This window comes from Methanobacterium subterraneum (assembly GCF_002813695.1).
GTDB lineage: Archaea > Methanobacteriota > Methanobacteria > Methanobacteriales > Methanobacteriaceae > Methanobacterium > Methanobacterium subterraneum.
Genome location: NZ_CP017768.1, coordinates 1662501 through 1720171 on the forward strand (window position 1 = coordinate 1662501; position 57671 = coordinate 1720171).

The 57671-nt window shown below is 41.7% G+C and carries 63 protein-coding genes and 1 pseudogene (1 of these 64 only partly in view); 23 read left to right on the top strand and 41 right to left on the bottom strand.

Features of this window, described 5'->3' with window-relative positions; all coding sequences use genetic code 11:
• Nucleotides 1-630: 630 nt before the first annotated feature.
• The 14 genes from BK009_RS08015 to BK009_RS08085 form a co-directional block, all read right to left on the bottom strand.
• A complete protein-coding gene (locus BK009_RS08015) occupies nt 631-1161 on the bottom strand; it encodes a PsbP-related protein (protein ID WP_100909353.1) in 531 nt (176 codons plus the stop codon).
• A gap of 262 nt (nt 1162-1423) precedes the next feature.
• Nucleotides 1424-2059, bottom strand: a complete 636-nt coding sequence (locus BK009_RS08025; protein ID WP_100905513.1) for a hypothetical protein — start codon at nt 2057-2059, stop codon at nt 1424-1426.
• A complete protein-coding gene (gene pheA, locus BK009_RS08030) occupies nt 2052-2861 on the bottom strand; it encodes a prephenate dehydratase (protein ID WP_100905512.1) in 810 nt (269 codons plus the stop codon). The genes BK009_RS08025 and pheA overlap by 8 nt, the downstream gene beginning before the upstream one ends.
• Nucleotides 2862-3086: 225 nt before the next feature.
• Nucleotides 3087-4895: a histidine kinase dimerization/phosphoacceptor domain -containing protein gene (locus tag BK009_RS08035; protein WP_211290130.1), complete on the bottom strand. Its 1809-nt coding sequence runs from the start codon at nt 4893-4895 to the stop codon at nt 3087-3089.
• A gap of 192 nt (nt 4896-5087) precedes the next feature.
• A complete protein-coding gene (locus tag BK009_RS08040) occupies nt 5088-6236 on the bottom strand; it encodes an RNA ligase (protein ID WP_100907064.1) in 1149 nt (382 codons plus the stop codon).
• A 192-nt stretch (nt 6237-6428) separates the two neighbouring features.
• Entirely contained in the window at nt 6429-7247 is an 819-nt protein-coding gene (locus BK009_RS08045) for a CBS domain-containing protein (protein ID WP_100905510.1), read from the bottom strand.
• Nucleotides 7248-7264: 17 nt separating this feature from the next.
• Nucleotides 7265-8107: a CBS domain-containing protein gene (locus BK009_RS08050; RefSeq protein ID WP_335645232.1), complete on the bottom strand. Its 843-nt coding sequence runs from the start codon at nt 8105-8107 to the stop codon at nt 7265-7267.
• Nucleotides 8108-8138: 31 nt separating this feature from the next.
• Nucleotides 8139-9080, bottom strand: a complete 942-nt coding sequence (locus BK009_RS08055) for a CBS domain-containing protein (protein WP_100909355.1) — start codon at nt 9078-9080, stop codon at nt 8139-8141.
• A 259-nt stretch (nt 9081-9339) separates the two neighbouring features.
• The gene (locus tag BK009_RS08060; protein ID WP_236951053.1) at nt 9340-10149 is read right to left on the bottom strand and encodes a CBS domain-containing protein; all 810 of its coding nucleotides are present in this window, start codon (nt 10147-10149) and stop codon (nt 9340-9342) included.
• A 10-nt stretch (nt 10150-10159) separates the two neighbouring features.
• Complete coding sequence (locus BK009_RS08065; protein ID WP_100905507.1) at nt 10160-10720, bottom strand: CBS domain-containing protein; 561 nt, start codon at nt 10718-10720, stop codon at nt 10160-10162.
• A gap of 11 nt (nt 10721-10731) precedes the next feature.
• Complete coding sequence (locus tag BK009_RS08070) at nt 10732-11469, bottom strand: 7-carboxy-7-deazaguanine synthase QueE (protein WP_100907067.1); 738 nt, start codon at nt 11467-11469, stop codon at nt 10732-10734.
• Complete coding sequence (locus BK009_RS08075) at nt 11447-11923, bottom strand: 6-carboxytetrahydropterin synthase (protein ID WP_100907068.1); 477 nt, start codon at nt 11921-11923, stop codon at nt 11447-11449. The genes BK009_RS08070 and BK009_RS08075 overlap by 23 nt, the downstream gene beginning before the upstream one ends.
• Nucleotides 11924-12092: 169 nt before the next feature.
• The gene (locus tag BK009_RS08080; protein ID WP_100907069.1) at nt 12093-12665 is read right to left on the bottom strand and encodes a DUF366 family protein; all 573 of its coding nucleotides are present in this window, start codon (nt 12663-12665) and stop codon (nt 12093-12095) included.
• 276 nt (nt 12666-12941) lie between these two features.
• The gene (locus BK009_RS08085) at nt 12942-13325 is read right to left on the bottom strand and encodes a PPC domain-containing DNA-binding protein (RefSeq protein WP_100906710.1); all 384 of its coding nucleotides are present in this window, start codon (nt 13323-13325) and stop codon (nt 12942-12944) included.
• 32 nt (nt 13326-13357) lie between these two features.
• On the opposite strand from BK009_RS08085, the gene BK009_RS08090 reads away from it, so the two are divergent.
• Entirely contained in the window at nt 13358-14383 is a 1026-nt protein-coding gene (locus BK009_RS08090; protein ID WP_100909356.1) for a DNA polymerase subunit beta, read from the top strand.
• Between the two features lie 169 nt (nt 14384-14552).
• Nucleotides 14553-15836 (top strand): homoserine dehydrogenase, encoded by a 1284-nt coding sequence (locus BK009_RS08095; RefSeq protein WP_100907071.1) that lies wholly within the window; start codon nt 14553-14555, stop codon nt 15834-15836.
• A gap of 361 nt (nt 15837-16197) precedes the next feature.
• Here BK009_RS08095 and BK009_RS08100 read toward each other — a convergent pair whose 3' ends face one another.
• Nucleotides 16198-16521, bottom strand: a complete 324-nt coding sequence (locus BK009_RS08100) for a cupin domain-containing protein (protein ID WP_100905501.1) — start codon at nt 16519-16521, stop codon at nt 16198-16200.
• Nucleotides 16522-16648: 127 nt separating this feature from the next.
• A complete protein-coding gene (locus BK009_RS08105) occupies nt 16649-17152 on the bottom strand; it encodes a DUF6448 family protein (protein ID WP_100907072.1) in 504 nt (167 codons plus the stop codon).
• 285 nt (nt 17153-17437) lie between these two features.
• On the opposite strand from BK009_RS08105, the gene BK009_RS08110 reads away from it, so the two are divergent.
• Nucleotides 17438-17719, top strand: a complete 282-nt coding sequence (locus BK009_RS08110) for a hypothetical protein (protein ID WP_100905499.1) — start codon at nt 17438-17440, stop codon at nt 17717-17719.
• A gap of 223 nt (nt 17720-17942) precedes the next feature.
• Here the strand turns inward: BK009_RS08110 and BK009_RS08115 are convergent, their stop codons facing one another.
• The 4 genes from BK009_RS08115 to BK009_RS08130 all read right to left on the bottom strand — a co-directional run bounded on the left by BK009_RS08115 (nt 17943) and on the right by BK009_RS08130 (nt 20886).
• Nucleotides 17943-18599, bottom strand: a complete 657-nt coding sequence (locus BK009_RS08115) for a DUF5612 domain-containing protein (RefSeq protein WP_100907073.1) — start codon at nt 18597-18599, stop codon at nt 17943-17945.
• Nucleotides 18600-18682: 83 nt separating this feature from the next.
• Nucleotides 18683-19498, bottom strand: coding sequence for an Fpg/Nei family DNA glycosylase (locus BK009_RS08120; RefSeq protein WP_100907074.1), 816 nt, complete (start codon nt 19496-19498; stop codon nt 18683-18685).
• An 86-nt stretch (nt 19499-19584) separates the two neighbouring features.
• Nucleotides 19585-20349, bottom strand: a complete 765-nt coding sequence (locus tag BK009_RS08125; protein ID WP_100907075.1) for a carboxymuconolactone decarboxylase family protein — start codon at nt 20347-20349, stop codon at nt 19585-19587.
• A gap of 75 nt (nt 20350-20424) precedes the next feature.
• Nucleotides 20425-20886 (bottom strand): pyridoxamine 5'-phosphate oxidase family protein, encoded by a 462-nt coding sequence (locus BK009_RS08130; RefSeq protein WP_100907076.1) that lies wholly within the window; start codon nt 20884-20886, stop codon nt 20425-20427.
• Between the two features lie 242 nt (nt 20887-21128).
• Between BK009_RS08130 and BK009_RS08135 the strand changes: the two genes are divergently transcribed.
• From BK009_RS08135 to BK009_RS12685, 13 genes are all read left to right on the top strand, one after another.
• A complete protein-coding gene (locus BK009_RS08135) occupies nt 21129-22616 on the top strand; it encodes a TrkH family potassium uptake protein (protein WP_100909357.1) in 1488 nt (495 codons plus the stop codon).
• A gap of 64 nt (nt 22617-22680) precedes the next feature.
• The gene (locus BK009_RS08140; protein ID WP_100907078.1) at nt 22681-23109 is read left to right on the top strand and encodes a hypothetical protein; all 429 of its coding nucleotides are present in this window, start codon (nt 22681-22683) and stop codon (nt 23107-23109) included.
• A gap of 226 nt (nt 23110-23335) precedes the next feature.
• Nucleotides 23336-23983: a TetR/AcrR family transcriptional regulator gene (locus tag BK009_RS08145; RefSeq protein WP_100907079.1), complete on the top strand. Its 648-nt coding sequence runs from the start codon at nt 23336-23338 to the stop codon at nt 23981-23983.
• A 50-nt stretch (nt 23984-24033) separates the two neighbouring features.
• Entirely contained in the window at nt 24034-24882 is an 849-nt protein-coding gene (locus tag BK009_RS12680) for a 4Fe-4S binding protein (protein WP_100907080.1), read from the top strand.
• A 145-nt stretch (nt 24883-25027) separates the two neighbouring features.
• Complete coding sequence (locus BK009_RS08155) at nt 25028-25822, top strand: flavodoxin family protein (RefSeq protein WP_100909358.1); 795 nt, start codon at nt 25028-25030, stop codon at nt 25820-25822.
• 149 nt (nt 25823-25971) lie between these two features.
• A complete protein-coding gene (locus BK009_RS08160; protein WP_100907082.1) occupies nt 25972-26280 on the top strand; it encodes a hypothetical protein in 309 nt (102 codons plus the stop codon).
• 40 nt (nt 26281-26320) lie between these two features.
• Nucleotides 26321-26686, top strand: a complete 366-nt coding sequence (locus BK009_RS08165; protein ID WP_236950970.1) for a DUF2089 domain-containing protein — start codon at nt 26321-26323, stop codon at nt 26684-26686.
• 34 nt (nt 26687-26720) lie between these two features.
• Nucleotides 26721-27104 carry an SHOCT-like domain-containing protein gene (locus BK009_RS08170; RefSeq protein ID WP_100907083.1) on the top strand — a complete coding sequence of 128 codons (384 nt, stop codon included), beginning with the start codon at nt 26721-26723 and terminating at the stop codon, nt 27102-27104.
• A 77-nt stretch (nt 27105-27181) separates the two neighbouring features.
• A complete protein-coding gene (locus BK009_RS08175) occupies nt 27182-28462 on the top strand; it encodes a polysaccharide pyruvyl transferase family protein (protein ID WP_100909359.1) in 1281 nt (426 codons plus the stop codon).
• Nucleotides 28463-28576: 114 nt separating this feature from the next.
• Nucleotides 28577-31357 (top strand): AMP-binding protein, encoded by a 2781-nt coding sequence (locus tag BK009_RS08180; RefSeq protein WP_100909360.1) that lies wholly within the window; start codon nt 28577-28579, stop codon nt 31355-31357.
• Between the two features lie 59 nt (nt 31358-31416).
• A complete protein-coding gene (locus BK009_RS08185) occupies nt 31417-32049 on the top strand; it encodes an L-2-amino-thiazoline-4-carboxylic acid hydrolase (protein ID WP_100907085.1) in 633 nt (210 codons plus the stop codon).
• Nucleotides 32050-32129: 80 nt separating this feature from the next.
• Nucleotides 32130-33416, top strand: coding sequence for a GMC family oxidoreductase N-terminal domain-containing protein (locus BK009_RS08190; RefSeq protein WP_100907086.1), 1287 nt, complete (start codon nt 32130-32132; stop codon nt 33414-33416).
• 115 nt (nt 33417-33531) lie between these two features.
• Nucleotides 33532-33780, top strand: coding sequence for an SRPBCC family protein (locus tag BK009_RS12685; protein ID WP_232728069.1), 249 nt, complete (start codon nt 33532-33534; stop codon nt 33778-33780).
• Nucleotides 33781-34042: 262 nt separating this feature from the next.
• On the opposite strand, the gene BK009_RS08200 is transcribed toward BK009_RS12685, so the two are convergent.
• Both BK009_RS08200 and BK009_RS12690 read right to left on the bottom strand, forming a co-directional pair.
• Complete coding sequence (locus BK009_RS08200; protein WP_100905483.1) at nt 34043-34432, bottom strand: PepSY domain-containing protein; 390 nt, start codon at nt 34430-34432, stop codon at nt 34043-34045.
• Between the two features lie 13 nt (nt 34433-34445).
• Nucleotides 34446-37946, bottom strand: coding sequence for a transglutaminase-like domain-containing protein (locus BK009_RS12690; RefSeq protein ID WP_236950971.1), 3501 nt, complete (start codon nt 37944-37946; stop codon nt 34446-34448).
• Between the two features lie 639 nt (nt 37947-38585).
• Here BK009_RS12690 and BK009_RS08210 point away from each other — a divergent pair.
• The gene (locus tag BK009_RS08210) at nt 38586-39443 is read left to right on the top strand and encodes an MBL fold metallo-hydrolase (RefSeq protein WP_100909361.1); all 858 of its coding nucleotides are present in this window, start codon (nt 38586-38588) and stop codon (nt 39441-39443) included.
• A 171-nt stretch (nt 39444-39614) separates the two neighbouring features.
• Here the strand turns inward: BK009_RS08210 and BK009_RS08215 are convergent, their stop codons facing one another.
• From BK009_RS08215 to BK009_RS08305, 19 genes and pseudogenes are all read right to left on the bottom strand, one after another.
• A complete protein-coding gene (locus tag BK009_RS08215; RefSeq protein WP_100907088.1) occupies nt 39615-39890 on the bottom strand; it encodes an energy-converting hydrogenase B subunit P in 276 nt (91 codons plus the stop codon).
• A gap of 68 nt (nt 39891-39958) precedes the next feature.
• On the bottom strand, nt 39959-40948 hold the full coding sequence (locus tag BK009_RS08220) for a respiratory chain complex I subunit 1 family protein (RefSeq protein WP_100907089.1): 990 nt from the start codon (nt 40946-40948) through the stop codon (nt 39959-39961).
• Nucleotides 40949-40961: 13 nt separating this feature from the next.
• The gene (locus BK009_RS08225; RefSeq protein ID WP_100907090.1) at nt 40962-42089 is read right to left on the bottom strand and encodes a hydrogenase large subunit; all 1128 of its coding nucleotides are present in this window, start codon (nt 42087-42089) and stop codon (nt 40962-40964) included.
• Between the two features lie 70 nt (nt 42090-42159).
• Entirely contained in the window at nt 42160-42606 is a 447-nt protein-coding gene (locus BK009_RS08230; protein WP_100905478.1) for an NADH-quinone oxidoreductase subunit B family protein, read from the bottom strand.
• Between the two features lie 59 nt (nt 42607-42665).
• Nucleotides 42666-43151, bottom strand: a complete 486-nt coding sequence (locus BK009_RS08235; protein WP_100905477.1) for a 4Fe-4S binding protein — start codon at nt 43149-43151, stop codon at nt 42666-42668.
• Complete coding sequence (locus tag BK009_RS08240) at nt 43148-44509, bottom strand: 4Fe-4S binding protein (RefSeq protein ID WP_100907091.1); 1362 nt, start codon at nt 44507-44509, stop codon at nt 43148-43150. The genes BK009_RS08235 and BK009_RS08240 overlap by 4 nt, the downstream gene beginning before the upstream one ends.
• 158 nt (nt 44510-44667) lie before the next feature.
• A complete protein-coding gene (locus BK009_RS08245; RefSeq protein ID WP_205835873.1) occupies nt 44668-44943 on the bottom strand; it encodes an energy-converting hydrogenase B subunit J in 276 nt (91 codons plus the stop codon).
• On the bottom strand, nt 44944-45450 hold the full coding sequence (locus tag BK009_RS08250) for an MnhB domain-containing protein (protein ID WP_100905475.1): 507 nt from the start codon (nt 45448-45450) through the stop codon (nt 44944-44946).
• Entirely contained in the window at nt 45451-45729 is a 279-nt protein-coding gene (locus tag BK009_RS08255) for an EhbH (RefSeq protein WP_100905474.1), read from the bottom strand.
• Nucleotides 45722-46057 carry an energy-converting hydrogenase B subunit G, EhbG gene (locus BK009_RS08260; protein WP_100907092.1) on the bottom strand — a complete coding sequence of 112 codons (336 nt, stop codon included), beginning with the start codon at nt 46055-46057 and terminating at the stop codon, nt 45722-45724. The genes BK009_RS08255 and BK009_RS08260 overlap by 8 nt, the downstream gene beginning before the upstream one ends.
• A pseudogene (gene ehbF / locus BK009_RS08265) lies at nt 46054-47558 on the bottom strand (energy conserving hydrogenase EhbF). Before ehbF ends, BK009_RS08260 begins: the two are co-directional and overlap by 4 nt.
• A 66-nt stretch (nt 47559-47624) precedes the next feature.
• Nucleotides 47625-47987 (bottom strand): cation:proton antiporter subunit C, encoded by a 363-nt coding sequence (locus tag BK009_RS08270; RefSeq protein WP_100907094.1) that lies wholly within the window; start codon nt 47985-47987, stop codon nt 47625-47627.
• 1 nt (nt 47988) lies between these two features.
• Nucleotides 47989-48222: a DUF4040 domain-containing protein gene (locus tag BK009_RS08275; RefSeq protein ID WP_100905470.1), complete on the bottom strand. Its 234-nt coding sequence runs from the start codon at nt 48220-48222 to the stop codon at nt 47989-47991.
• Nucleotides 48219-48491 carry a cation:proton antiporter gene (locus BK009_RS08280; RefSeq protein WP_100905469.1) on the bottom strand — a complete coding sequence of 91 codons (273 nt, stop codon included), beginning with the start codon at nt 48489-48491 and terminating at the stop codon, nt 48219-48221. Before BK009_RS08280 ends, BK009_RS08275 begins: the two co-directional genes overlap by 4 nt.
• Nucleotides 48484-48753: a monovalent cation/H+ antiporter complex subunit F gene (locus tag BK009_RS08285; protein WP_100905468.1), complete on the bottom strand. Its 270-nt coding sequence runs from the start codon at nt 48751-48753 to the stop codon at nt 48484-48486. Before BK009_RS08285 ends, BK009_RS08280 begins: the two co-directional genes overlap by 8 nt.
• Complete coding sequence (locus BK009_RS08290) at nt 48750-49061, bottom strand: monovalent cation/H+ antiporter subunit E (RefSeq protein WP_100905467.1); 312 nt, start codon at nt 49059-49061, stop codon at nt 48750-48752. The genes BK009_RS08285 and BK009_RS08290 overlap by 4 nt, the downstream gene beginning before the upstream one ends.
• Before the next feature lie 311 nt (nt 49062-49372).
• A complete protein-coding gene (locus BK009_RS08295; RefSeq protein WP_100909362.1) occupies nt 49373-50152 on the bottom strand; it encodes a metal-dependent hydrolase in 780 nt (259 codons plus the stop codon).
• A 123-nt stretch (nt 50153-50275) separates the two neighbouring features.
• The gene (locus BK009_RS08300; RefSeq protein WP_100905465.1) at nt 50276-50992 is read right to left on the bottom strand and encodes a succinylglutamate desuccinylase/aspartoacylase domain-containing protein; all 717 of its coding nucleotides are present in this window, start codon (nt 50990-50992) and stop codon (nt 50276-50278) included.
• A 155-nt stretch (nt 50993-51147) separates the two neighbouring features.
• Nucleotides 51148-51888 (bottom strand): SagB/ThcOx family dehydrogenase, encoded by a 741-nt coding sequence (locus BK009_RS08305; RefSeq protein WP_100907095.1) that lies wholly within the window; start codon nt 51886-51888, stop codon nt 51148-51150.
• Nucleotides 51889-52170: 282 nt separating this feature from the next.
• Here BK009_RS08305 and BK009_RS08310 point away from each other — a divergent pair, with 282 nt between their 5' ends.
• The 6 genes from BK009_RS08310 to mcrB form a co-directional block, all read left to right on the top strand.
• Complete coding sequence (locus tag BK009_RS08310) at nt 52171-52599, top strand: hypothetical protein (RefSeq protein ID WP_232728071.1); 429 nt, start codon at nt 52171-52173, stop codon at nt 52597-52599.
• Entirely contained in the window at nt 52596-53171 is a 576-nt protein-coding gene (locus BK009_RS08315; RefSeq protein WP_100909363.1) for a DUF4405 domain-containing protein, read from the top strand. Before BK009_RS08310 ends, BK009_RS08315 begins: the two co-directional genes overlap by 4 nt.
• A 205-nt stretch (nt 53172-53376) precedes the next feature.
• Entirely contained in the window at nt 53377-54555 is a 1179-nt protein-coding gene (locus BK009_RS08320; protein WP_100905462.1) for an argininosuccinate synthase, read from the top strand.
• A 76-nt stretch (nt 54556-54631) separates the two neighbouring features.
• Nucleotides 54632-54892 carry a pro-sigmaK processing inhibitor BofA family protein gene (locus BK009_RS08325; RefSeq protein ID WP_100905461.1) on the top strand — a complete coding sequence of 87 codons (261 nt, stop codon included), beginning with the start codon at nt 54632-54634 and terminating at the stop codon, nt 54890-54892.
• 274 nt (nt 54893-55166) lie between these two features.
• Nucleotides 55167-55871: a TetR/AcrR family transcriptional regulator gene (locus BK009_RS08330; protein ID WP_100909364.1), complete on the top strand. Its 705-nt coding sequence runs from the start codon at nt 55167-55169 to the stop codon at nt 55869-55871.
• 478 nt (nt 55872-56349) lie between these two features.
• On the top strand, nt 56350-57671 hold the 5' portion of the coding sequence (mcrB, locus tag BK009_RS08335) for a coenzyme-B sulfoethylthiotransferase subunit beta (protein WP_100905459.1). It continues 10 nt past the right edge of the window; 1322 of the gene's 1332 nt are visible here — the first part of the coding sequence; its start codon is at nt 56350-56352; its stop codon lies off the right edge, out of view.

A 57671-nucleotide genomic window follows, 5' to 3' on the forward strand; every position in this document is an offset into this window, starting at 1 on the left:
AGGCCCGGATGAATTATATTGAAATAAAAAACTCACATACCGGTGTTAAAAGTCTAATTATTACCCCATTACCAATCTTAACCCCTTCCCATGAATTTAATGCTGGGATAACCTAAACAGTATAGTTTTAAACTAATAGAACCCAGCTTTTTAAATTTCGAACTCTTACACGTTATATGTAAGTAATTTATGAATCACAGGATTTGATAAAATAAAAGCAGATTTATTGACTTAATGAGTCCACCACTCTGCCCTGTGAACATTAATATCTATAACATTTGGTATTCTATTCAGTTTAACATATAAAATTTTTGCAATGGGCGTCAGTACATCAATATCATCATCCCCTGATATGTAAGGCAATTAAACTGACCCTGCGAATAAGTAACGTGCCACATGAATATAAGATGAGATGTTGCACCAGCCAATGTAATAAATGGAGATGGAATTGTTAATTGGACAAGTTGAGTGTAAGTTTAAAAGGGAATGATAATATGTTAAAAAATTCCTGTGAAAAAAGGGAAAAATGAGAATTTGAAAATAATAAGGGATAATAAAGAAAAAATATTAGAATAATAGGTGAAATAATATAAAAAGAATGAAAAAAAGATTTTTTTAATATTTTATAGATTATGTTGCCTGGAAACTGTTTACCACCAGGTCGAAGTTGGCTTGCTGGGCATCGTAGGCTTCTGTACGGGCACTGCACAGTATCACGTAAGTGGTGCTGCCTTTTTGGATCCACACTGCCCGGTACTTCTTGGCCACTCCCTCCTCCGAGGATGTGTACACGTTTTCATAGACCTTAGCACCGTTTAGAGTGATTTCTGCCTCTGAAACTTTTGTTTTCCCCGTGTTATTGAAGAATTGTGCGTAGTTAAGATCGTAGGCTGTTTTAAGAGCTGCTCCAGTGGTTACATTTGCCTTCTGGATAACCACCGATGTGGTGGGGTTTCCGTTAACCACGGTAGTGGGATCTCCCACTGCAGCCACCCCATTGGGTGAAGTCACTGAAGCCACACCCCAGGATATGGGGTACTGGAAAGAGACACCGTTCTGAGAGAAATTATTGGTCTGGTTGGCCTTATCTTCATTGGTGATGCATCCTGACACCAGGACCATCATCACCATGGCTGCCATTAATGGGAGAATTTTATTCATAAAACAAACACCTGTTACCACTTATTCCATTTCTTTAGATTTTATATTTTTAAAATATAATCAATTTGAAATTATAATTATTCCTATATTTCGATTTTCCACAAATCAATTCCATTTTATCCATTTATTACCAATTGAACCTTACTTGATAATTGGTAAATTCTTTATTATATATGTTCTTTTAAAAAACTACAAAAAATAAGGGAACAGGGTTACCTCGAGATTTTTATTGAGCAATTAAAATGGATTAATGTAATTGACATCAGCCAGTTTCATTACTTGGAGTTGGCGTTGGTTGGGGTGTTGGCGTTGGTTGGGGTGTTGGTGTAGGAGTAGGAGTAGTCTTGGTCACGGTGGTGTTCTTTGTAGGCGTCTTGGTGACGGTGTAGTTACTGGTGGTAGTGGTGGTATTGTTCACTGGTACTGGTAGGAATGCACTGGCATTAACGGACATGGATACCTGGGGCACTTCGCTGGGTTTGGTTATGAATACGGACCCTAAAGAGGTCCCCACAACAAATGCCAGTAAAACAAAGGCCACTAATCCTATTTTTGCCCGTTTACCCATCCATTCCCTGCTGGGCATTTCCCGGGATTTGTTTTTAATGGATTCCGGCCGGGTAATATATTTTTTAAGCATTTCCTGCTTTTCAGCATCATCAGCCAGTTTTTTCTTCTCTTCTTCCTTATCGGTCCAGTGATCCAGGGTTTTTTCAGATCCCTGACCCTGCTGCATTCGGCGCACTCTTTCCGCTGTCTGCAGAGTTTCCATTTCCTGGCCGATGCCCCTTTTCTGGGCGAAGTATTCTTTCTTGGATATATTTCCTTTACTGTACTCTAATTCAAGCTCTTCCAATGCCTGGTCCAGCTTTTTTTTACTTGAAACTATTCTAATCATCTCCTTCCTGAGGATATGATCCTAAAATCTTTATGTATCCTACCTTTGATCTTACCCTATTTATAACATTCATGATTTTTAAATCCCTATGGTGACCCTCCATATCCACAAAGAAGATATAGCTTCCCAGTTTCTCCTTGGAGGGACGGGACTCTATCTTGGTCAAGTTTATATTTTCCTGGGCGAATTCTCCCAGTATCTCGTACAGACCACCTGGACGGTCCCGGGACAGGCATAGCACCACCGATGTTTTGTCCTTCCCTGTGGGAGCGTGATCCTTCTGATCCACCACCACGAAACGGGTCATGTTATTGGCATGGTCCTGGATATTCTCTGCTGCTACTTTAAGACCGTATAACTGGGCAGCTCGCCGGGTTCCAATGGCCGCTGCCTTACGATCATCACTTATCATCTCGGCAGCGGCTGCAGTGCTACCGGTGGCCTGGGTTCGCACCCCCATTTTCTCCAGGAACATCCTACACTGTGATAATGGCTGGTAATGTGAATAAACCACTTCCACATCCCCTAATTCTGCATCAGGGTTTATGAGGAGGTTGTGATTTATGGGGAGTATTATTTCCCCCCTGATTTTCAGGAGGTACTGGTGGGCCAGGAGATCCAGGGTGACTCCCACCGAGCCTTCAATGGAGTTCTCTATGGGCACCACTCCCAGTTCAACTTCACCACTGTGGACTGCTTCAAATACTTCAGGTATGGTGGGGTAAGGTAACAGTTCCCCCTCCAATCTGGATGCTGCTTCTTCAGTGAAGGTTCCTGCTGGTCCGAAATATCCTATTTTCATAATTTTACCTTAGAATCATTAAACACGGGTATTTGATTATTCATTAAGGTGATGACATAATCAGATTTGATTATAATTAACCCCAAATAGTAAGGTTTTATAAAAACCAGGACTTAACTAGCCCCGCTTTGATTATTATTTAAAAATGACTGTATTCATTTAAAAATAACATAGTTTGTTTTAAAGTGACTTAGCGTTAATAAAATATTCTTCCACAGTTATATTTCATTCTTTCTGTTCTTTAAAACGGATGGTGAAAGTTGTTCCCTGGTTGTTATCCAGTTCTAATTCGCCATCAATTTGGATTATTAGGTTGTTAACTAGTTGTAGTCCCAAAGAATTGGTATTTTTATAATCCACATCCCTAGGGAATCCGACACCATTATCACTGACTCTTAATACGACATTTTCATGTTCATGGTGTAGTTCTACCTTGATATGACCACATTCATCATCAGGGAATGCGTATTTCATACTGTTGGTAACCAGTTCATTGACAATAAGTCCCAGTGGAACCACGGTGTTAATATCGATCTTCACATCCTCTAGATCCAGATCCAGGTTAACCCGTCCGGGATCCGAGACCATGCTGTGGTACAGATCGGTGGTTAGGCTGCGTATGTAATCACCAAAATCGATGTTTTTAAGGTCAGTGGATTGGTAGAGTCTTTCGTGGATCAGGGCCATGGATTTAGCCCTGTTCTGGCTTTCCCGGAAAACATCCAGGGCTTCTTTGTCCTTTATGTAATGTGATTGGAGGTTAAGTAAGCTGGATATGATCATCAGATTATTTTTAACCCGGTGATGGATCTCCTTCAGGAGAATTTCCTTTTCCTTAAGGGATTTTTTTAACTTTTTCTCCGCATTTCTCAAATCAGTAATATCCCTAATGGCCTCAATAGCACCTATAAAATTACCTTTACTATCTTCCAGAGGCACTGCTTTGACCCAGACAGTTCTTCTTTCTCCTTTCAGGGTTACTTCGGTTTCAGCGGTTAATACCTTACCATTTTTTTTAAGATTTTGGTAATGCCTTTCTATCTCCTCATCAGAGGAGTTAAACAGGTCAATTAATCCTGGTCGTCGCTCACCATAGAAGGGTAAGGAATATTCATAGTTGTCTTTCCCCAGGATCTCCTCGGACCAGACCCATGTCATTTCTTCAATGGCCCGGTTCCAGGAAATAACCCGCCCCTCCACATCAATGGCAAAGGTGGCATCAGGGAGAAAATCAATGATCTCTGCCAAACGCTGATCCGCCTCATTCAGGGCCTCTTCAGCCATCTTAAACTCAGTTATATCCTGGTTTACTCCTTTGGTTCCGATTTTATGACCCTGTTCATCGGTCATGATCCTTATGCGCACCACAATGTACCTTCTCCCACCATCGGCTCTGATCATCCAGTGTTGAAATGTGCTGGAGAAGTTTAGATCATCAGTTTCCAGGGCCTTGGCCACTTCCATCCCCACTGCATCCTGTTCTTCAGGGGGAATGAAACGGGTGACATATTCCTCAGAGGACAGATGTTTTCCCCCCTGTTCATCAATTGTAGTGCCGTAGAGTGCATAGAAATGATCATCAAAGGTAAAGAGATCTTTTTCAGTATCGTATTCCCAGTAAACCATCTTAGCCATGTTCATGCTGATATTGAGAATATCTTCACTCCGTTTGAACTTCCTTTCCAGTTCTTTTTTAAAGATAGCCTGGTTAATGTTAAATTTGAGCTCACTTTCATGGTATGGTTTTACCAGATAACCATAGGGTTGATTCCCTCGAGGTGTGATTAATTCATCAGCATTTTCAGCTAACATGATAACTGGTGTTTCCAGGTTTTTAACCTTGGAGAAAAATTCAGGAAAATCCTCTTTAGAAGAGCTTTCAATTAAAATCAGAATATTCCTTTTTTTTAAAGATTGTAAAGCAGCCTCTTCCACACTGGGAGTGAGTTGAAATTCATAGCCCAGTGATTCCAGAACACGTTCCGTGTCACTGGTCGCTTCCTTCCCCACCAGGAATATTTTAACACCATTCATCATATCACTCACCTTACCACATGATCACTTTTTAATTCATATCCATTAATTATTTTGGATGAAGGTGTATATTAATCCATAAATTAGGTAAAGCAGGGGTGCTTTGAAGGTGTTTCTATTGATTAAAACATGCATTTCTCATGTATTAAATGTAATGTTTAGATGTGGAGTGTTAGACTGGGATATAACCCCTTAATACAATCCCCCATCAAGGTAGTTGTTTATACGGTCATTGGTGGATTGGTGTATTCTCCTTATCACTGCTTTACCATTTTTTACCTCGACCAGGGTGGCCATGACCTTCAAATCCCTGAGGTGGCGGATAAATTCCTCGGCTTCTTCCAGGTTATCTACTTCTATTAACAGGTCCTCTGCTGCCAGTTCACCCTGCTCCACCTTGCTAATGGTTTGCAGCATGGGATATAGTGCTGACTCCCCCATCCTCAATGCTCTTTCGCGTAGTTTTTCTCCTGTTTCTCCGGCTTCATGGGCCTGGAATCCTTCTCGAATGATCCTGCTGAAGAGGAATGCCTGGGCCAGGTCAAAGGGGAAGCTCAGTGCATATTCCAGTTCTGCGGCCTGGGCCTGGGATGAGGTGTACTTCAGGGGTTCCAGTTCCATCTGGGGATCCTTCATCACCACTCCCTCCCGGTCGTTTTTCCCCAATTCATTGGTGATCTCCATGATATTCTCCGGAGCCTCTTTCACAGGGAATATTCCCAGTAGTCGTACTGGTTCCAAGTGGTAGTCTGCCAGGAGTTCCCTTTTGTCCAGGACTGGGAGGGGTTTGTTGGTGAGTTTCTCCCGGAGGTCGAATATGCGGAATCCCAGTTTCCCCACCTCCGGGTAGTAGTGGGATACGTAGGGGTTAAGGGTGCCCACCATCTCACCACAGATGACCATCTCTGGGTAGTTCTGGAAGAATTCATCCAGATCAAGTATCTGGGTGGCTTTACGGCTGGTGTAGGGGCAGATGTAACCACCCCTGGTGAAGGCCACTATCCTCCCGTTAACCTGGGCTATACGGACGTTGTATCCGTTCATCTTCTCCTCCACTGCCACTTCCCGGGGGAAATGTTTTTCCAGGGCCGGGTGGAGCATCAGAGTTCTTCTTATCTTGGGGAAACCCCTTATAACTTCCATATCCTCCCCTTTTATCACCATGGTCCCTGCTTCCATCCTTCCCAATCCTTTCCGGAACTGTATGGCATCCAGGTCGTGCTTCTGGTATTTTTTTATGATACCCTTCCGGTAGGCATCCTCCAGTCTAGGGGAGGGTATGTCCAGGAGATGGGAAACTTCCTCATCAGTTACCAGGGGTGGGGTGTTTTTTTCTCTCATGCGAATATGGTTTAAAAATGATTATTTTTTTAAAATGATTACATTATAGTTTGAAAATTATATTGTGGTTTAAATTTCACGTTTTAGTTTGAAATCACTTGGTCTAATTGTTACATAAGGTTTTTGACCTAGTCTTATAAAAAAAAGTTAAAAATAGGAGGATTTATTTTAGGATCCTCCTTAAAGGGTATTTTATCCTTTTTCCAGTTCCACTATCAGTTTCATGAAGTCAGTTTTGGTGATTATCCCCGCCATACCATCATCATCCACCACTGGCAGTCCACTGAAGTTTTCATCCAGAAGGATCTGTGCAGCTTCAGATACTGTTGTTTCAGGAGTGATGGTTTTCACATTCTGTATCATCACGTCTTCCACCAATAGGTTGCGTATCCTGGCTGGTTTGTATTTATCTGGAACAACTTTTCGGAAGGACATCATTGCCAGAGCTATGTCTTTGGCAGTTAACATTCCCTGGAGCTCACCATCCTCCATTACGGGTAGTCGACCAATGCCCTCATCAATTATGATTCTACGGGCGTGCACCAGCCGGTCCTGTGCCCCAATGGTGGTTACACTGGTGTGCATTCTCTCTTTAACTGTGATATCAGTGAATGGTCTGCCATGGCAGGTGTGCAGGAAGTCGGTTTTGGTGATCATTCCGGTGATCTGGGTTCCGTCCATGACTGTTAATCCGCCAATCCTGTTTTCCAGCATTATCTCAGCGGCATCACCCAGTGTCTGGTTGCCTTCAGCAGTTAATGGTTGGGGTGTCATTACCGTGGAGACATGGAAGTGAGATGGTGCCAGGTTTCCGTATTTGGATGATCCCAGTCGGAGAGCTATGTCTTTCTCGGTTATGATACCCACCAGTTCTTTCTGATGGTTCTGGTTGGTGTTTACAACTGGTAACCTGGATATTTTGTGTTTTTTCATTAATTTCAGTGCGTCATGAATGTTCTGGTCTTTGTCTACCACAACTGCATCTTTGGCCATTATATCTTTCACATGCATCTTGGATTCCCCCGGTATTATTGGATTCCCCGGATTATATCCGTTTTGGTGATTATTCCCACCAGTTCATCATCACCTACAACTGGCATTCCACTAACTTCTTTTTTAGCCATTATGTCAGCTGCACTAGCGGCGTCTTCTCCCTGTTCGATTTTTATAAGGTGGTTGGTCATTATATCCCCGGCAGTGACCATGGACACCTCTCGAACGTTTCTTTTCTCCTGACCGTCGATTTTCCGCAGGAATGCTATTTTTTCCACACTCACTCCGGTTTCAGGGTCTTCCATGTTGGCAAAGGATATGTTGGCAGAGGTGATGATTCCCACTGGCTCGTTATCCCTCACCACTATTACTTTGCCGATTTTCTGGTCCCCCATTATACTGATCACGTGTCCTATGCTGTGGTTTTCGTTTACAGTTACCACTTCACTGGACATGAGGTCGGATACTTTCCATTTGCCTGTGTATTTCTGGCGGTAGAAATCCATGAGTTCGCTTTTGGTTATTATTCCCACCACTTCATCCCCATCGGTTACTGGTATTGAACTGATATCGTTTTTGATCATGAGCTCCACTGCTTCCCTGACTTCCCGGAAGGGGGTGATGGTCACTGGGTTGGGGGTCATGACCCTGCGGATGCTGATTTTGTCAATGGTTCTCCTTTTCCATTTTGGCCCGTTGGATCTCATTTTTCGGGTGAGGTCTTTCTCAGTCAGGATGCCCACTGGTTTACCTTCCGGGTCAACTACTAAAATACGGCTGTAGCCGTGTTTGAGCATGAGGTTTCGGGCATGGCTTACTTGTTCGTTTTCCTCGGCTAATATTACTTCCTCGTTCATTACATCCTCGATTTTCATCATGCAACTCGTCCCCTAAAACATTTTAACCGTGTTAGGAACTCACGGCTCTTAATATATCACTTTCGGTTATTATTCCTTTCATATCTCCATTCTGCACCACAGGAAGTCCGCCTATGCCTTTTTCTTCCATAATGTCACAGATGTCCCCCAGACGGGTGTTAATGTTGGCAGTGACCACTTCTGATTCCATGATCTCAGTGATGGTGGTGTTCAGGATGGCTTCACCACTGTTATTTATCATGTGTTCAAAGGCACTGTTTTTACCTAAAAATTCCAGTATGTCTGTGGCGGTGACGATCCCCACGATCTTCTCCTCTTCAGGGTGGGGTGTTTTACGATCTTCCCCTACCACCGGGATTCTGCGTAGCTTGTTGCGGACCATTATCTTTGAAGCCCCTTCAATACGGGTTCCCGGGGTGGTGGTGATTACCCTGTTGTGCATGTAGTCTTCCACCTTTTCATCGTTGAGTACCCCAGCCATCAGGAGTACAAAGTCTCTTTCAGAGACTATTCCTGCTATTTTATGGTCTGCGTCTACTATGGGCAGCCCACCCACTCCTTTACTTGTCATTTTAGTGACAGCAGTGGTTATGGAGTCCTTGGTGTTGATGATATCCACGTCACGGGTCATTATCATCTTCACTGGTTCGTTTATGGCTGCGGGGAAGTTGTCTTGGTGTTTTTCTTCCAGGATCTTGTATTTGTCCCCACCTCCTAAGAAGTCCAGAATGTCCATGGAGGTAACTATTCCCAGAAGCTTTTCACTCCCAGGGTCAGTTATGGGAAGTCGTCTGAACTTGTTTTTTACCATTATTTCAGCCGCTTCTTTTATGGTGGCTGTTTGAGGTGCGGTTACCACCTTTTTCGTTGCTATGCTCATCACGTCTCCCTCATGCTGGGATTCGTGGGTTTCAAATTCCAATGGACCGCGGTCCATTGATTTCACCAGGTTTATGGTTTGTTTTTTTCTCATCTATACACCTCTAAATATTAGAGATAACCTTGAATTCATCTTTAAAGACTTGAATACATTCATAATGACTTTGAATACAATTCTAAAGATATATTTGAATTCTTTTGGAGATATAAACTTGAATTATTCCTTAAAACCTTGAATTTATCCTTTAATTCATTAAGATTAGAGATAGCATTTAATTTAGAAACAATAAAAGAAATTCTTAAAAATAGTTTAGCACCCATATTAGGGGACTTTGCAGGTGATGGTCGGATTATCATCGGATATAAGACCATAAAATATCTTCCCTTGAAACTATACCAACTAGATCGGCTTCTTTAGCTCTTCGGGGTTCTCTTTTAACGTATACTGGATTTTCAACTACGGGTATTCTCCCAATATCGTACTCCAGTATTATTTCCCCAGCCTCACTGGTTGGGGTTTGAGGGGTTACCACCACTGGGGGTGTTTTCATAACCTTCTCCACCTTAATGGATCCCTGCATTTCAGAATCTGATTCAAAACCCATCCTCACGTGGCGGGATCGGATGATATCCATCCTGGTGATGATCCCTATAATCTTATCATCTTTCATCACTGGAAGTCCGGAGTATCCAGATTCATCCATTCGATTCCAAACATGGGAGATTAGGTCATTGTAGTTACAAGTAACCACATTGGAAGTGACAATGCCTTCCAGGGTTTCATGGTCGGGTTGGAGTCCGTTGTAGAGAAATTTTCTCAAAATATCAGCCACAGTAACTATTCCCACCAAGTGCATATTGTCTGGTGACTCCACAACTGGGGCGTAGACTGTGCCTGCTTTCATGATTTCCTGAGCCAGATGGATTAAATCCATATCTGGAGTGGCGATCACTCGGGGTTTTTCCATTATTCCCCGGGCAGCAATGTTGGATTTGGTGGAGGATATGTTCATCATATCTCCACGGGTTACGGCACCTTGTAAGCGGTTCTCGGATACTACCAGGATGGTGCGGAAACCTTCTTCACGGAAGATGGATCGTACCTTGGTGGCATGTGTATCCACAGACACGGTGACAGGATCCGGGGTCATTACTTTTTCCACCGGGTTCAAACTATTCACCTTCTAGTTCTTCTTTACATTCCTCACAAACGTACTTCCCATCTACCTCTTCCAGGTAATCCAGGTAATTTCCACATACTTCACAGGTTCCTGGCACTGAATTATCATTGTCAGAGTATTCAATCTGATTGGCCATTTTGGCGGTTTCCACCAGTATCTCAGTTAGTTCTGGTGAAACTGTCATCACATCAGTGGAGGTTAATATACCAACAAGAACTCCTTTATTCACCACTGGCAGTCTTCTTATCTTGTTTTTTGCCATGGTTCTTGCTGCTTCGTTGAGGTCGCTTCCAGGATCTATTTTTATGAGGTCACTGGTCATAACCTCAGCCACCGTGATCCGGCTGGCCTGGATATCTAGGGATACAACCTTGGTAATAATGTCACTCTCGGTAATTAGTCCTTCTGGTTCAGAATTACTTTTGATAATGAGACTTCCAATGCCCTTCTGGCTCATTATAGCCGCAGCTTGGGCTACGCTGGTATTGGGATCTACAGTTATCACACTTGAGGTCATGGCGTCGTGTACAGTCACTTGGGTATCCATTTCCATCTATATACCTCCTATCTTAGGTTAAGAAGCTTATGAACCTGGGGTATGGTTAACACGTCAAGATGTTCTCCTGCTTTCTCGGAAATTTCCAGTAGTTTGTGAGTTTTCCCAGCCCACATATCCAGGGGACTGGCCGGCTGAACAACCAGGGAAATTTTATGGTTATCCGGGATTTCATCCTTTATTCTGGATGCTATAAAGGCCACTGTCTCCGTTGTTGTGGAGGGCTGTACTACTAACTTACAGTAACTATTTATCCCCTTTTCTATTAATATCTTTATGGATTTTATCTCCTGATCCAGGAGATCATCCCAGTTGGAAACCGCTTCATGTTCCGGTAGTTTCACATCCATGGAAACACAATCCACTAATTCTGTTAATTTCACCAGTTCCCCTGGTAATGAACCATTTGTCTCCAGCATGGAGGGTAAAGGGTATTTTTCCAGGAAATTTTTGATAAAATCCGCGTGGAGTAATGGTTCTCCCCCGGTGAATGAAACTGAATGAAAATCAGGAGTTATGAGTTCATCAATTTTTTGGTGTAAAGTGTCTATCTCGAATTCATCACCATAATCCGGGTCACGGCTTAGGGGAGTGTCACAGTAGTTGCAGTTTAAGTTGCATCCGGTGAACCTTACAAAGACCTGCCTACGGCCGATGAGTTTTCCCTCACCCTGTATGCTGGAGAAAATTTCTGATATTGTGGTTTTGATTTTTAATCCCCCATTAATCCACTGTTTTTGTGAAATAAGCTCCCTGACCTATTCCTTCATTCACACATACCGACACGCTCTTGATATCTCCCTCTGAGGTGAGGGCCTGGAATAATTTATCTGCCAGATACTCGGCCAGTTCCTCGGCAGAGGTGGATGGTAAGGGCAGGAGACAACAGTCTTCCCTGGGGATTTTATACTCTTTAGTTCCTATGGAGAACTCCACAGGATCTTTACTTGTAAAATCAAGTTCTTTGCTATTTTCTGGTATGAGGAGTTTGTGATCCAGTTCTTTGCACATTTTCCTCACCAGTCCTTTGACTGTTTTAAAGTCAGCCACGAATCCGAACTCCCCGCAACGTTCTCCTTCCACTGTGACATCCACATGGTAGGAGTGGCCGTGTATTCCCCCACAGAACTGGTGGCAGGGGATCATGTGGGCTGATGCGAATCTTAAGTTAGCGTGTATTCCATTTATGACTATTTTCATTTTATAACCTTCTAATAAGCTTTTAATTAATAATTAATTATCTAGAACCTTCCATAGAATTAATCCGATTTTTCCCTTTGATTTTTAATTAATTGAGTGTGATTTATGAAATTGCATAATGGTGAAATAAATTAATGACTCTTAATCTTTGACTTTGTTAATGTTTCCCTTAAAACACCCTGGTTTTTGATATATCCTGCTCCATATCAGATATTTCACTTGTATAAAGTGAGCATATCTTTTTTGCCAGGGATGGGATGTTTTCATGTGCAAATCCTGGTGTGCACTCGGTTAAGCCCGTGGTTTCCACATCAGCAGGTGTTCCCTTTGAGGTCAGGTTCATGGCGAAGTGGATCTTCATACTGCTCACTGAACAGGATGCAATGGACACGCTGAGCTTCCCCTGGCCAACGTAAAGGTCGTCACCCCTGCGTTGGCATTTGATACCCATTTCCTCCAGGATATCCTTGACTATCATCACCAGAATTCTCTGCCGGTGGTAGCAGAGTCTCATGTCTGCGGGTTGCGCGTCGAAGTGTTCGATTATGAAGTGTACCATTTCTGCCGAGCTTATCTCCAGCCCCACATCTTCATAGTCAATTAATTCATCTGCATGAATATCCATAGGACCTATCCAGGTCACAATACTGGAACCCTTTATTCCCAACTCCTGGAATGCCCACATGGGCTTTATCTGACTTCCATCATAGAGCATGCCTGGTTTGAGTGTTTTCTGTTTCATGATAAAAAATCCAGTCCATTATTATATTTGGGTTCGATTCCCGTATGGTACTTTTGTGGGTACCAGTTGAGTTACACTACAGTTGATTAACTGATAATATTTTGGAGAGTACCTATCTTGAGGTTATGGTTATATAATATAGATCCTGATCATTTATGAGTCTGTGCACTTAATCAGAATTCTAACTTTATTTTTTACTGGGAAACATCCTTCCAGTTCTACCCCTGGAAATCCCTATAAAGGTGTTATTCCTTTCTACTGCAGAATACTATAATTCTACAGAGGGAAAATTTCCAGTTCCATGTAACCGGTTTCAGGGTCTAAAACTCTTTCAAAAACCATATCTGGACAGGCTATGCATATCTCCGCCGTGGTGTGTATTGGACAACCATCCATGAGATGTCCGCCCATGACTGTGCCATTTTTATCAGCGACTGCCAGGTGAAGGTGAACCCCGTTGGTGGCTATGGTTCCGGTGGCGGAAACTATCTCCAGTGGCCCGGGTATGGTCTTATTATTACCATCAGACATTCTGAAAACTGCCTGGTTAAGACTACCCACCATAGACAGAACCACACCTGCTTTTAAACCTTCGCTGTCCTGTATCTTCAGAAGTGATCCTTTGAGGTCCTGACCAGGGTGCAATCTTTTTACTATCATATTTAATAATGGGCCCGGCATTAAATTAAATTATGCGAGCCCGAGTCCGAGACTTTATCTATACCAAGGATGATCTTTTCTTGGCCACCACAACCTACCTACACCCTAATGACAGAATACAATCATTTCTGCGTTACATTCCAGATCCAGATGGGGAAAGATCCCTTAATGGCTCCCGGTATACCAAGGTAGATTCCCAGCAGGCTTATAATTTTTTAGAGGAGTATTATCCTGATTATCTTTTTGACTGTCAAGTTACCCAGGTTAAAATGATGGGTGCCCCCACCAGCAGGGTGGAAAGGATACTGAGCCCAGTTGATCGCCTTAAGGAGATTATGGAAATGGATTCACCCAATGATCTCCTGTTGAAGGTGATTAAAGTGGCTGAAACCTTCCGGGAAGAGGCGGGTATCGGAGCGAACCATCTGGGCATCTCTGGATCAATATTACCCAACTTGTACGACCCCCTGGTTTCAGATATCGACTTCGTGGTTTACGGCCTGAAAAACCATAGAAAAGCCATGGCAACCTTCGAGTCCATGAAGAACGATCCTAAAAGTCCCCTTAAAGCTATTAAGGATGGTTACTGGGCTAAGCTCTATGCTAAGCGGATTAAAGATTCTACCTTGAGTTATGATGAGTTCCGCTGGTATGAGGATCGTAAGAATAACCGGGGAGTGGTGGATGGAACCCTCTTTGACATTCTGGCCACCCGGGAATGGGATGAGATCACAGGTAAATTCGGTGATGAGACTTATGAACCCTGTGGAACCATTGAAATCGAGGCCACAGTTTCTGATGCTCTGGCTGCCTTTGACAACCCGGCAGTTTACCAGGTGGAAGATGTTAAAATACTGGATGGTCCTGATGTCTATTTAAAGGAAGTGGCGTCCTACACCCACACCTATTCTGGTCAGGCCAGAGAAGGTGAGCGAATAGTGGCCCGAGGAAAACTGGAAAAAGTCATGGGTAAAAAAACTCATTATCGCCTCATTGTAGGGACAACCAGGGAATCTTTGGGCGAATATGTTAAATTAAAGGATCTGAAAATGGATTAATAAACTTTAATATGGGATTTGGATGAAAGGAATTTAATGGATATTGATAATGGTATTTATGGATTTTGGATTAGGGCTTTGAATAATGGATTAAAATGAATATCTGAAAGGATTATTAATTGATTGAAGGATTTAAAAATTTAAAAAATGGATCAGGAAGTATATTAGGATGGAAAAAACTGTCAATATTGGACTTATTGGTTTTGGAACCATCGGAAGTGGTGTGGTAGCTACTTTAAACCAGAACCTCCCGTTGTTAGAAAGTAAAGTTAATAAAAAGGTTAATCTCAAGCGAATAGTTGACCTGGACATAACCACTGACCGTGGTGTGGAAGTCAAACCCGGGGTGCTCTCCACCAATGTGGATGACATCCTGGAAGATGAAGAAATTGACATTGTCATCGAACTGGTTGGCGGATACCAGCCAGCATTGAATTTCATTTTAAGGGCCATGGAAAATGGTAAACACGTGGTAACCGCTAATAAAGCCCTTCTAGCTAAGCACTGGCAGGAAATCACTGCAAGTGCCCAGGATAATGGGGTGCGGGTGTCCTTTGAGGCCAGTGTAGGTGGAGGTATACCCTTACTGGCACCCCTCAACGATGGCCTGGCTGCCAACAACATTGAAACCATCTACGGGATCATCAATGGAACTGCCAACTACATCCTGACCAAGATGGCTGCTGAAGGTCTTGATTTTGACACTGTACTGAAAGAAGCTCAGGAAATGGGTTATGCAGAGGCAGACCCTACTTTTGATATTGAGGGGCATGACACTGCTCAAAAACTCATAATACTGAGTATTCTTGGTTTTGGAACCTACGTGGAGCAGGAAAAGTTCCATGTGGAGGGAATAACCCAGATCACCCCGGATGATATCCTTTTCGCCCAGGAAGAACTGGAAAGTGTAATTAAACTACTGGCAATTGCCCAGATCGATGATGGTGAATTGGAGATAAGGGTGCATCCCACTCTGGTCCCGGAAACCCATCTACTGGCCTCGGTTAACGATGTCTACAACGCAGTGTACCTGGTGGGTGATGTGGTAGGACCAGTACTCATGTATGGAGCCGGAGCTGGTATGATGCCCACTGCCAGTGCCGTGGTGGCTGATTGCATTGACATTATCCAGGATATGGAAAGACCAGTATCCTACGGGCCCAAGGAAACCCGGGTTGAAAATATCAAGGATATCTACGAGGTGGAGTCCAAATATTATATGAGGATAACTGCCCTGGACCAGCCCGGAGTCTTACACTCCATATCAGGTGTTTTAAGTGATCTGGACATAAGTATTGAATCGGTGAGTCAGAAAAAGGCTGATGAAGGGGAAGCAGTGCCCATCTTCATGGTAACCCATCACGCTGCTGAGAAGAATGTTCAGGAAGCACTGAAACTCATTGACCAGATGGAGTTTGTGAAAGAAGAAACTTTACTCATCAGACTACTTTAAACACCCCCCATACAAATAACTCGATTTTAGGGAGTTAAACCCCCTAAGTGGGTTTTTATTTAAAAATCCATTATTTCCCTCTTTTTACAATATTTCTTTTTTTCTGTTCCAATTAGTCATCTGGAAATCTCTGTTATCCCTTGGAAAGATAAACAATTTTTTATGGAAATTTTATGACCATGCAAAGGATTAGAATATGACAAAGTTTGTCATAAAAAAAGAAAAACTGGTTAATAAAGGGGAAAGGCTAGTTATAGGAAATGGTTAAAAAAATATGATTGATAAATAAAAATGTTAATTTAAAAGGGGTAAATTAAAAGATTAAATCAAAAAAAGAGATAATTGACCAGAACCATTATAATCACGACCTGATCATGGTTAGGATCATCTTGTAACGTTCCAGGGCATGGAGGGCGTGTGGTTCATCCGCAGGCATTATGATCATGTCACCCCTTTGGAGGGTGTTCTTTTTACCAGAGATGATTATTTCTGCTTTTCCATCGATTATCTGGACCATAGCATCAAAGGGTGCAGTGTGTTCACTTAAACCTTCCCCTTTATCAAAAGCGAATATGGTCACGGTTCCGGTTTCCTTGCGGATGATCTCCCTGCTTACAACTGCCCCTTCCTGGTAATCTAACAACTCTTCAACATTTATAACCACAGATTTCAGTTCATCATTCATTTTATATCCCTCTTAACTATTTATATAGGATTAACATGTTTATTAAAGGTTAATTTATGGAGTGAAAGTTCTCCCCCTTTATTAAACCTTCTTTCACCAAATTCTATTTATCACTTTGAAAATCCAGTTAACCTTCTTCCATGAAATCAATTAACTGTTGCAGGTAACTGTAGAAATTCAGAAGGGAATCCACGTAATCCCGGGCATCATCCACATCGTTTATTTCGTAATCTTTTTTGGATATTACATCCTCAAACCTAGACCAGACATCTTCCTTGATGGAGCTCATGATGAAATTCATGAGATCGTTCATGTTCTCGGTTCTAACTGCCTGTCCAGCCATTTTTACAACTGGTCTTTCATTGAACTGGGCGGGTTTGAGTCCGGTGTAGGGTATTCCCCTGCCTTTCAGGTGTAATCTGACTGCAGTTTCAAAGAACCAGTAATCAGCCAGTTCGGCTGCATCCCCTGAAAGCTCCCTCACCCGGATTGTTCTTTCAAAGACATCTTTAAGCTCATCCCCATGTTTTTCCCGGATAAATGGAAGTATGTAATTTATGTTTTCCATTTCCAGAGCTTCTTCAGCTGCCTTAACCACCAGTCCATCCATACTGTCACAGTGAAGTGTCATCTTTTTCACCCCTCAAATTCACATCATCATGGAATCTTATCTAGCTTTTTAAAAAGTCCTAAATCCAATTTTTCCCCAAATAGAGTTGTCGAATAACGAACACAACATCCTCTAATGAACACCGCTCTATTATACTCCTGTAAAATGTTTGATCCTGGGAAATTTTAGGCAGGTTAATATTTGTTGGCAAATAGTATTAAAATGATCCAATTCTTATCACCTGAACCTGGGAGAGATATGTAGATTATAAATCCCTTTAAAAACAATATTATAACTGGTGATATCATGGATAAAAAAACTGAGGAACTTCTGGAAAAATGTGCAAATGTGGAAGATACCAGTATTATGGGCACTTGCAAAGGCCTTTTGAAAATGATGGCCGATAAAGACGTGGTTGTTGAGGATAAAGAGGGGGAAACTTATCTGGAGATGGCTGAAAACTTGAAACCAAATGATGTTTCACAGGTCCTGCAGTTAGCATTGAAAGTCAGGGAAAGTGGAGATATTACCGACGTTGAACTTAAAAATGAAGCTAGCAGACTCATCAGAGCCATAGAAATGAGTTAAAATGTTTCTCCGGAAGATTGGATTAAATTAAATATTTTTCTAAAATTTATTTTTGAAGATCTCCACTGGGAGATCTTTTTAATCCCTTTTTTTAGTTTAAAATAAGACTTCAGCGATATATATCCTTAATATTACACTATACTTTTTTATTGAACCATTAAATGCCCTTATCCTGATTTATTTTATTGAATAATTAAAATGGGGGATTTTTAAATCTTCTGTTTTAAAATCTTTTCTGGCCTAGTTTTTTAATATCGAATATGGCTGTGTCAGCCACTGCCATCACTGCCATAACCCCTGCCTGTATGGGGTCGGTTACCACCAGATCCGCCTTTTTGGTGACACTACCGGGCATGTTGAGGCTGATTACTATGACTTCGTGGTCCTTTTTTATTTCCTTTATGGCCTGGGTGATTTTGCCCCCCATTAAAGAACCAGCCAGGACCAGTGCCCCTACCCTGGGCAGTCTTCCCACTGCCGATACTGCCTCAGATAGGTCTTCTTCACCCACCAGAGGTATGGTATCCACACTGATGTGTTCTCCCCTGATGTTATGACGGTCGGCCTCGGTTATGGCACCCTGGGCCACCATAGCCACCTGGGCACCGCCACCAATGATGATGATCCGTTTCCCATAAACATCCTGGAGTGTGGGGCATTCTTCAACACTCCTCACGGCTTCTAGCTTTCCGATGTTCTCCATTAACTTTTGTACATTTTCCACTGCTTCCAGTTCCATGTACAATGAGGCATGGTATTTGTCTTCAATGAACATGTGGGTGTAAGTGATGTTAGTCTCACATTGGGCTGTTAGTTCGGTGATGTCTCGCAGTACTCCTGGCTGGTTAACGGCTTTGATATTTATGGCGATTTCGCCCATTTTACCTGATCTCCCTTTTAATCTCTAGTTCTTAGTTTGGCTTAATTCTAAATTAAACTATCGATATGGGGTTAAGTGGTAATTTACAATTTTTGACATTGGGGACAGATATAGGAGGATGTGCTTCCGGTTTTAATCTTTTCAATGGTGTTACCACATTCAGGGCAAGGTTCACCCTCCTTGTATGCCACCAGGAAATCTTCACGGGTGAATCCATTCTTTTGACCATAAAAATCCCGTTCATAGAACAATCCACCCCTTTCCAGGGCATTTTCAAGGTTTTCCTGAATTATGCGGTGAAGATTATCCAGTTTACATGATTCCAGAGTGTTGGCCACTTTTTGAGGGTGTATTTTGGCCCTGAAGAGGATGTCGTGTATGTAAACATTTCCTATTCCCCCTATTTTTTTCTGGTTGAGGATCAGGTTTTTAATCTGTGAACGTGCACTGCACAGTTGACGGAAGTATTCTGGAGTGAATTCCTCACCCAATGGGGAGATGGCAATGTCCTTGGTGGCTTTATGCTGAGGTAATTCCACATCCGGCAGGAGTTCTGCCCGTCCAATCCACCAGAATTTACAGGAAAAAGAGGATCCATCGGTGAACTGGAAGAGGCACTGATATTCATCAGGTAATTCCTGGTCAGTTTCATGGTAGAGGATGTCTGCACCCATACCCAGATTCAACAACAGATGATACTCATCAGAAAGCTGGATGAAAATCCATTTACCTTTATTGTAAACTTTAACTACCTTCTTTCCCCTGATCTTCTCCAGAAATTCATCCACCGGTAGGTTCAATGATTTTTCCTGGCGGAGTTCTCCTTCTTGAAATTCCTTGGCTTGGAGTTGTTCATCCATTTGACTGGTTAATATCATTATTTCTGGTAATTCTGCCATGATTAATCCCCTGTATAAACTACGACTTACACTAATATTATATTTAAACTGGTTAATTTAAGATTAAAGTATTAGGTTTATCTAATTCAAAGTGAGTCAAACACTTCTTTAGCAGCGTTTATACCATTTATAGCTGCAGGGAACCCGGCATATACGATCATTAGAATTATGGTTTCAGTTATTTCTTCCCGGGTTAAACCCACCTTTAAACCCGCCTGGATGTGGAAGGCCAGTTGTGGTTGGGCTGTGCCCATGGCAGTTAGCGCGGCTATGGTGGCAATTTGCCTCATTTTAGGGCCCAAATTCTTTCTACTGTAGATATCCCCGTATCCAAAACATACTACAAATTCCGTGAAATCAGGAGCTATATCCCGGAAGTTCTCCTTTAAAACCTCCACCTGGTTTTCATCCAGCCTGGAAAGCCATTTTACACCCTGAGTGAAACGATCTCCCCCCTGTTTTTCAGGAACTGGCTCGAAATCAATCTTTTTCTCCTGTAAAACTTCCTTCAGCGTGTTGATCCCATTTATAGCACTGGGAAAACCACTGTAAGATGACATTTGCAGGATGACCTCCACCAGTTCTTCTGGAGAAACACCTACGTTGAGTGCTCCGTTTATGTGCACCTTCAGCTGTGGGGCAGCGTTTCCCATGGCAGTTAAGGCTGCCACCACTGCAATTTCCTTCTCCTGGAGGGCGGTTCCAGGTCTACTGTAGATGTCCCCAAATGAAAATTCAATTACATACTTAGCCAGATCAGGAGCTACATCCTTTAGATTTTCAATCACTGCTTCTCCTGCTTCACCATCAATTTCCTTTAGTTTTTCCCAACCACGATTGTACCTTTCCATTAAATACAACTCCTTAACAGTTTATTGCTTTAGTGAAAATCATTAGGACATGAGATTCCCCTGTATATATAATTCTTAATAACCTGATTTTTTACCGGTCATCTCCTCTATTTCAATTTTTATCACCAGAATACTGTTTAAAGCTTCGCCAGAGTATTCGAATATGCTTTCAGATGAGTATTTGGCCATTATTATATCCATTGCTTCCTTTTTCTCCATTGCATCTTGGATAAATTGGGCTTTACCAGAACCAATTACGCTCAGATACTTCATACCCCAGTTGCAGGGTATTTCATTGGTGACTACCTGGGTTTTAACATCCATCTGAAAAGAGATATTGTTGTTTTTCATTAAAATATTAATTTTACGGCCTTCAGTGGCAGAATGAAGATATAGGGCGTTATCATGGTATGCGAAGTTCATGGGCACTATGTAAGGTTTTAAACCATTGCACAAAGCTATCCTGCATGTTTCTGATTGATTTAATACTTTAAGGATGATTTCATGGTCTTTGATTTCTTTATCATTTCTTCTCATGACATTTCTTCCCTTGTTTTAGTTTTAAATATTGCTGTAGGAGTGAATATTATTTTATAGGGATAGGTTAGGTTTTGATTGGTTATTACTATGATACAAATTGGAATAGTTTGCTTATTACACGTCTGGTGTTTGGAAATTTTTTGATCGCCATGACAAATATTATATGTTAGTCTGATCTATCTTAACCGGTTGAAAAAATTAAGGTATGTTTAGTAAAGATGGAGGGGGTTGTTAACTAAATGCAGCAAATTCATCGCCTTAGCAAAAGGGAAGTTAAGACAATACTACATCACACTGGAAACGTGTGTGTTCTCCTAGCAGGTGCCATGCTAATCCCCATCTTGATTACTTTTATTTACAATGAACCAAAATATATAGCTCCTTTTCTTTATTCTACCATTATAAGTGCGGTTATTGGTTTTCTTCTGATGAAATTGTTTAAAGTTGAAATTAAAATGACTCTGAAATGTGCCATGATTTTTTCCACAATCATATGGCTTATTGCCTGTGCACTGGGAGCATTGCCTTATTATCTTTCGGGAGAGTTATCATATCTTAATTCCTATTTTGAGGCCATGTCCGGTTTTACAACAACTGGTTTCAGTATGTACGTTAATATTGATGCAGTTTCCTATACCATGAACTTCTGGCGGGCTTTCACCCAGTGGATTGGTGGCCTTGGTATCATATTTCTTCTTCTCGCCCTTTTAAGATCTACTGGTGTTGATGTAATGCGTCTTTACATGGCAGAAGGAAGAGAGGAACGATTAGTGCCTAGTATTAAACATTCCACTCGAATTATTGTTTACATGTACTCTTTATTCACTTTAATTGCCATAGCACTTTTTTTCATAGCGGGAATGCCCCTCTTTGACTCGGTTTTCCATGCATTCACCACTCTCTCCACTGGAGGCTTTGGAATGCACAATAACAGCCTTTTATTTTATAACAGTGCCTGGATCGAGATTGCAGCAATGATCGTGATGATGATTGGCGCCACCAACTATGCCCTGCACTACACTATTCTTAAGGGGAATTGGAGGGAGTATTTTAGGGATATAGAGACTAAAGTGGCTTTTGGTCTTATAATAATTTCCACAATCCTGGTAACCTTTATGCTGTACAACAACCAGGTTTATGGCCATGACTTTTTGCTAAATTTGAGGTTCAGCCTGTTCCAGATGGTTTCCGCCATCACCACCACCGGCCTGCAGACTGCCTTCTATCCGGATATTCTCAGTAAGTGGATTGGTCTGGGTACTTTCCTCATGACCCTAATCATGATCATTGGTGCCGGGTCATTGTCAACCGGTGGGGGTATTAAGTGGCTCAGGGTGGGCATACTTCTTAAGGGAATATCCTGGCAGGTTAAATCATTCATATTACCCGGTAAAGCGGTTATGGCCAAGAAGTTACACCACGTAAGTGAATTATTAATAACCGATGATGTTATAAGATTAACCGGGGCTTTTCTATCCACCTACCTGGTGGTGTACATTGTAAGTGTGGTCATTGTCCTGATTTATTATCCGGATATTTCCAGGGTGATATTTGAAGTAGCCTCTGCCCTGAGTAATGTGGGTCTTTCCAGTGGAATTATGACTCCCAACTCACCTACACTGGTTAAAATAGTATTTATAATTGATTTCTGGATGGGTAGGCTAGAGATATGGCCGGTTTTACTTTTAATAGCCATTACCATTAACAATGTGGTTAGGAAAAGGTAAATCTACTTTTTGTTTAATGATATAAACAAGTGAAATGTTTACAAAATAATTAGGAGGAATTGATATGGGGCATAAACAGGTCGAGCTTAAAGTTGATGATGATTTTTATATTCTGGTAGATGAAGGGATAGAGGATATTATTAAAAACTTTTTTCACTGGGAAATTGAAACCTGCAATTCATGTATTGATTATAAAGGGTCAGTGTGGATTGAATTTTGCGAATACGGAGATTGGGAGCAATTTTTACAGTTAGCACTCCGTAATAAAATCAGTGCGTCAGGGAAAAACCCTGAAAAAGAAACACTATGGGATTTTCTTCAGGAAAAGTCCAGGGTAAATCTGGTATTTGATGAAGAATTAATAGACGACCCCAACAATGAAGAGGGAACACTTGGAACCGGGGTTCTCATAATCTGTGTTGGTTTAAAATTCCCTAAAGAGTTAATGGGTGAGTTTAGAGAATTATTCTTCGACGTTTTCCCACCAGAATAATTTTTATTATCTTATTCCCTTTAAACCCCCAGAACAATATTTTTATTCTGGTAGATTTACAATTACACGTTATAAAACGTTTTTCTTAAGATTTAAGAAGGATTACTATTTTTATTTTCTGACATTTTTTCCGAGATCATTCTTACGAACGAACGTTAGTTTTATATACCATGAAGTCAACCTTATACTCATGAGACTAACGAACGTTAGTTAAGGGGAACATCCTATGGAAGATGAAAAATCAAAAGACAAGATCAAACCAACCAAAGAAAGAATATTTGACGTTTCAATTGAATTATTTGCAGCAAAAGGTTTTGATGCAGTTTCAGTGCGTGAAATAGCCAGAGGAGTGGGCATAAGGGAGAGTTCAATTTATAATCATTATCCCAGTAAAAACGCCATACTGGACGACATTTTCCAATATTTCGAAAAAGAATTAATAAAAATGAGACCTCCAGAGGCTCAAGATCCAGCTAAACTCAATGAACTAACCCTAGATGTGTTCCGGGAAAGGGTGAAGCGTACCCTGAATATTTTAAAAACCCCGAAAATGGCAAAAATATTCCAGATCAGTTCCAGTGAACAGTTCCGTGATGAAAGAGCCAAAAAAATCATTCTGCATACTTTAATAAAGGAACCTCAACAATTCACAGAAAAAGTACTGGAAAAAATGGTTGAAAATGGAACCATCAAACCAGTTAATCCTAAAATTCTATCAGTGGAATTCCAATACCCTCTTTTCTCCCTGTTTCTCGAATATCTCCTGTTAAGAAGTGAAGATTCAGACACCAGTACGGTTGAAGAGGTCATATCTAACCATGTAGACTATTTCTTGGATACAATTAGAGGAGAGAACCGTAAATTAGCATATTAAGTGAGATAAAATCCCGATACGCTGATTACCGGCTGAATAAAATCAACAAAATGGAAACCAGCGTATCTACGGGTGAAATGGGAATAGAATCCTCCACCAGATCTCCCCCGAAAATAATGCCAGATAAACTTAAAATAACCCTTAAAACATTACCGAAACAGCTTTCCATCGCTAAAAACATAGAACACACTGTTAAATCCCTTAGATATAATCCTGAAAATCCGGAAACTACCCTCACAGATGGTTTTAAAGAGGAATTTGAAGGTTTTGCCAGTTCCATTGGAATAGATAAAGTGGCCTACACCCCGGTACCACCGGAATTCATTTTCCAGGACAGAAAATTGATCTATGAAAACGCCATAATTCTGGTTATGGAAATGGACAAAAAAGCCATTGATAATGCCCCCAGTTCCCAGACACAGGAGATGGGAGTGGTGACCTACGATGAACTGGGCAAAGCCACCAACCACCTTACTGATTTCCTCCGTGAAAATGGTGTGGCAGCCCAGGCCAGCCATCCTGCCGGGGGATTTGTGGTTTACCCTGCACTGGCACAAAAAGCAGGCCTAGGGTGGAAGGGGAGGCATGGCATGTTAATTACCCCTGAATTCGGACCCCGGCAGAGGATATCTGTAATTTTCACCAGTATAAATAATTTACCAGACAATGGGAGTAATTCACATTCCTGGGTGTCTAGCTTCTGTGAAAAATGTGGTAAATGCATTAAAGCCTGCCCTGGAAATGCCATTACCGAAGAATCAGATGCAAGTAGTATAAAGCGGACTGTGATATTAAAAGAATTCTGTCACGGCTGCACCATCTGTATGAAGGAATGCAGTTTCAATAAAAGAGGTTATGATCAGATAAAGACCAAGAACAGGCAATTTAATTCGAAATAAAGTTGCTGATTTGTTATTTACCCAATGTATTCGATAATGCAGAAGATTTGAGCAAATAGGATGAGCAAATAGGGTATTATAAACAAATGGAAATAATTTTTTTATAATTTAAAAACTGGATATTGAACCTTAAAAAGTGATTTAAATGAAAATTTTAACTATCATTGGAAGTCCTCGCAAGAAGGGTAACAGTTACCAGGCTGCCAAAAAACTGGAAGAAGAGATGAAAAAGAAGGGGGATTACCAGTTTGAATACGTCTTTCTGAAGGATGCTCATCTGGAAACTTGCCGGGGATGTTTCAACTGTGTGCCCAGGGGGATTGAATTCTGCCCCCTGAAGGATGACCGGCAGATGATCCAGGATAAGATGGAAGAAGCAGATGGTCTGATTATGGTTTCACCAGTGTACGTAATGATGGTCTCCACCCTTTTGAAGAATTTCATCGACCGGGTGGCCTACCTCTGCCACCGCCCAGCCTACCACGGGAAGAAGGCTCTGGTTCTCTGCACCACTGCAGGAGTAGGAAGTAAAGAAACACTGAAATACATGGAAACTGTGACTAAATCCTGGGGATACAGGGTAACTGGTAAATGTGGATTGGTTACCGCACCCTGGCCAGCAACTGATGGTTTAAAAAGGAAAAATCAGAGAAACTTGGAAAAATCTGTAGAAAACTTTGATAAGTCCTTAAAATCGGTTGAAAAAGAGAAACTCAATGGAGTGAAAGTGGGTTTTATGGATTACATGAGTTTCCGTATATTCCAAACTGTCTCTCTCAACGTCAGAGAGTACATGCCCGCCGATTACCAGTTTTATCAGGGCAAGGAATACTATCAGCCAGCCAGGATAGGCCTCATTACCCGGGCATTGTCTGGAGTTATGTTGAAGGTGATCTTCTTTATGATGAGAGATATGGGCCCTGGAGATGGAGAAAAATAGTAAATCTTCACTAACATTAAAAATGTTAATTTGAATATTTACATTATTGAAGTTTAAATTAAAATAATCAATAATTTTATATATGATTAATTAATATTATCAAATAACCAAGCAGGGATCGTTAAGAAACCTGTTATTCCGGTGGAACAATGAAGGCTAAAAAATTAAAAATGGAAATAAAAACAAGTAAATTCTCGTTTCCCATTTCAGCGTTACGTTTTTCAACGTTGAAATGGATTTCCAAGCTGGTACTTAAATATGGCCCTTCTAAAATAAAAGATGACTGGCTGTCCCCTGGTGAACACCAAAACATGAGTGAGATCATTAAGAACCTCACCCCGGAAGATGTTGAAGGGATCCTGAACCAGTTGGAACAGGAGGAACCCTTCGAACTGGTGAATATCGATACCTACGACGAAAACCAGGAGAAAGTAGTAGTGAAGATCTACACAGTGTAAGAAATAAATCAGGACATATACACAGTTTAAGAGGAGATGAATGGATTTGAAACGTGAAGTGCCTGGAAGCTGCCCCATCTGCAAGGGTGAAACCAAGATCACCGAGATACACTGTAAAACTTGCGAAACTACCATCCAGGGTGAATTCGACCTCTGCAAGTTTTGCAAGCTAAGTGAACAACAAAAATACTTTGTTGAGGTTTTCATCAAAAACAGGGGCAATATTAAGGAAATAGAGAAGGAACTGGGGATATCCTATCCCACAGTAAGGAATAAGCTGGATGAAGTGATTTCCTCCCTGGGATACAAACTGGAAAAACCAGCCATTAACCAGAAGGAGATTATAGAAAAACTCAGTAAAGGCGAAATCAACAAAGATGAAGCTTTAAAACTGTTGAATAAATAAAAAAAATAATTAAATGAGATTAGGAGGAGTAGTGATGTCTAAAAATGTTTCAGATGAAAGGATGCAGATTTTAGAAATGGTAGAAGATGGTAAGATCACTGCAGCAGAAGCAATGGAACTATTTTCTGCCCTGGAAAAAAATGATCAGGAGATTGTGCCTCAAAAAGATGCAAAATGGTTAAAGGTTCGAGTTTTCACCATGGATGATAAGCCCAAAGTGAATGTGAACATACCCCTGTCTCTGGTAGATGTGGGACTGAAACTGGCCAAAAAATACGACCCCAAACTGAAGGACTCTGGTCTGGATAACATCAACATTGACGAAATTATGGATGCCGTTAAAAACGGAGCCGAGGGTAAAATTGTTGATGTGATTGATGAGGAAGAACAAACAAAAGTCAAGGTTTACGTGGAATAACCTCCTGAATGGAAGGTGATGTTCAAGTAGCAGATTAAATAATTTTTAATTATTAGAAGGATATTCAGGGAATTAATATGCAAAAAAACACTGCCACACATGACTTTAAATCCGGGGAGAAATTTACTGGCCCCCGGGTTCTCCTGGTGGGCTACAACGGGGCCAACAACACCGGATCAGAGGCCCGTCTTCTGACCATCATAGATGATATTCGGAGCCTGCTGGGACCCCATGTCCAGATCACGGTCCCCACCCTTAATGAGGAGAACCTGCGCCGTTACTTGGATGAGGATGAATACCTGCACATTGCACCCATCCCTTCCATCTTCTTCTTTGCCATTGACAAACTAGTGAAAGAGCATGATCTGGTGCTCCTGGTGGAAGGAAGCTGTTACATGGACACCTGGACTTCCGCCTTGCTCTGGGCATTCTTATGGGCGACCCGTAGTGCTCATAAACAAAAAAAACCATGTGTGGCCTATGCAGTGGATGCCGGTGAATTATCCAGTCTGAATCGTTGGCTGGTTAAAAGGGAAGCCAGTAAAACCGATCTCATCATCACTAGGACCATGCATGCCCAAAAGCGACTGGAAGAAATAGGAGTGACTGCACCCCTCAATTCCACAGCTGACTGTGCATTCACCTTTTCCCCAGAACCGAAAGACCATGATTTTTTAACTAAAATATGGCCGGAAGTCTCAAATGGCGTAGTTGGCCTGGCAGTGGTGGATTTTTCACTCTGGCCAGTGGTAATACGGCCCTGGGGAAGAAAAGAAAACCTTTACAAGTGGCCCTATTATTTCTCCCGTTCCAGGGAAAGGATGAATACCCGGGAAAAACTGGTTAAAGGATGGGCAAGAATAGCCGATCAGATAATAAAAGAACACTCCAAAGAAGTGGCACTTATAGGTATGGAAGCCCTGGACCAGCCACTGGCCCAGGACATACTCCGTGGAATGGAGAATAAAGATTCCTGCCGAGTTATATCCTCCAATGAGTACAATGCATCCCAAATGACATCCATGCTCTCCCAACTGGATTTACTGGTTACTTCCCGTTATCATTCCGCGGTGTTATCACTCCGTGCCCTAGTTCCCCAAATAGCAGTGGGACATGATCCTCGGTTAACTTCATTCTACCAGGATCTCCACCTCTTTCCCGACTACTTTTTACACCACGATGACCCTAATCTATGGGAAGATCTTAACCAGAAGATAGGTTTACTATTAGATAACACTGATTTACAGAAAGATACTCTGGAAGAGGGGTTAACCCAACAGGTGAATCTATCCCAAAAGAACCGGATCATTCTCGGAGAGTTCCTGAAAGAAAATGGGACCATGCCAGGGGAGGATTAGAAAATGAATATCCTCACTATTTATGGAAATACTGGATTTATGAAAATACTGTAATCTATGCAAATACTGGAAACTCCCATATTATATAATAGTAGGGAATATTGTGGTGAAATAATGAAAACCTGTGTACTATTAACTGGGGCCAATGGTTTCCTGGGAACCCAGATTGCCCGTCAGTTAATCTACCTTCCAGAAACTGAAATCATAGTTATGGTAAGGGCTAAAAATAATGAAAATGCACTTTTACGTTTGAAAAGGGCATGGTACGATTGGGATGAACTTTTAGAATCATTAAATGATGGGGTTAAAGTAATTGCTGGTGATGTAACCAGAACAGATTTAAATATGGAAAATGAAGAGTACCAGGACCTATCCTCAAATTTAACCCACATAATCCATACTGTGGCTGATTTACGTCTCCACACACCACTGGAAGAACTAGGCAAGACCAATGTGGAGGGTACACGGAACCTCTTGAAATTGGCAGAACAGGCCCATGAGAATGGAATTTTCAAACGTTTCTCACACCTTTCAACTGCCTATGTGGCGGGTAAGCGTGAAGGGTTTATCCCCGAAGATTCCCCGGACGAATCCGTCCCCCCTGGTTTCTGGAGTAATTATGAAGAAAGTAAATACCAGGCAGAACAAGTGGTACGAGAATCAGGACTACCTTACTCCATCTTCAGACCGGGAATGGTGGTTGGAGATTCAGAAACTGGTAAAATAAAGACTTTCAACACAGTTTATGCCCTTTTTAAGCTCTATTTAAATGGCAAACTCCAAGTTATCCCCACCAGCCCCTCCCTAACTTTGAACATGGTTCCTGTGGACTATGTTGCCCATGCAGTTAGCAATTTAACCTTCAACCGGGAGGCTGAGGGTAAAACCTTCCATCTTACTGCACCAGCTGATTCTTTGCCCACCATAAGGGAACTCCTGGACCAGGTAAGGGTGTGGGCTAGGGAAGAGCTGGATATTAAACTTCCACCACCAGTTTTCATTCCTATAGCACCCCTTATTCAGAGGATTGCTTCCCGGTCTTCCACTCAAAGATCAGGGCTATTGGATATTCTATTCACTCTGGCACCCTACCTGGATGAGAAGCACTCATTCAGCAGAGATAATACAGATAACCTTTTAGGCCCATTCAATCTTAATTGGAGAGCCAATTTACCCCATATACTGAATTATGCTGTTTATCATGGTTTTTTCCATCGTTCGGAACGTACTGTTCATGAACAAGTTTTATATCGTTTGAAAGGGCGCAGTTTCCCCATAAGGTACTATGATATTACTCCCGAGGGTACCCAGGAGAAATCAGCACCACAAATCAATGCTGATATCACCAGCGCTTACCATGCCCTTGGAAAGTTAGGTGTCAAACCAGGTGATCGGGTGGCACTGGTAGGGTTAAACAGTACCCGTTACCTGACATTGGAAGTTGCTATCGGATTTTTAGGAGCAGTCAGTGTCCCCCTATATTACACCAGCCCACCAAAAGAGATAAAAAACATTTTAAAGGTCAGCGGTGCTAAAATATTGTTCATTGGAACTCCTCATCTTATGAAACGTTTATCAGAGTTTGATCTAGATCTTGAGATGATTTCCTTCTGCCGGGAATCACAAACCATACCCCCTAATATCCTTTCCTGGTCAGGATTTCTGGAAAAGGGTAAAAAAAGTTCCAATCCCACCCAGATAATTCAATCTCCAGTTGAATTCACTGACCTGGCCACCATCCGTTACACTTCCGGTACCACTGGCAACCCCAAAGGAGTTACCTTCAACCAGGAACATTTAAGGTGGATGGCAGAGAGCATGGCTTCACTCCCTCCCTGGAAAGATCGTAACCGTGAAGTGAGTTATCTATCGTTTTTACCCATGAACCATGTGGTTGAGGGGATCCTGGGGACTTATTCACCATACTATGCTCCGGCCCCCCTAAAGATATACTTCCTGGAGGACTTCACTGACCTGGCTTCGGCCCTGCCCCAGGCAAACCCCACCATATTCTTCTCCGTGCCCCGTTTCTATGAAAAGTTATGGTCGCAGCTAAAGGATACTTTCTTTGGAAACTATTACCTTCATTTGAAACCAGGAATACTTAAGAAAATGTTAAAACCACTGATTCGCAGGATATTCCTGGGTAAAGCTGGTTTAAATCGTTGCTCTCAACTGATAGTGGGCTCGGCCACTGCCAGCCAGCACCTGATCCAGGATTACCATGAGCTGGGAGTGGAAGTCCACAATGCCTACGGTTTAACTGAAGCTCCCCTGGTGACTTTGAACCGAAGGGGAGTCAACCGGATAGGTACTGTGGGTGAACCACTGCCTGAAACCCGTTTGAAGATAGCAGAAGATGGAGAAGTCATGGTTAATGGACCCCAGGTCACTCCAGGGTACTTTGAATCTGAGATAATTCCCCCAAAAAAGGGTGGATGGCTTCAAACTGGAGATACTGGATTTATAACCCCTGAGGGTAGTTTGGTTATAACCGGACGTAAGAAGGAACTTTTAATCAATTCCTATGGTAAGAGTATTGACCCCCTACGGATTGAAGCATTACTGCGGGATGCACCAGGGGTGAGTGAGGTGATGCTGGTGGGTGAAGGTAAGCCCTACCTCAGTGGACTTTTCTGGGTGGAGGAAGATTACAACCCTGCAAAGATTGAAAAAACTATCCGCGAGATTAACCAGGATCTATCCCGGCCGGAGCAGGTTAAAAGATGGGCCATACTACCCAATGATCTTTCAATTGAGGGGGGCGATCTAACCGCCAATATGAAACTGAAACGGGAGATAATCACCCGCCGTTATCAGGATGTAATAGATTCCATCTACCAAGGAACCCCACACCCCATTATCCTGTATCTTGGTCATCTGGAGGAATTATGATTGAATTTAAAACTAAAATGTACTCTACAGATTAAATTTCCCCCAATTGGAGGATCATTATGGGATTCAGACTGAGAATACTCTCCTGGTGGACCCCAGTATGGCTTCAGGGAAAAGCTCTGGATGAGCTGGCACACTCCACCATCAACGGCTTGGAAAAAATTTTAAACGAATATTCACCTCTGGAAAACAATGCCCAAGGAAGGAAGTATGATATTAATGAAAAGATAATTTTAAAGGGTGATCTGGATGAAAAGAGAAGGATCATGACCACTACTCACAATGAACTGGTGGAAACTCTAATAAGTATTCTAGGCCGAGAAGAGGCAATTTTAAAAGGGAGAAAAGCCATGTACAATGAGGGATTACTCCTTGGCCAGAGGTTTAAGTGGCTTTTAGGAGTGGGAGATGATCTGCAAGACCTCATAACTGCTGCCAGAATCATGTACCAAGTACTGGGAATCGACTTTGTGGTTGAAGAAAAAGGACAAAATGAAATGATTATGAGGGTAAATCACTGCAGTTTAGCCCATTATTACGATCTAAACACGTGTAAAGTTCTTTCAGCTGTGGATGAGGGTGTTGTGCAGGGTTTAAACCCTGATATTCAGATGATGTTTACAGAAAGAATTACCCAGGGACATGATCATTGTTTAGCATCCTTAAAGATGATTTTGCCCATGGAGGAGTAGTAACTGACCTTTTATTATCCTATAAATTTTATAATCCCATAATTTTTTTTGATAGAAAATAAAAAAGATGGTCTGAAATTATGAAAGCTATTGTGGTGGGTAGTGGTGCTGGAGGGGCAACTGTAGCCCGTGAATTACAGTCAAGGGGTTTTGAAGTACTGGTACTGGAGGCTGGACCTCCTTTCAAACCATTCACCCGACACGTCTCCTGGGCTGAGCCCTTGCGTCGTTGGGGGCTCCTGGGTGGAGAGAAGAACTTTAAACATTTCTTCCCACCCATGGATATACAGCGTTCTTCCCCGGAACTCATTCTGGTAAGGGGAATGGCTACCGGTGGTTCAACTACCCTGTCATGTGGGAATTTAATTAGGGCTGATCGTGGTTTGGAGGAGATTGGCCTGGATCTAACTCCAGAGTACGAGGAGTTGGAGGGTGAATTAAAACCCCAGCCCATTCCTATTGAGACTTTGAGACCCGTCACCCAGAATATGTTCCAATCTGCAGATGATTTGGGTTTGAATCCACGGCTCACCCCCAAAGTTGTTGACACAATCCGGTGTAATTACTGTGGACTCTGTGAATTGGGATGTAATCGCGGTGCACGTTGGGATTCCAGGAAATTCCTCACCGAAGCTGTGAGAAAGGGTGCCACCCTTAAAAGTAGAACTCCAGCTAAAAGAGTCATTATTGATAATGGACTGGTGACTGGAGTCCTGACCCGAGATAACAGAAAATATAGTGCAGATGTGGTGGTTCTCTCGGCAGGAGGTATTGGAACTGCACAGATACTTAAAAACTCCGGATTAAAGGTAGAAGATCATTTATGGGCAGATATTGTTTTAACCCTGGGAGGGGTTCTTAAAGATGCCCGGCAACTGGAGGAGCCACCTATGGCCTGGTACACCCAAGAGGATGATTACATTCTCTCCCCTTATCCGGATATTCTCTCCCATTACTTCCACAAGCCCTGGAGAAAGGTTCCCATTCAGGATAGGGTGGGTTTGATGGTGAAACTGGCAGATACTGAAGAAGGAACGGTTTATAGTGATGGAAAGGTTGGTAAATCATTGACTGATCACGATCAGGCACGATTGGATATTGCCATAAGCCAGGCCCAGGAAGTAATGGAAGGTGCCGGGATTTCTAGTCCTTTGGTTAAGGGTGTTCATAATGGAGGTCATTTGGGTGGTACCGTGCCTCTGAAAAAGGGTGATGTAAAAAACATGAAGCCATCAGGGCTTCCAGATGGGTTGTGGGTGGCTGATCTTTCACTGGCACCACAGTCTCAGGGACTTCCCACCATACTACTTACTGCTGCGCTGGCTCTGAGGGTGGCACGGAATATCCTAAAAACTACTGTGGAGTGAAGGGATTATGGGGTTTAACTCAAAGGATAAAAACGTTACCCACCTCCCCATGAATTTTAGAATTTTAATAATTCTTTAAGATAATTTTTTATGACATAAATAAGAGAATAATGTTATGAAAGAGATTTATACCAAAATCGAGATAAATGCTCCGGCCAGCGTGGTGTGGAGCATATTAAATGATTTTGATAAGTTTCCAACATGGAACCCATTTATGAAGAAGATTTCAGGAAATCTCCAGGAAGGGTCAGATCTCGAAGCTTTTATACAACCTCCTTTCCAGTGGAATGAAAATCAAACCAAAAATTCTGGAATACCATGCCGGAAAAGAATTAAGATGGTTAGGGAGATTATGGATTCCTAAACTGTTTGATGGTGAACACAGTTGGATCACTGAGGAAATAAATGAAAAACTTTATTCATTCAAAAAGAAAGATTTAGTGGATTGTTTGTTCCATTTGGATCCACCTTGCTAGAAAAAACACCAGAGCTGGTTTTGAAATGATGAACCATGCTTTAAAAGAAGAAGCAGAGAAAAAATAATTATCATATTTATTTCTCCACAATTCTAATTATCAATTTGGAGATTTAAATAGAAGGTCATGGAATGTCCCATCGGATCTCCACTATGGGGAAGACCCGTAGGATACACCACCTGCACCTCCCATATTTTTCCCGTTTATTGCATTAATGGTTATTTCGCCCATATTGGTTCCATTACTCATTATCGGAACTGTGTATACCAGTTGTCCCTCTATTTCACTCAACTTAGGAATTCCTACTTGGGCACCTGTTTCTTTAACAAATTTCTCTGCTATTTGCTGGGCTTCTTCTGGAGATATGGTGTCATTCTCTGAATTATCGGTGCTGTTGTTTTTTGATGACATTTTTTGGTTCTCCTGTTCTTTAATGTTCTTCTCTGGAGCTCCCGATGCAAACAATGCCAGTGCTACAACCGTCAATACAGTTAACATTACAGCCAATAAAACCAGGATTCTTGTTGATTTTTTAATCATTTTATCCCCTGATTTAGAATGGTAGGCTGGTGTAGTACCCTTTAAATGTGTAGGTTGCTGTGTTCCAACTGTTGATAACTCCTAGCTGATTTCTAGAACTTGTCGCATCAGCAACTAGCCATTGCCCGTCAACATAAATAATTGCCCAGACATGTCCGTACCAACTACCACTTGTGAATTGGCAGTTCCCATGGACGTATCTGGCAGGTATTCCTGCTGCCCTTTCCAAAGCTATTAACAAGTGAGCTGTGTCAACACAGTTACCACCACCTGAGTTTAAAGTGCCTGTGGCACCTTTCAGGGTGTTGTAGTAAAACTCATAGTTGATGTTGTCCCTAACCCAGTTAAAGATCAGCAATGCTTTCTGGGAAGGTGTGGATGCTCCGGCAGTTATACTGTTCGCCAGGGCAATGATAGCTGCATTGTCAGATTGGCAGTTGGTAGTAGCTGCTAAGTATTGTTCAAATCCGGCAGGTAGTTTGTAAACGACCAATGACCATGATTTGATTCCTGTTACAGGTGAGGGTAGTTTTTGATTGCTTTTGTAGTATTCTAGTACTCGGCTGTAGGTATAAATGAGGTTATAGAATCCTATTTGACCCAAACTAGTTGATACGTAGTTAGGTGCACGCTGGTTGGTTTCTATGTATGTTTTTATAGTCTGAGCTACTTGCAGGAGTTCGGTGATTCCCATGCTACCGGAAGATGTTTGATCACTGTTATCGGCAACAGTGGCTTTTTGCAGGTAAGTGACTGAGTTATCATTGTTGTTGATTTTTACTGCGGCGGTAGTTAAAAGGTACAGGAATTGGGAGCGATTGACAATTACTCCACTTATGGTGATGTATTCTGGTAAGTAACCGTTTCCATCCACAAAAGCCCTGACCTCTACTGCAACTTTACTGATTTCTTGGTTGGTGAAATAGTCGTCGTAGGTGGGTATGTTCTGCTTGGTCCATCCCTTTAGGATAATGGTGGCCGGTAATGTCTTGTGCAGATTATACTGCTGAAGCACACGGCTGTACATGTAGATAAGGGATTTGAAACTCACTGTTCCCAAAGAAACCGTCGCACTACTAGGTCCTTTCTTATTCTGTTCAATATAACTTTTGATATATTGAGCTAACTGTACATAACTATTTTTGCTTAAATTTCCCGAAGTTAATGCATCATTAACTGTAGTGGAAGGTAGGACCGCGTTAACTGGATTAACAGAACCTGAGCTTGAACTGTTGATCAAGATTGTGGCTGCAGCTAGTAAATGTAGGAATTGGGATTGGTTGAGGGCTACTCCGCCCATGGTTATCCATTCAGGCATGTAGCCATTTCCATCCACAAAATTTTTGACATCAACGGCTGCACTGGTTATCTCTGCAACGGTAAAGCTTGTTTTATCATATATTGGGATGTTTATCGTTTTCCAAGGTTTCACGTTAATTAAGATTGGTAAATCCTGATTTAAACTGTTTTGGTTGAGTATTCTGCAGTACATGTAGAGTAATGACTGATAACTCATGGTTCCCAGGGATGTGGAAACGGAACCCGGCGCCTTATGATTGGATTCGATGTACTTCTTGATAGTACTTGCGAGAGTTAAATATTCACTGGAAAGCAAACTACCCCCAGTTACAGTTTCACTGGAAGTTCCAGGAACACTAGCACTTATAAGAGTAATTAACGAACTATCACCCGTGTTAATATTCAAAGTTGCAGTGGTAATTAAATAAAGGAACTGCGACTGATTAACCACAACCCCACCAACCGTTATATACTCCGGTAAGTATTTGTTACCCTCCACAAACTTTTTAACATCAACTGCAGCCTTAGTAATTTGCTGCACAGTAAAAAACTCATCCACAATAGGTATATTCGCAGCAGCCCATGAACGAACTGTAATTAATGCAGGCAATTTGTTACCATCTTCCTTATAATTACTCAGCACACGACTGTAAAGGTAAATCAAAGACTCAAACTTCACATTACCCAAACCAGTGCTAACCGTAGCCGGTGCCTTCTGATTACTACCAATATAAGTCTGAATAGTCCCAGCCAAAACCAAATACTCAGCCTTAGTAAAAGTACCCGGAGTAACAGTCTCCGAACCACTTCCCGGCAGCTTAACATTAACCAAAGTAAGCGAACCACTACCACCATTACCAATCTTCACCAAAGCTTCAGTCAACAACTCCAAAAAAGTAGCCCGATTAACCACAACCCCACCAACCATTATAAACTCCGGTAAGAACTTGTGGTAATTAACAAAATTCCTAACCTCAACCGCAGTACTAACCACATCCTGAGTAGTAATAGAATTCTTTGTAGTATCAGTAATGGGAATAGAACCCCATGGCCGAACTGCTAAGAAGGCAGGTAACACATTAATGCTTTTATACAAACTCAACCCACGACTGTAAAGATAAATCAAAGACTCAAACTTCACATTACCAAAAACAGTGCTCACACTACTAGGAGCCTTCTGATTACTGCCAATATAAGTCTGAATGGTCCCAGCCAAAGCCAAATACTCCGCTTTAGTAAAAGTACCCGGATTAACAGTCTCCGAACCACTTGCAGGCTGCTTAACATTAACCAGAGTAAGCGAACTGGTATCACCATTACCAATCTTCACCATAGCTTCAGTCAACAACTCCAAAAAAGTAGCCCGATTAACCACAACCCCACCAACCGTTATATACTCCGGTAAGAACTTATGGTAATCAACAAAATTCCTAACCTCAACCGCAGTACTAACCACATCCTGAGTAGTAATAGAATTCTTTGTAGTATCAGTTATAGGAAAAGTACCCCAAGGTCGAACTGCTAAGAAGGTAGGCAACACATTAGTACTTTTATACAAACTCAACCCACGACTGTAAAGATAAATCAAAGAATTGAATCCAATATTACCAAAACTAGTACTAACCGTAGCCGGAGCCTTCTGATTACTGCCAATATAAGTCTGAATAGTCCCAGCCAAAGCCAAATACTCAGCCTTAGTAAAAGTACCCGGAGTAACTGTTTCAGTTCCTGATCCTGGTTGTTGGACATTGATTAAATCTATTAATGTATTGTCGCTGTTATTGATTTTTAATGTAGTTGCAGTTAACAATTGTAGGAATGTAGCTTGATTTACTAATGTTCCGTTGATGTTTATATATTCTGGCAGGTATTTGTTTCCTTCTAAAAACTTTTTAACATCACCTGCTGCATTGATTATCCCTTGAATGGTGAAACTGACCTTATTATAACGAATTGATTCACTAGGGTCACCGGCGGCACCATCGATATTACCCTGTTCACTGTGAGAACTTGGTTTATTGTAAGTTATGTTTGAACTATTGTTGTTTGTAGATTTTTCACTTGAAATATCATCAGAACTTTGAATAGCTTCCTTATCTGTCGTATTCTGTAAAATTTCCAGGGTATTCTGTGTTTGTATTGCATATTGTGTTGAATTTCCGTTTAAATCATCGGTTAAGTTATCTGCTGCAGATGCATTAGATGTCAATGCCAAAGTAAATAGCACCAACACTAATAATATAAATTTCCGATTAATTCTACCGCCTCCGTGTCCCCTAACATCCCCCTAAAAATCATTGGATGCTTTTGGACAACAATTGATCAGACCCCCTACTATATAAATATTTTCATGGAATTATCCCAAAAAAATCCATTCTAAGGCTCTTTTTTTAATTTAGAGGATTCATTAAAGGTTTTGAAAAGTCGTTTTTGAATAGGTATCACTGGTTTGTTTTTTAAATGAAGCAGCCCCTATTAGGACGTATTTATGAAAAATATGGCTATTTTGAGCAGCATACCCACTATGCCCTGTCTTTAAATGGCCACCTGCAATGATTGTGCGATGAATTCCATGAATAGAATCTTATTGACTCTAATAACTAAATATTATGAATACTACCACCCCTATACACCCTCTAAGGGATTTTTTACCCCTGGAATTTATTTTTTTTATGGGAAGTAATAAACAAGGAATACATTACATTTTCATACATTTTCATTTACTGACACAGTCTTAGAAATTATATTTTTAATAAATATATAGCCCCTTTTGAATAAAATGAAGCTTACTCAATTTTCCATTGATTAGTTCAATCTACTATTTTTAAATGGTATAACTATTATAGGTTCATTTATGCAAATTACTGAACATGTTCACGCTATAAAGATACCTTTTCAGGTTAAAACCGATTCTGGAACTCTGGAGCGTTTTGTCTACGCTTACTTAATATGTGGGGAAAAGATTATCCTGGTGGATAGTGGAGTTAGCTCTTCAGAAAAAATAATCTTGGATTATTTGGAAAAAATCGGCCATATCGCCAGTGAGATATCGTTACTGATCCTGACCCACTCCCACCCGGATCATGTTGGCTCTGCACAGTCAATTCAAAGGAGATCTGGCTGTGAAATAGCCGCCCACCAGGGTGAGAAGTCCTGGATTGAGGATGTGGATTTACAATTTAAGGAACGTCCGGTTCCCAATTTCCATTCATTGGTGGAAGGATCAGTTCAAGTGGATCATGTTTTAAAAGAGGGAGATATTTTTGATTTGGGAGGTAACCTAAATTTAGAAGTTATACACACTCCTGGCCATTCTGCGGGTTCCATATCCCTCCACATGCCTGGTGAAGGAGTTCTTATCACCGGCGACGCGGTCCCCCTCCAGGGAGATCTGCCTATTTATGATGATTTTGCAGAATCAATTCGATCCATTGAAAAATTGAAGGCTTTTAAAGATTTAAAGGTGTTATTAGTTTCCTGGGATGATCCTCAAGAGGATGATAATGGATACCAGAGGATGGATGAAGCTCTGGATTACCTTCAACATATACAGGAAGTTGTTGGGAAACTTTCCCCTGAAAATTCTACCCCAAACCTTATGGAATTTTCCAGATTAGTTTTAAAAGAGTTGGGATTACCCGAGGCAGCTCTTAACCCCATAGTGGTTCGATCATTCCAGGCAAATCTGAAAGAACGAAGTAGCAGGGTTTAGTGAAAAAATAGAAATTGATGGTTAACCAATGCCAAATGGATAGTGAATGGAAAAATTCCAATTAATGGTTTTAAAAAGGATAAAAGTAAGAATAAAGGTTTAATTCAGAAGTGAAGAATCTATAGGCTGAAAAACAAAAATTAAAATATGATTATTAGGCATTTAGGGGTTTTAATCAACTATTACTCCTTTTTCTTCTTTTAGCCTCTCCAGTTTAGCTTTTGCCTTACGGAATTGGCTCAGATAATTGTCTTCATTGGTAAGGGGTGTTAGTTCCAGTCCCAACTTTCGCTGCTCTTCCAACCACTCCTCATTGAAAACAGGAACTTCCAGTTTTATAGGTTCCTCAGTAGGATTTACCACTATAACATTCCTGTAGGGGAATTCAGTTTCCACGATGTAACCCCCTAAACTCATGATGTGCAGGGGCCTTATTACAATTTTCATATGATCACCATATTATTATTAGTCTAACTGTCCATCTATAATTTTATTAAAATATTCCGGGGCCTTATTTAAAGTAAAGCAGCCACTATAGCCAGTACTCCTATGATGGAAACTCCAGCTACAGTAGGATAGAATTGTTTGTAGGTGAATATGGGAGAGAATGCACTGAGTACTGCCATGAACATTGGGAAGAGCAGTGCCACGATCAGGGTGATGATGAATGATGGGTTCAGGATGTTAGGCGCTATTCCCAAGAATAGGGTGGAAAATAGGGTGGTTAGTGTGAACATCAGGAATCCACGGGTTATGTAGACATATGCCCTATATTTGGCAGCGTATTCCATGTAGGGCCCTTCTATAACATCAGGTTTGCCCTTTAGTATGGAGAAGGGATACTCATTTAGGAGAATCATGTATCCAATGAAGAATACAATGGCCCCCAGCACTCCCGCCACACTGAACAGGATGGGTCCGTGCACCTGCTGGTAGTTGATGATGTCCTGGAGGTAGATGCTTCCAGTCCGGGCCACTGCCACGAACAGGGCAATGTACAGGGGGAAAGAACCGAATGCTATAAGTCTGAATGCCCTTAGACTACTCAGGTCTTCGAAGAATGATTGTGGTGTCTCGGGATGGGCAGCGCCTTTAGCCTTATCCGGGAAGGGCATACGTACTGACATTACTGAACGAGACAAACTTCCCATAAACATGTACATGACTTCCTCCACTTTCAGGAATCCTATAAGGGCAATTACACTGGCCAGTGCTCCTAAAAAGTACATTTCAGGGATGAGGAATAATAACAGGATTACCACCACTATTAGACTTATAATGGGTAAGGCATTGTAGAGTCTTGGCATTGATGACTCGGGAGTGATGGTCTGTTTGAAGAAGAATTTAAGGGGAGCCATGACCCCTGGGCTGGTAATGGGAGGGCCTACCCTCTGCTGGATCCGGGCGTGAATGAACTTCCGTTCAATACCCGGTAAGAAGAGGCTCACTATGAAGGCCACCACCAGGGTGCCTATTACTGCTATTACTGAATATATAAGGTCCATGGTTTATTTCTCCTCATAACTTAATGATCTCAATTGCCCGGTCAGTGCAGGTGAAACAAGGATCACATTGCACAACACAAAGCTGGGCATCAGTTATATGATGACCAATAGCTGAGTACTGCATAGCTCCAATGTTGGCCATGGATGGTGTTCGGATGACACAGTTTCTTACCCGCCCATCTTCCAGGGCATAGGAATGATAAAGTGTTCCCCGTGGAGCTTCAATGTAACTCTTGGTTATGGGAGTGTCCTGCATCTCCCAACTTCTATTGGTTATAGGGCCATCTGGAAGGTCACGTATTGCCTGGCGTATGATTTTGATGGCCTCAAAATTTTCAAAAACCCTCATCAGTAGTTGAGATTTCACATCGCCATCATCCTGGGTGATTACCTCAAAATCAAATGGATAATATTCAAACATTTCAGTTCGGAGGTCTGATTTAACCCCAGTAGCTCGTAGGGTTGGTCCAGAACAGGCCAGGCGCAATGCGTCTTTCTGACTGGTTACTCCCACACCGGTGATTCTGCTCATTACCATTGGGTCAGAGACAAAACGATCTGCAAATGCAGTGAGTTTCTCTTCAACCAGATCCATTCCTGCAGTTAATTTTTTGATGCGCATTTCATCTAGTTCACAGCGTGGTCTGACTCCCCCCAGCACTGCTGAACCGTATTGTACCCGGTTACCACCTATCATTTCCAGGAGGTCCATTATTGTTTCCCGGATGTAGAAAATACGCATTGAAAATGTTTCATGGCCAAGTACTTCACTTCCATGAGCTAGATAGAGTAAATGGCTATGTAATCGTTCTAATTCTCCCATTATGACCCGGATATAAATTGCCCGTTCGGGCACATCTATTTCCAGGGCTGTTTCTGCCACCCGGCATGAGTTCCAGATGTGGATGTTGGAACATATTCCACAGATCTTTTCGGTGAGGCTGTTGGCCTTTTCCACTGGCAGGCCTTCCATGATCCGTTCCACTCCTCGGTGGTTGACTCCCACAGTCATCTCCGCATCGCGGACGATTTCATCTTCCACAAAGAGTCTTAGCCGGTATGGTTCTAGTGCGGCAGGGTGAACAGTTCCCATTGGAACTTCTGCCTCTATAACCATCCGGTTTTCTTTCTTATCGTCCATTATGTTACACCTTCATGAGTTTTAAATTATATCCTCAGTTTTTTAAGTGAATTTTATGGTTAATTTTTTTTTATTCAGCATTCAACAGTAAGGGTAGTGCTGACACCAGTCCAGCCACCACATCCTGGGGACGGACCGCACATCCTGGTACTTTTGCATCAACTGGTATTATCTGATCCACGGGTCCGGCAATTTCCTCGGAGGGTATGTCTCCGTGACAGTTTTTATAAACTCCCCCCATTAGGGCACAGGCCCCGGCAGCTACAACTGCTTTTGGTTCGGGTATTGCTTTGTAAATTTCTCGGAGTGGCTGTTCATTTTGTTTGGTTACCGGTCCAGTGACCACCAGGACATCTGCTTCCCGTGGATTCCAGGTTAAAAATACCTTGTACTGTTCCGCGTCAAATTTAGGAGATAATATGCAGTTAACAATTTCTATGTCACAGCCATTGCATCCTCCTGTGTACACCAACATCACGTGTACAGCTCGACCCCTGGAATATGATTTCAGGCTCATATGATTCCTCTTAAAGATTTTGTGGATTTTTAGTTAAATTAAATCTCTTATCTATTTTTTTATTCTCTTCTTTTTCTTAGGATGGTGTTATCTGCTAAGTACTGGGATATAAATGCTATTTTATCTTCGGATATCTTCACTGGTTTTTCAAGTAGTTGAGATATGTCCGAATCGACTTTACCCACGTCGTTGGGATGTATGGTTCCTGCTTTCCCAAATAACGCATATAATGGGCAGAAATCGTGACAATAATAGCAGACAACACATTTTTCACTATGTAGGACTGGTAACTGGGTTTTGGTCAGCCCCTCCATGAGTTCCACTGGTTCATCCAGATCCACCATTTCTATGGCTTCAGTGGGGCAGACATTACTGCAACCACCACAACCAATACAGGATACTTCGGCCACCTTTTCAGTTGGTGTTACCCGACCTTCCAGGATCATGTTCCGTACTTCCCTATCTGTAACCCGGTCACTGGCAAATATGATCCTTTTAAGGTTGGTGAAGGCTCCTTCCAGGAATATCAGGAATAAATTAGTCATTTTGCCACCTCGAATTCCCTTTCAAATAATATGGCCCTGGCTGGGCAGGCATTGCTGCAGGCGCCACAGTAAGTGCACTTGGAATCATCCACCACAATTTTACCATCTGCATCCTCAGTTATAGCTTCTTCAGGACATATTTTAGTGCATAATTTACAGTTCATACACATTTTATCCATGACAAAGGTAAATCCATCCTTAATGGTTTTCTTGCGCATGGTAGTGGTGGGTATTGCATTTACAGGACAGTGAATAGCACATTTCTCACAAAGTACACATTTTTTAGTGTCAACTTCTATGGTGCCCCTGCGCAGGGTTACAGCATCTTTGGGACAGACTTCTGCACATATTCCACAGGATATACAGTCCTCAGTGACTGATCCATCCCAGGTTACGTGTTTGACACTGCGGGCTTCGTTTACATCACAGGCCTTGACACATCTACCACAGGAAACACAGAATCCTTTAATCTTCCTTTCAGTGTCTTCTGAAAGTCGTAGGGTTCCCACGGGACAGGCATCAATACAGGCCATGGTTTCACAGTCCTCGCACAGGGTGGGATCATAACGCAGATGCCCGTTTACCATTTTTAGTGCTCCACCTTCACATGCATCGGCACATAAGCCACAGTTGAGGCAGGAGATGATTTTTCCTTCCAGTTCTTCTCCTTCTTCCAGTTTTTTGATTTTCACCTGGAAGTCATCCACGTATATGGCCTTGTTGGGACATTCCTGCAAACATTTTAGGCATACTGTGCATTTTTCAGGGTCAATGGTGCAGTTTTCTATGGCTCCCACTGGACAGACATCTTCACAGACCCGGCACTCCGTACATTTACCCTGGGGTTCCACATCCACCATTATCGCCTCGGTGGGGCAGTAATACTCGCAACGTCGGCATAGGGTGCATTTTTCTGTGTCAGTGACCAGACTGGTTCTTTCAGTAACATCCTCTTCCTTTTTAGAGCGCATGGGAGGTTGAACTGTGAGGTTTAATGATTCCAGGAACTGGACTTGGCGGTCTTCGATTACATCATAGGCATCTATTCTAGCCTTTTCTGGGCAGGATGGAACACATATCCCACATCTGGAACAGATCCCCTTAACCACCCCATCTTCTATTCGAATATTGTTAACGGGACAGGTGAGTTCACAGACACCACAGGCATTACATTTAGCACGGTCCACAACGTATCCCCCGTATTTGTTACGGAAGATGGCCCGGTTAGGACAGGCTTCCATGCAGGCACCGCAGGTTATGCAGCTGAAGGCTTTGCCATCAATAAGGCGGATTGCTCCAGTAGGGCATTCCTGGATGCATTCTCCAATGCCTTTGCATTTGTTGGTTGTTAGAAACATAAGTTTATACTCCGAATTGATTTTTTTGTTTCTGGTGATTATTATTTTCTAAATTAACGTTGAAACCGATCCAGTTATCCTGAATTTTCATCTCAACTCTTAAATAACTGATTTTAGGTTAAATTCTGCTTGTTCAACTCAACTACCATATTATTTTATTAGTTTTCCGTTTGAGGTTTAGTGCCTCTTCCAAAAGTTAATTTACCTAAAATGATACCCACTGCTGCAGCCACAAAACCGCTGGCTAATGGAACATCAATATAATATGGGAACGGGCCCAGTTCATAGGCCATTATGAAGGCCACAATTATGAATACTAAGTATACTGGAGCGGTAAATTTCAATCCACTCTGGGGAACATCCCTGATTCGGGTTCCCAGGACAAATCCCAGTAAGAGTCCCAGTAATAGGGGGCCGATATAGATGTTTATCATTTATTCGACCTCCTCATAATCCAGTTCTTCTGCATCGGGTTCAGGTGAACTTTTCTCATACTCTTTGAATCCCATAAATGATATTACCACGGCGGTTAAACCTACCATGACCTTTAATCCAACTGCAAAGTTAAGGTAGGGTAATATTCCAGCATGGGTGGGGTCAGGGTAGTCAAACATATTCTGTATGGCCACTGGTACTATGTGGTAGATGTCCACTCCCAGGTTGTAGAGGTAGAATCCGGAAAAAACCAGTCCGGCTATTCCCAGGAAAACGAATAGCAAAGCACCTACACTTTCCACTCCCGCCAGAAAATCATGGGAAAGATGTAGTGGGCTGTCTTTAAGTCCGTAAACGATTAGACAGAATATTAAAGCTGCTGCTATCATTGCTCCGCCCTGAAATCCTCCTCCAGGGGTGATGTGCCCTCCCAGTATGGTGAGGACACCCAGGCACATGATGACCATTGCTGCTGGGAATACGAATATTTTAAGTATGGTGCTCATTTATTTACCTCCCAGTTGGACTCTGCCCCGTCCAAATACCAGTAAAACGGCGATAACTGCGGTTACCAGGATAAGGGCTTCACCTAGAGTATCATAACCTCTCCAATCAAACACCACTATGGTTACCATATTGGGGGCTATTTTAGGACCCACGTAATTGTAGATATAACTTATACCGGGATATATCATCTGTTTGAAGTGATATGTGGATTCAAATATTGTAACTGCGAATATAAAGAGGGAAAATCCCATTATAATTTTTCTTAATCCTTCAGACATTCAAATTCCCCCAGTAGAATAGGGTAATTACTATGGCCAGAGCCAACATGACATAGAACATCATAGAGGCCATTGAATCATTCTGTTCCTTTTTGAATCGGGGCATAAGCGGCATGGCCACCAGGGCTGCTAGTAAAACCACCAGCACTGCTACAATCATCAGGATCTTACTCACCATGCGCAGCATAACCAGGGCCACCAGTATAGATGAAATCAGGGTTATCTCGGCAGTGAGCATGGATGATGTGGACATGTTAGTTATTGCGGCATCATCCCCCGCTCCCTGAATGTCTTTTATTTTTTTAACTATCAAGTCGTAGAGGTTCATACTATACCTCCTGCTAAACTGGTTGCCAGTGGCTGCAGGTAGCTGGTTACTACTTGTGGGAAGAGTCCGAAGACTATACAGACCACCAGGAATACCACCAGTGCAATTATGGTGGCTTTGGGTATATTTTCATTTTTCAACTCTAGATCAGCTGGTTTTGGGCGTAGGAAAACTGCATGAAACGCTTTCATGAAGGTCATGAATGTAACGATACTCAGCAGTATCATGATCACCCCTAACTCCGGGAATCCTGCATTTATGGAGGCTTGGATGAGCATGAGTTTACTCTGGAATGCGTTTAGTGGTGGTACTCCGGCCATGGCAAATCCAGCCAGTAAGACCAGTAAGGCTACCACTGGATTTCTGGCCATCATTCCACCCAGTTTACGGGTGTCACTGACCCGAGTCTGGTAGAGTACCGTTCCGAATCCTATAAACAGGAAGGCAGTGATTATTGCTTCGTTAACTGCCTGGAATAGTCCGGCGGTTATTCCGAATGCAGTGCCCAGCCCCAGCCCGATACCTATGTATCCCAGTTCTCCCACTGCCAGGAAACCGATCATTCGTTTAATGTCGGTCTGAACAATGGCCATGGTAATTCCCAGGATCATGGCCAGTATGGATACTCCCAGTATCACCCACTGTGAGAAGGGTAGGTAGGAAAATATTCTCAGTATTATGATTCCCAGGGCAATGAAGATGAAAACCGAGAAGGCCTGGATGAGTGCTGCTCCACTGGGTAGTGCTTTGCTGTATATGGCTGATTTGATAGTGTGGAATGGGGGGAGTCCAGAACCGTATAACCATCCGAATACTATTAAACCACAGGCCATTAAGAGCACTGGATTTTGAGGATTGACTAACCCGTTTTTCAGTGAATATATGATATCCGTTATGTTCACGTTTCCAGTTACTCCCAGTAGTAGTGCTATTCCTAGGAGGAGTAATGGTGCGGCTATGCTTCCCAGTATCATGTACTTGAGGGCGGTTTCATAGTTGCCCTTCACATTGGAAACCAGTACTATTCCTACTGTGGCCAGGGCTGCGATTTCAAAGAAGACATAGAGGTTGAATATGTCATCAGTTAAGAGTATGGCGGTTACTGCGGCGATTCCCATGAACATCATGTACCCGTAGACCCCTGATGGTCGGCGAGTCTCGAATAGTGAGGTGAACACCGCCAGGAGCCCCACCAGTCCCAGGATAAATACGAATATTTTCTGTGCACTCTGGAAAGAGTATGTAATCGCCGGGTGGAATGTGTTTAAGGCAGTTCCAGTGATGAGTGAGGGTAAATTGTTGGATAATGTTGGATTTTCAATGAGGGGGCATATCCACCAAAGTAATGCAGACCATAATTGGCCAGAATAGGTAAAGCTGGTAATACTAAGGCTAAAAAGATGGCTATGGTTTTGATTGTGCGGTCCTTTTTGTGTAACAGGTTTAAAAATAGAGCACACAGTATGGGAACAATAACCATCAGGGGTATTAAGAGGTTCACATTATCCCTCCAGTACCATTGTAATCTATATTATTGATTGTGTTGGAATTGTAAATTGACATTTGATTACTCTCCCAGAATCTCCTTTGCGCTTAAGGATCCGCGCTTTTTGTAGAGTACGATGATGATTCCCAGCATCACGGCCATTGTACTGGCCCCGATGACAATGCTGGTTAAAACCATTGCAAATGGAAGGGGGTAGGCTGCGTTCTGTGAGAACCATTCTGCGGCCATGCCCGGTAGGTATATGTATACTATTCCCCCAGGTTTGTAACCCATGGCAATCAAAAACAGGTTAACCCCGTCTCCTATGAAAGCCAGACCAATTACTTTTTTAATGAGATTGTCCAGGAATGCTGCGGCAAAAATACCGATGATAATCAGGGACACTGCGGTGAATAGTGATGCGATTTGTACGTCAATGACCATCTTATTCCTCCATCCTGCGTGTTTTGTAAACTGCCAGTGCAAAGAACACCGGGATGATAGCTGCTCCCACAATGGCCTGGGTAAGGGCCACATCAGGGGCCAGTAAATACTGGTATAGGATGGCAATTGAAGCTCCACTGATACCAACCAGGATAGCAGATTTCAATAGATCCCTCTGCATCAAAGCTAGGATAGCTCCTAGAACTGCGGTTAGCATGAATAAGTATTCAATCATCTTTTATCCTCCCCATAATAGTAACCATTGGCTATGGCATGGGATGCGAAGGGTGTTAATATAAAGTAAACTCCAGCCAGCAGAGGTTCTCCCAGTACAAGTAGGGAAACCATACATGCCACATCTATAACACCCAATATATGTATACGAGCGTATAGAACCCTTTCCATATCATCTTTATATCTTATGATTCCAATAGCGGTTAGAATGACCAGAACTGCTGCTACGAGAAGTATTATTGATTTTATAATGGTAATTATATCATCCACGGGCATACCCCCTTAAGACTCGGGCAAAGGCAATGGTTCCTACCATATCCATAATTAACAGTGCCATGGCTATATCACGGCAAAAGGCAATACCATAAAGATTCTGTAACAGGATCAGGAATGTGGCTACCGCAATGGTAAACCCAGATAATCCCACCAGCCCCATGGCTATTGTCTTACGGGTGACAATCCTGATGGTGGCCACGGCAAATATAGCTAAAGCCGCCATTAGTACATATTGTGAGAATACAAACAAGTTCATTCTAACATCCCTTTTATGTATGGTTCAAATGGTATAACATCCTCATTGGAACGTGGAGTTATGGTAGCTACCCTTAAAACCTGTTTTTCCGAGTCAAGATCAATGGATAATGTCCCGGGAGTAAGGGTGATGCTGTTGGCAAGAATGGTCTGAGAGATGGGTCTTTCCAGTACTGTGGGGATTTCCACCACAACTGGATCCACCTTACCGTTTACAGTTCTGATTGCAACGTCAATGGTGGCTTTTATTATCTCCCATATCAATACTATGAAATAGGCGATTCCGTAGAATATTCTGGTTATAAACATGGTAAATTAGCCCCTTAATGTTTTAATATCATAAACAGTGAACACCGGTAAAGGACAAAGGCCGTGTTCGGTTATCACGCGCATTAATTTGATTCATCGTGACCATTGTTATGACCATGATAAATTACAATTCATCATTATAAAACATGATATATAAAGATAACTAAATTTTTATTTTCACCCCAAAAACATCACCCCCTATATTATTATAATGAAAATACGGAAGCACATTTAAAAGAAGATCGGTAAACCCCAAAACCCGTCTGAATTATCCGCTCTAGCCAGAATCTTCTTATTTTGAAGGTTTATAACTATACTAATTTTAGGGATTGTAAGTAATTAACTGGATTAAAATCAGCCAAATAGATTTCCTTCAAATTTATTTCAGGGACTTGTAAATAATAATTTAAAAGAAGGGAATGTCCTCCAGGCATAAGATAAAGAATTGCCACACTACAGAGCCATAAGGTGACAATGAATAGTCCGGTGATTTTACCAAATCGGTGCTTGGATAAAGGGTTGAATAGCCTCACCCCATTACCAGTGAACAGATCCAGGATTAGATGACTTAATGAACCCACGAATAAAGCGGTTGCTACATATATGAAGTTGAAACTGGTTAAAGGAGTTAAAAATATGCCAATTGTTATTAGTAACGCGTATAATATAAGTAAACCCCTGTTTAAAACTATAATTCCCAGGATTAATGAGGTTAAGAGGAAAGAAACCCTGAGATCAGGGGTTAAACTTCCCAGAATATTCTGAAAACTGATTACAAACAGAGCAAGGCAACCTGCTGCCAGCCCAGTTCCAGGGATAGAGTGTACAAAACCCCGGTGTTGGGCAATGAAAAAGAATAATGCTATACTGATCAATAATACTCCTGTAAATGGAGTAATTTTGAATAAAGGGAGTGTTAATGTCAGTATACCTCCAGCAAGGGCCATTATAACCAGGTTCCGGTAACGGAAACTAGTGTCCAGATCCACCAGTGAAGCCCCTACCACAGCCAGAGATAAGTAGTAAACATCTGGGAAGAATGGGAATATCATTATAAGTGAGAATAATATGTGTTTTTTATAAGAAGACATTTTTATCAGTTATAACAGGAATAGTTACTGCAAGCCAGGTACATTTGAATTTAATGACATAAATCAAACAGTTTTCTAAGAGCCCTTCTGTACTGTTTCATATGGTATGAAGGGCTAACAGAATTATAGGATGTTGAAATAACTCAAGAAAGAGTTCATTTGCAGTAGAGATCTTTCCACACTCCCTGAATCTAATTTTCCATTTCTGGAAACCACTTCACAGGTCACCGCAGGTATTCCCTTAATATTCAACTCATCTTCCAGCGCCCCTCTGTAGAGTTTACCGGCCTGTTCCTGGGAAATGATCTTGGATGATGTCTCACTGGTGATATGGCTGGCTATCTTAAAACTTTCGTAACATGGCTTTTTCGAGCAAAAAACACTCTCTATCCCGGGATTACTCTGAGGTTGGGTGGAGTGAAAGTCTGCTGCTGCCTGGATTTTCAGTTTTTGGGCGGTTTTTAAAATGGTGTTGGAAATGTATCCCTCCTTAAAGGTCTTCCTATTCATATCCCATCCTTTGAACCGCCTTGAATTTTTCATGGTGGCATAGGGTATGGCAATGGGGATGATGTATAGGGTTCCATTAACTTTTTTATCCTCTAACTGGTTTAATAGTCTGAAAAAAGCAACTTGAGGAGGGAGTTCGTTTCCATGAATCCCCGCACACATAATAATACGGGGAGTTCCTGATCCAAATTTTAAAAGAGGAGTCCCATTTAAAGCTGCTTTGATTAAAAGTTTTCCAATACTGCCCAGAGTCAGTTTCTCCCAAAAATCAGAATTAAGGGAAATGTCTCCACCAGTTTCCGGGGCAATGGTAAGTATTTCACATTCCATAATTACACCATGCACGAATAGAATGTTTCTCCCCAAGTAGGGGGAATCTATCCCTTAACATTGAATAATTAGTATACATCTTCTTGTTTCATTCATATTATTTAATTCTTTAATTATCCAGTGACTTTAAGAAGGATTTTTGCCACACCATACATTCATGATGTGGGGTAACCCACGGGATAGATATATATCGGAGTTTCATTGGAAGGCAACTTTAAAAGGTTTATCATCTGATCATCGTAGAAAGAACCAATTGCCACTGTACCCATACCATGGGCAACTGCCTCCAAATATATGTTTTCCCCAATATGCCCGGCTTCAATATCCACAAATCTGGTGCTGATTCTTTCATCCGGATATTTTTCCCTCATCTTCTGATAGTTTCCAGTGATCACCAAACTTATAGGTGCCGCCTCAACCCATTTTTGCTGGTGGGCTGCCTGTGACAAATTGTATCTCTGGTCACCATCCACTATTTTTTCTAAAGTATTATTAAAAGGATTATAATGGTATATGCCTGCTTCCAGTTCCTTTACACTATTATTACCGGTGACCAGATAAATTTCCATTGGAAAAACATGGCCCGCAGATGGTGCAGCCCGATAATTTCTTTCAGAATCAGTGATTCCCTGTGAAGCCCAGAGAAGTTGTGAAACATCCTGCAGAGTAAGGGCAGTAGTACTGAAAGTTCTAACTGAACGTCTGTTTTGTATGGCCTGATCCACAGACATGTTACTGGAAATCATTGCCTGGGGGAGATTGAAAGTCCCTAAAATCTCTCTGGACTGAATTTCTGTTTTTACCGGCTGCATGAAAACTGTGTAAGCTAGGTACACTGCCAGGAAAGCCGATAGCAATATAATGGCCACCAAAACATATTTACTCTTTTTTTGCATGGTTCCCCCCAATTATTACCAGTTTTAAATATGATGGGTCCAGCTAAAAGCTGAACTATCTACCCCCTGTATTAAAGGGAAACTGGCAGATCCCTTCCATAATATTTATAACATCAAACATTCTTGAAAAACGTTTAATATTCATGAATATATTAAATTATCCCTGAATATCTAGATTTTTTTTAGATTTGCCAAAAAATGTATAAACTGACTGTTATATTATTCTAAATAGGAATAATCGTTAAACTGGAATAGGAAGATGATTTTGAATTCACGGTTACCATGACCTACGATTTGATAAGTATATCCATCACCCTCATAGTTGCCTATTTGGGGAGTTACATTCTTTACCGTAAGGATTATATTAAAAAATCCACCCACATTCGTTTATGGAATATTCTTATTTTAATCACCTTTCTGATATCTGCAGGGGCGGGTTTAGTGCTCCTGGGCCTTGCAGAATCTGGAGTTGCCCTTCCAATCAGCCAGGAACTCCTTTACTGGCATGTTCAAATTTCAATAGCCATGTTCTGGATTGCCATTTTCCACATACACTCATACTGGATGTCTTCACCTGGTAAAAAATCCGGTGAAAGCCAGGACCCCCATAAAAAATCCCCCGGAAAATTCAAGAGTTCCCTAAAATCAGGCATATCCCCTGGAAAATCGACTGACAATTCCAATGAAAAAGAGGGGAGGGGATTAAAGTGAAAAAATTGTATGTGGTTATTTTAATTGCCCTACTAACACCAATAGCAGTTTATGCCTGGAATGACTGCCCCTACGGCACGGTAAATGATCCATTCCCTGGCCAGTGCCCCCGTTATCTAGACACTAACCAGAATAATATATGTGATCATTCCGAATCTCCCATTTCTGCTTCTCTAAATAATGCTTCAACAACTGGACCAAGTAATGATGGAAGTGCTAGTGATTTTACCGATATTAAGGGGGCCAATTCAATTCCTCCTGAAAATTATAACCTGATATCCCTCATTACAACTACAATTATCCTCTATTTGATTACTTATCTTCTGTATCTGGAAGAACTTCTGAATCGAAGTTTCTACTATCATATCTGGAAATACGTGCTTATGGTGAGCTTTCTTGCCACGGGAATAACTGGACTCCTCCTGACCATATTCATAAACTATGGAATCTTCTCTTCCTGGAATTTGACCATAGATTTCTGGCATGCAGAGTTTGCCATTGTAATGGCAGTCAGCACATTTCTCCACCTTCATCTTTACTGGAAACAGGTTAAAAAAGTTTTTAAAGTATAGATATCCTCGTTATCATCCCTATGTTAAAAAATGTTGATTAAAAATCTGTACGTTGAATCCTCCACATAATTGTCCAACTAAATATATATTATAATATAGTTTTTTATAGACCCAACATCATAACTTTATCAATATTTATTTTGCCCCCTCAATTTAACAATCAACTACAGAATGAAATCAGAAATAAATTAATGGAGATTTGAAAATGGAAAAAGTGGTTCTGGCGTTCAGCGGTGGGCTGGACACCTCAGTATGTATAAAATTACTGGAAGAAAAATATGACAAGAAGGTTGTAACTGCCTGTGTGGATGTTGGGCAGCCAGAGGATGAAATCACGCGCCCTGCTAAACTCGCAGGTGAGATGGAGTTGGAACATTACACCATCGATGCCAAGGATGAATTTGCACGTGAATTCATATTCAGGGCCATTAAGGCCAACGCAGTTTACGAGGGTTACCCCCTTAGCACCGCCCTGGCCCGCCCCCTCATTGCCATGAAAATTGTGGAACTGGCTGAGAAGGTAGGTGCAAATTCCATTGCCCATGGTTGCACAGGTAAAGGAAATGACCAGTTCCGTTTCGAGTCCATCATCAGGTCATATTCTCCCTGTGATGTTATCGCCCCTATAAGGGATTTGAACTTAACCCGAACTGAAGAAGTAAAGTACGCCCAGTCCCATGGAATACCTCTCCCTTCAGATAAGCTTTACAGTATCGATGAGAACCTGTGGGGCCGTTCCATAGAAGGTGACATCCTGGAGGATCCAATGGTGGAAACCCCGGAGGAGGCCTTCAGCTGGACCCGTTCCACCGAGGATGCTCCGGATGAGGCAGAAGTACTGGAGATATCCTTTGAGGAAGGTGTTCCCATTGAGATCAACGGAGAACTCATGGGCCCCCTGGATGTTATTGTTAAAGCCAATGAGATAGCAGGACTCCATGGAATTGGAAGGGTAGACATCATGGAGGACCGAATTATTGGATTGAAGTCAAGGGAAAACTACGAAACCCCGGGTGCTTTTCTGTTAATTGCTGCTCACCGTGCCCTGGAACAGCTGGTTTTAACCAGGGAGGAGTTGAAGTTCTCGGAGACCGTGTCCCAAACTTATTCTGAACTAGTTTACAATGGATTATGGCATGAACCACTTCGGGAAGATCTGGACCAGCTCATAGATAATATGCAGGGCCGTGTGTCAGGTACAGTGCGGTTAAAACTCCACAAAGGAAATATACGCATCCTGGGAAGACAATCACCATTCAGCCTTTACCAGGAGGAAGCAGTTTCCTTTGAGGACAAGGAGATGGACCAGAGGGAAATGGCAGGTATGGTGAAAAACTACGGGATTCAGGCTGCCTGTTACCAGGATATCTGTCGCCGAGAGTGATCAATTAGAGATCTAGGGAAATTAGATTGAAAATTAGGGATAAAAAAAATCAGATGAAGTTAAGAGGATATTAGTCATGGAATTCCTGACCATAGTAATCATTGGGATAATCCTTTTAATTGTAGGAGTATTAGGAGTTGGTCTTCTATTAAAACTGGGAAAGGTTGCCCTGAGCATTCTGTTGCACATGTTACTGGGATGGATACTCCTCTTCATCTGGAACATCCTTCCCTTTTTCAAGATCCCCATCAACATACTCACCGTGCTGGTGGCTGGTTTTGGGGGGATAATTGGTGTGGGTGTGCTTATTTTAGCCAAGGCACTTGGTTTATATTAAAAACTGTTATGTTTTAAAAATATATGAAAATTAATTATTGTTTATATAATTCTGATCAGCATAATAAAACCTGAAATCACCTTTATTTAATAAATTTTTTTTAAAAAATCGTAATTATTTAAGTCAGCCCAATATTTTAAGTAAATTTAAAATTAAAACTTTTGTAGGATAAATAGTTTTAGAATTAAATTAAAAGCATAAGTATTAATGATGACACTAAACCATTTTATAATAACTGGAAGTAACTTAATAACCACTGTTTAGGGGTTTAACCATGGCCATCAAAGACCGGAGGGAACGTGAAAAGGAACAAAGGCACAATGATATTCTCAAAGCCGCTGAGAAGCTATTTTTATCCAGAGGCTACGATGATGTTTCCATGAACGACATAGCCCAGGAAGTTGAATTGAGCAAAGCCACCATTTATCTTTACTTTGATAATAAAGAAGAACTATTTTTCGCCATTGTATTGCGAGGAAACCTGATACTGAACTCCATGATCCAAGATGAAGTTAAAAAGGCGGAATCGGGAATTGACAAAGTTTCAGCATTCAGGAAGGCCTATCATGAGTTTAACAGGGATTATTCAGATTACATCCGTATTTATAAATATTTTCAGTCTGGAAGATTTGATCTAGACTGTATCATGGATTCTGACGAGATTGCAAAATCATCAAAGGATAAAATGTTTAAATCATCAAATGTCAGCGATTACCTCTATAAAATTAATAAAATGCGTGGTGAAAGATTCTCCATAATGTCAGATTCTGTCCAGATAGGTATTGATGATGGGACCATTCGTTCCGATGTGAATCCCTCAGAAGCAGCGGTATTATTATCTTCAATCTCAAAAAACATGTCGGATATTCCCCAGGATCATGAAAAATTACTGGAACGGCAAGGCATTGATCGTGATAAATTTGTGATGGATGTTGAGGATCTGATCCGTCATATGATAATGAATTACCAACAGGAATAGATTCAACTTTAAATTTAACTAAATTGATATATTTTATTAAATTGATTTTTCAGATTTAAACCCTCTTATTTTAATATTATTAACTATTAACTGGCTATTGACTAATTTTGGGAGTATTACTGTTAAATGATTTTAAAGGATTATTCCCCTTTTTTTAAGATTCGATTAATACTAATCTAGGAATATTTGCTTCTAAAAAATCAAACCGAAATCCTTATAAGTTCCTACTACCGGTTACTAAATAACCGACAGTCATTAAATTATTGTTGGTTATATTATAACTAAAAGTAATATTATCACTATTAGTTAGATTATCACTGATAGTTAAATTATCACCATCGGTCTGGACATGCGAGACAAAGAATAGAGTCCAGATACATCCATCATCAATCACGTTCCCCCCTACAGATTCGAAGAGAGACCTTTGCCAGTCTCTTCTTCAACCCCCTATTAAATAAATTAAAGAGGTGTAAACGTTATGCCAACCTATGAAGACAAAATAGACCTATATGGCGCAGATGGAAAGCTTTTAGAGAGCGATGTCCCCCTAGAAGCAGTAAGTCCCATGTTAAACCCCACAATAGAAAATATTGTGCAAGAAGTCAAGCGGTCCGTTGCAGTTAACCTGGCCGGTATTGAAAAATCACTGGACAAAGCAGCTTACGGCGGAAAATCTAATTTTATCCCAGGAAGAGAACTAAAACTACCTATCGTAGAAAATGTCGATGTCCTGGCAGAAAAAATTGAAAAAATGATCCGTGTTGATGATGAAGACGACTTCAACCTCAAACTCATCAACAAAGGTGAACAACTCCTGGTACAGTTACCATCCCAAAGGATGAAAATGGCTGGGGATTACACGGTCTCCACCATGGTTACTGGATCAGCAGTGGTGCAGGCCATAATCGACACTTTCGACGTGGACAAGTTCGATGCATCAGCAATAAAAACCGCTGTTCTAGGCCAATACCCACAAACAGTTGATTTTACAGGTGCTAATGTCAGTGCATTACTGGGCCCACCACAGATGCTAGAAGGTATGGGCTACGGTCTCCGAAACATAATGGCCAACCACGTGGTAGCCATAACCAAGAAAAACACCTTAAACGCAGTAGCACTATCCTCACTCCTAGAACAAACAGCAAACTTCGAAATGGGTGACGCTGTAGGTGCATTCGAAAGATTCCACCTCCTCGGACTTGCTTATCAGGGTCTAAACGCCAACAATCTGGTATTTGACCTGGTTAAAGAAAACGGTAAAGGAACTGTGGGCACAGTAGTAACCTCCATGGTAGAAAGAGCACTTGATGACGGAGTTATCAAAGTAGCCAAAACCATGCCATCAGGATACAACATCTACGAACCAGTAGACTGGGCATTATGGAATGCATACGCAGCAGCAGGACTTATGAGTTCCGTTATCGTCAACATCGGTGCTTCCAGAGCAGCACAAGGAGTTGCATCCACCTTACTGTACTACAATGACATACTTGAATTCGAAACCGGCCTACCCGGTGTAGACTACGGTCGTGTAGAAGGAACCGGTGTGGGAATGAGCTTCTTCTCTCACTCCATTTATGGAGGAGGAGGTCCAGGTATCTTCCACGGAAACCACGTTGTAACCAGGCACAGTAAAGGATTTGCAGTGCCATGTACAGCAGCGGCAATGTGTTTAGACGCTGGAACTCAGATGTTCTCACCTGAAATGACTTCCGGAATGGTGGGAAACATATACAGCGATATCGAATATTTCAAAGAGCCTCTAAAGTACATTGCTGACGGAGCTCGCGAAATTAAAGA

What these genes read in the sequence shown, in the direction of transcription:
- BK009_RS08015 (WP_100909353.1), bottom strand. Translation starts at nt 1,161, where the DNA reads ATGAATAAAATTCTCCCATTAATGGCAGCCATGGTGATGATGGTCCTG.
- BK009_RS08025 (WP_100905513.1), bottom strand. Translation starts at nt 2,059, where the DNA reads ATGATTAGAATAGTTTCAAGTAAAAAAAAGCTGGACCAGGCATTGGAA.
- pheA (WP_100905512.1), bottom strand. Translation starts at nt 2,861, where the DNA reads ATGAAAATAGGATATTTCGGACCAGCAGGAACCTTCACTGAAGAAGCA.
- BK009_RS08035 (WP_211290130.1), bottom strand. Translation starts at nt 4,895, where the DNA reads ATGAATGGTGTTAAAATATTCCTGGTGGGGAAGGAAGCGACCAGTGAC.
- BK009_RS08040 (WP_100907064.1), bottom strand. Translation starts at nt 6,236, where the DNA reads ATGAGAGAAAAAAACACCCCACCCCTGGTAACTGATGAGGAAGTTTCC.
- BK009_RS08045 (WP_100905510.1), bottom strand. Translation starts at nt 7,247, where the DNA reads ATGCATGTGAAAGATATAATGGCCAAAGATGCAGTTGTGGTAGACAAA.
- BK009_RS08050 (WP_335645232.1), bottom strand. Translation starts at nt 8,107, where the DNA reads ATGATGAAAATCGAGGATGTAATGAACGAGGAAGTAATATTAGCCGAG.
- BK009_RS08055 (WP_100909355.1), bottom strand. Translation starts at nt 9,080, where the DNA reads ATGAGAAAAAAACAAACCATAAACCTGGTGAAATCAATGGACCGCGGT.
- BK009_RS08065 (WP_100905507.1), bottom strand. Translation starts at nt 10,720, where the DNA reads ATGGAAATGGATACCCAAGTGACTGTACACGACGCCATGACCTCAAGT.
- BK009_RS08075 (WP_100907068.1), bottom strand. Translation starts at nt 11,923, where the DNA reads ATGAAAATAGTCATAAATGGAATACACGCTAACTTAAGATTCGCATCA.
- BK009_RS08080 (WP_100907069.1), bottom strand. Translation starts at nt 12,665, where the DNA reads ATGAAACAGAAAACACTCAAACCAGGCATGCTCTATGATGGAAGTCAG.
- BK009_RS08085 (WP_100906710.1), bottom strand. Translation starts at nt 13,325, where the DNA reads ATGATAGTAAAAAGATTGCACCCTGGTCAGGACCTCAAAGGATCACTT.
- BK009_RS08090 (WP_100909356.1), top strand. Translation starts at nt 13,358, where the DNA reads ATGCGAGCCCGAGTCCGAGACTTTATCTATACCAAGGATGATCTTTTC.
- BK009_RS08095 (WP_100907071.1), top strand. Translation starts at nt 14,553, where the DNA reads ATGGAAAAAACTGTCAATATTGGACTTATTGGTTTTGGAACCATCGGA.
- BK009_RS08100 (WP_100905501.1), bottom strand. Translation starts at nt 16,521, where the DNA reads ATGAATGATGAACTGAAATCTGTGGTTATAAATGTTGAAGAGTTGTTA.
- BK009_RS08105 (WP_100907072.1), bottom strand. Translation starts at nt 17,152, where the DNA reads ATGACACTTCACTGTGACAGTATGGATGGACTGGTGGTTAAGGCAGCT.
- BK009_RS08110 (WP_100905499.1), top strand. Translation starts at nt 17,438, where the DNA reads ATGGATAAAAAAACTGAGGAACTTCTGGAAAAATGTGCAAATGTGGAA.
- BK009_RS08115 (WP_100907073.1), bottom strand. Translation starts at nt 18,599, where the DNA reads ATGGGCGAAATCGCCATAAATATCAAAGCCGTTAACCAGCCAGGAGTA.
- BK009_RS08120 (WP_100907074.1), bottom strand. Translation starts at nt 19,498, where the DNA reads ATGGCAGAATTACCAGAAATAATGATATTAACCAGTCAAATGGATGAA.
- BK009_RS08125 (WP_100907075.1), bottom strand. Translation starts at nt 20,349, where the DNA reads ATGGAAAGGTACAATCGTGGTTGGGAAAAACTAAAGGAAATTGATGGT.
- BK009_RS08130 (WP_100907076.1), bottom strand. Translation starts at nt 20,886, where the DNA reads ATGAGAAGAAATGATAAAGAAATCAAAGACCATGAAATCATCCTTAAA.
- BK009_RS08135 (WP_100909357.1), top strand. Translation starts at nt 21,129, where the DNA reads ATGCAGCAAATTCATCGCCTTAGCAAAAGGGAAGTTAAGACAATACTA.
- BK009_RS08140 (WP_100907078.1), top strand. Translation starts at nt 22,681, where the DNA reads ATGGGGCATAAACAGGTCGAGCTTAAAGTTGATGATGATTTTTATATT.
- BK009_RS08145 (WP_100907079.1), top strand. Translation starts at nt 23,336, where the DNA reads ATGGAAGATGAAAAATCAAAAGACAAGATCAAACCAACCAAAGAAAGA.
- BK009_RS12680 (WP_100907080.1), top strand. Translation starts at nt 24,034, where the DNA reads ATGGAAACCAGCGTATCTACGGGTGAAATGGGAATAGAATCCTCCACC.
- BK009_RS08155 (WP_100909358.1), top strand. Translation starts at nt 25,028, where the DNA reads ATGAAAATTTTAACTATCATTGGAAGTCCTCGCAAGAAGGGTAACAGT.
- BK009_RS08160 (WP_100907082.1), top strand. Translation starts at nt 25,972, where the DNA reads ATGAAGGCTAAAAAATTAAAAATGGAAATAAAAACAAGTAAATTCTCG.
- BK009_RS08165 (WP_236950970.1), top strand. Translation starts at nt 26,321, where the DNA reads ATGGATTTGAAACGTGAAGTGCCTGGAAGCTGCCCCATCTGCAAGGGT.
- BK009_RS08170 (WP_100907083.1), top strand. Translation starts at nt 26,721, where the DNA reads ATGTCTAAAAATGTTTCAGATGAAAGGATGCAGATTTTAGAAATGGTA.
- BK009_RS08175 (WP_100909359.1), top strand. Translation starts at nt 27,182, where the DNA reads ATGCAAAAAAACACTGCCACACATGACTTTAAATCCGGGGAGAAATTT.
- BK009_RS08180 (WP_100909360.1), top strand. Translation starts at nt 28,577, where the DNA reads ATGAAAACCTGTGTACTATTAACTGGGGCCAATGGTTTCCTGGGAACC.
- BK009_RS08185 (WP_100907085.1), top strand. Translation starts at nt 31,417, where the DNA reads ATGGGATTCAGACTGAGAATACTCTCCTGGTGGACCCCAGTATGGCTT.
- BK009_RS08190 (WP_100907086.1), top strand. Translation starts at nt 32,130, where the DNA reads ATGAAAGCTATTGTGGTGGGTAGTGGTGCTGGAGGGGCAACTGTAGCC.
- BK009_RS12685 (WP_232728069.1), top strand. Translation starts at nt 33,532, where the DNA reads ATGAAAGAGATTTATACCAAAATCGAGATAAATGCTCCGGCCAGCGTG.
- BK009_RS08200 (WP_100905483.1), bottom strand. Translation starts at nt 34,432, where the DNA reads ATGATTAAAAAATCAACAAGAATCCTGGTTTTATTGGCTGTAATGTTA.
- BK009_RS08210 (WP_100909361.1), top strand. Translation starts at nt 38,586, where the DNA reads ATGCAAATTACTGAACATGTTCACGCTATAAAGATACCTTTTCAGGTT.
- BK009_RS08215 (WP_100907088.1), bottom strand. Translation starts at nt 39,890, where the DNA reads ATGAAAATTGTAATAAGGCCCCTGCACATCATGAGTTTAGGGGGTTAC.
- BK009_RS08220 (WP_100907089.1), bottom strand. Translation starts at nt 40,948, where the DNA reads ATGGACCTTATATATTCAGTAATAGCAGTAATAGGCACCCTGGTGGTG.
- BK009_RS08225 (WP_100907090.1), bottom strand. Translation starts at nt 42,089, where the DNA reads ATGGACGATAAGAAAGAAAACCGGATGGTTATAGAGGCAGAAGTTCCA.
- BK009_RS08230 (WP_100905478.1), bottom strand. Translation starts at nt 42,606, where the DNA reads ATGAGCCTGAAATCATATTCCAGGGGTCGAGCTGTACACGTGATGTTG.
- BK009_RS08235 (WP_100905477.1), bottom strand. Translation starts at nt 43,151, where the DNA reads ATGACTAATTTATTCCTGATATTCCTGGAAGGAGCCTTCACCAACCTT.
- BK009_RS08240 (WP_100907091.1), bottom strand. Translation starts at nt 44,509, where the DNA reads ATGTTTCTAACAACCAACAAATGCAAAGGCATTGGAGAATGCATCCAG.
- BK009_RS08245 (WP_205835873.1), bottom strand. Translation starts at nt 44,943, where the DNA reads ATGATAAACATCTATATCGGCCCCCTATTACTGGGACTCTTACTGGGA.
- BK009_RS08250 (WP_100905475.1), bottom strand. Translation starts at nt 45,450, where the DNA reads ATGAGCACCATACTTAAAATATTCGTATTCCCAGCAGCAATGGTCATC.
- BK009_RS08255 (WP_100905474.1), bottom strand. Translation starts at nt 45,729, where the DNA reads ATGTCTGAAGGATTAAGAAAAATTATAATGGGATTTTCCCTCTTTATA.
- BK009_RS08260 (WP_100907092.1), bottom strand. Translation starts at nt 46,057, where the DNA reads ATGAACCTCTACGACTTGATAGTTAAAAAAATAAAAGACATTCAGGGA.
- BK009_RS08270 (WP_100907094.1), bottom strand. Translation starts at nt 47,987, where the DNA reads ATGGTCATTGACGTACAAATCGCATCACTATTCACCGCAGTGTCCCTG.
- BK009_RS08275 (WP_100905470.1), bottom strand. Translation starts at nt 48,222, where the DNA reads ATGATTGAATACTTATTCATGCTAACCGCAGTTCTAGGAGCTATCCTA.
- BK009_RS08285 (WP_100905468.1), bottom strand. Translation starts at nt 48,753, where the DNA reads ATGAACTTGTTTGTATTCTCACAATATGTACTAATGGCGGCTTTAGCT.
- BK009_RS08290 (WP_100905467.1), bottom strand. Translation starts at nt 49,061, where the DNA reads ATGTTTATAACCAGAATATTCTACGGAATCGCCTATTTCATAGTATTG.
- BK009_RS08295 (WP_100909362.1), bottom strand. Translation starts at nt 50,152, where the DNA reads ATGTCTTCTTATAAAAAACACATATTATTCTCACTTATAATGATATTC.
- BK009_RS08300 (WP_100905465.1), bottom strand. Translation starts at nt 50,992, where the DNA reads ATGGAATGTGAAATACTTACCATTGCCCCGGAAACTGGTGGAGACATT.
- BK009_RS08305 (WP_100907095.1), bottom strand. Translation starts at nt 51,888, where the DNA reads ATGCAAAAAAAGAGTAAATATGTTTTGGTGGCCATTATATTGCTATCG.
- BK009_RS08310 (WP_232728071.1), top strand. Translation starts at nt 52,171, where the DNA reads ATGACCTACGATTTGATAAGTATATCCATCACCCTCATAGTTGCCTAT.
- BK009_RS08320 (WP_100905462.1), top strand. Translation starts at nt 53,377, where the DNA reads ATGGAAAAAGTGGTTCTGGCGTTCAGCGGTGGGCTGGACACCTCAGTA.
- BK009_RS08325 (WP_100905461.1), top strand. Translation starts at nt 54,632, where the DNA reads ATGGAATTCCTGACCATAGTAATCATTGGGATAATCCTTTTAATTGTA.
- BK009_RS08330 (WP_100909364.1), top strand. Translation starts at nt 55,167, where the DNA reads ATGGCCATCAAAGACCGGAGGGAACGTGAAAAGGAACAAAGGCACAAT.